Genomic DNA, 57,671 nt, shown 5'->3' with positions numbered 1-57,671 from the left:
TACTCCCTTGATTTGATTCAGGTTTACCCAAAATTGTGGTTCGGAGAGGAAGATAGTCTTTCCGTAGTTCGTTTCTTCACGCCACCAGTCGGCAAAGCCGGAGAAAGTGAGCAGGTTACGGCAGAAGTTTACGTACCATGTACCTGTCAACTGGAAGTTGTTGGGTGATGAGTGTTTCTGAATATACTTATACATGGCGGTCAGTGTGAAGCCTTTGGAAAAAGAAGCATTATTAAAGGTATACGTGGCTCCTGCCAGATAAGCATTTTTATAAGACATACCTTTGGATAATCCACCGTTATATTCAAGATGCGCAGAGAAAGGACCTTTCCAGAATTTCACTTCACGGGCTATTTCCCAATAAGCAGCAGCGACACCTTCGGAGGTATAATCCATATCGACAAAGAAATAAGTACTTCCCCAAGTATCAGGATGAAACTTCTCTACTGTGGAAGTTAACAGCGGACGACCTTGCAAATCTTTATCATACAAAGAACGTCCAAAATCATAATGTAACTGGATGTTTTGCGCCTGCAATCCCGGTACGGCAGAGAGCAACATACAAAGGAAAAGAGCAGAGATAATCTGTTTCATAAGTAAATGTGTTTAAATGAAGATGCAAAAATAGTTAAAGCTACACATATAAACACACTACTTTTATCTTTTTTTATTCCAGGTTATTATTTCCCGTGTCCCACCAAAGCCTTGTACCTCCATGATCGTTTCCTCCTAAAGCTTCCACAAGCGCGGAATATTGTTCCGGGTCTTCCGTCTGTAAGGTACCGGGGAAGTTTAGACGGCGCACCATAATCTCCGTGTCGATAGAACCGTTTCTGCTATGGTTGAATCGTACGGGAAATAAACGGGGATACCCTGTTCGTCTTTGTTCTGCCCAAGCTTCGCAACCTTCCGGAAACATAGCAATCCACTTCTGCGTAATGATCTTCTCCAGTTTCGTTTCCTTATCATCCAGCGGATTCCATTTGGGAGAGACTTTACAACGGGCCTCTATATTATTTTCTTCATCATACGTGTCTATAAAGTCGGAGGCGGTCTGTTCACTTTGCAGATAATCTTCTACGCCATAGATTCCCCATTGATGGAAAGAAGTAGTTACACCGTTCTGATAACAGGTTTCTTCATCTTCATCCGTCCACCCGCGCAATGCAGCTTCGGCACGCAGAAACCAAACTTCCGAAGCAGTCATCAGAGGCGCATCGGTGCTTTGCTTGACAAACAGCTTCGACAATCCGGAATAATGACTATGAGCAAAACATGTCCCCTGACGAATTCCACGATATTGTCCTTTCAGGGTTTCATCCGTACAGAGTTCGAAATAAATTCCAAGACGGGGATCATTATATCCCACCAAGATTGATTCCATATTCGCACTCATGTAAGTTTCATTCCACACACGATTAAGTTCTCCCAATGGATTGGTATATCCGGATTTGGTAGAAACAACAGCTCCGCCTGTTTCCGCTTCAAAGAAGCCGTAATCGTTTTCTTTTATTTTCTGTATTTCAGCACGTGCCTTATCGGGGGCAACAGAGGCAATACGCATAGCTAGACGCAAACGCAACGAATTGGCAAACTTTACCCAGGAAGGGTATTTACCATCCAACAAAATATCAAAACGTGCAAATCCATTGAATTCCGGTTTCTCCTCTATATAACCGGTGAGGGCAACCACGGCAGAATCGAGTTCATTGAAAAACTCATAATAAACATCTTTTTGTTTATCAGGACGGTAGTGGTTTTCTGCATTCGCAAAATTCTTATAAATGATGGGACCATAATAATCCGTCACACGATGCATGGCTTCTACCTTTAATATTTTCGTGATCCCGAACAAAGCAGGATGTGTATTCCGGGTAGCATTCTCCGATTGGTATATCTGCGGGAAAATATAAGAATACATATGCGTCCACATGGCGCTGTTCCAACCATCCTGCATATTATAGTCGGAATTATGCGAACCTCCGTTCAAGGGTTTACCGTCATGCATATATCCACCAAACATATCTGCGTTCAGATTCTGTATCAGCTGGAAAGGCCAGTTCTTCCCTTTTCCGAAATCATAATTAAAATAAATACCCTGCTGAATAATGCCCAAACGGATTCCATAACCATTGTCGTCAATAATCAGGTCATCATCCGTGATTCCGGACAAGTCGGTATTGTAATCACGGAAATTACCGGTACATGCTACAGAAAAGAGCAGTAAGCCCAGCAAGTATAAATATACATATTTTCTCTTCATTTCTCTCTCCTACCTTTAAAATTCACATTTCAGAGTAAAGCCCAAACTACGGGTCGTAGGCATTCCGAATACTTCAATCCCTTGGTTATCATTCCCGGTGGAAAGTACCAAATCCGGATCAAAAGGAGCTTTCTTATATAAGAAACATAGATTGCGGGCCACAAACGAAAGCTGCACATCTTTCAGAACCTTCGTTTTTTGTATCCACTTCTTTGAGAAATTGTAGCTCAACGATACTTCGCGTAACCGTAAATTAGTGGCATCATACATATAATACTCTGTCACTCCGGCACGCCCGCCCACTACATTTTTATAGAATCCTTTCACATTATCGATCTGCTGACCTTCAAGCATCACATATCCTCTGTCGCGTGCATCAGCCGTAATTTCCGATACGCCATAGAGATCCATTTCCGCTTGTGTCTGCGAAAGGACTTTTCCTCCGTAACGCCAGTCAAGCAGGAAATAAAGGCTGAATCCTTTGTAAGAGAATGTGTGATCCCATCCCATCATAAAGACAGGGTTGGCATTTCCTACTTTCACCGTATTTCCGTCACCTTCCACCAATGGAAGTCCTTTGTAATCTCCTTCTGTTTCATAAACAATGTTTCCTGCGGCATCACGCACAAAGGCTTTACCATAGATATCACCGATAGAACCACCTTTCACCAGTTTCATTGCATAACTGGAAGAAAAGCTCGTAGGTCCGTAGACCAATTCTTTCAACTCGTCGTGCAGCTTCACGATCTTATTCTTGTTGGTAGAGAAGTTGATGGAAGTTTTCCAGGTGAAATCAGAAGTCAGTATCGGAGTTCCGTTCAGTGTCACTTCCCATCCTTGGTTTTGGATATTCCCAGCATTTACATATCGGAAAGCATACTTGTCACCTGCAAGAGCAGGAAGTTTGAAGAACTGATTATAAGTGTTGGTACGATAATAGGTCAGATTGATTCCTAACCGATGTTGGAAGAATCTCCATTCCGTTCCGAATTCCATGGCATGAGTCATTTCCGGCTCCATATCTTTGAAAGGAGCGGCATCATTTGCCTGTATCTCGCCACCGGCACTGATATGCGAAGCGGAATTAGTGACAAATACAGGAATATCGTTCCCCACTTTACTATAGGCACCACGCAGTTTCGCAAAAGAAATCCATTCGGGCAGCTTCACCCATTTATCAAGCAATATGGAAAGACCAACGGAAGGATAAGCAAATCCCGCTTTCTCATGTTCAGTATAAGCCAAGGTTGATGCCCAGTCATTACGAGCTGTCAAATCAAGAAATAATTTTTCCTTGTAGCCAATCTGTGCTGTACCGAAAATAGATTGAAGCTGACGATGCTCATCTATTTTCTGGTCAATACTGGCAGAACTGTTCATGATGATATTGGCAATATTAAATACATTAGCAAACTTCAGAGAAGCATTCTTGGAATCATAACGGGTCGAGTTTCTGATTCGATCATTTATACTACCGCCAATAGCCGCATCCAGTGTAAAATCTCCCCAGGTTTTCTTAAACATCGCCATGACATCACCATACATCTGCGTTTCCTGATAATCCATTTCAATATATCGACCGTTCGCTCCACACAGGGCAGTAGCGGTAGACGCATAGAATTTCTGACGCAACTTGTCAGCCCAGTAGTCCATGTTGCCACGAGCTTGAATAGTCAACCAATCATTTATCTTAAAGTTTGCCGAAAGGGAAAGGATAATGCGCGTACGCGTTTCTTTACTTTGTATACGGTTCACTATCCAATATGGATTCTGTTCGAAGCCTTCGGTAAATGTATGCCAGTTTTGCACATTCAAATTCCGTTCTTCGTCATAGGTTTCAAAATGGTCTTTATAATAAGACAGATTCTCACCACGAGGAAAACGATAAAGCCCTACCAACGGATTCATATAAAAACCTCCCGATACCGGCTTATTCTCAACAGTCTGTTTCATTACATTCACATTACCATCCAGTTTCAAACGTTTGTTGAACATGGTAGCTGTTTCGCGTAGGTTTATATTATGTTTCTTCAGCTTGTTTTTATCCATAATCCCCTTTCCAGTGGTGTTGGCATAGGAGAAATAAGTTTGTAGAGTTTCATTTCCATAGCTGACGGACACAGAAGTCATTGAGGTCAATCCGGTACGGAAAAAATCATTCAGGTTATCATGAGCCGTCAGATTATCTTTCTCACCCCAGCTGTCTACCACATCACTGACACCGTAACGATTTTGCATTTTAGGCAGGCTGAATGCTTTCTCGAAAGTTAGTCCTGTAGAGAAATTAATATTCCTTTGCCCGACAGAATTCTCTTTTTTAGTAGTGATAAGAATGACCCCGTTAGCAGCCATGCTACCATATAAAGCTGCTGCTGGAGCACCTTTCAAGATACTGATGCTTTCCACATCTTCCGGGTTCAGGTTAGAAATCCCATCTCCTCCATCACGGTTGCCGGCATTCGCCGTACCTCCAATAGCCGAATAAGCCTGCTCGGAAGAGGTATTCGACATCGGCACTCCGTCTATCACATACAGCGGTTGATTATCACCGGACACCGAACGGATTCCCCGGAGACTGACTTTGGCAGACCCTCCCATTCCGGAAGAGTTTTTATTGATTTGTACACCGGCTGCTTTTCCCGCCAGGGCAGTAATCATATTTATTTCTTTTATACGATTCAGTTCCTCACCTTTGATTTTCTGCGCAGAATAAGCCAGTGTAGCTTCATCCTTTTCAATTCCCAAGGCTGTTACGATGACATGATCAAGCATCACCGCGTCTTCCTGAAGGCGTATTTCAAGCATAGTCCGACCTGTCACATTGACTTCTAAAGTCTTGTAACCTACAAAAGAAACCTGCAAGACAGCACTATCCGGAACAGATAAAAAGAATCGTCCATCAATATCGGTCACAGTACCATTGGCTCCCCCTTTCTCTCGTATTGTAGCACCGATTAGTGGTTCACCATAGACATCAATAACACGCCCTCTCACGGTATAATTGTCAGAAGGAGTTTCTATCGTCCCTCTTAACAGTTGTTGCTCCGAAGCATAACAATTCCCACCCTCCAGGAAAAATAAGCTCATTAAGAAACAACTTACTAAAATTTCTTTTTTCAATGATATAATAAGATACTGTTTGTTCATCACACCGCAAAAATAACTAAATATTTTAAATCTAGCATTTTTTCTCATTGATTTTGAGGGAAATAAACATTATCACTATTTTTGTACGAAATTAAAATGAACGATAACATGGAAATCGAAACACATCCGCTAGAACCATTTCTCCCAGCGAAATCAAAATTGCTTATGCTGGGCAGTTTCCCGCCACAGAAAAAAAGATGGTCGATGGATTTTTATTATCCAAACCTAAACAATGACATGTGGCGTATATATGGAACCTTATTCTTTAATGATAAGAATCATTTTCTGAATTCGACACTAAAATCGTTTTGTCGTGAGCAAATCATAGACTTTTTGAACGAAAAGGGAATTGCCCTGTTTGATACCGCTTCATCCATCCGCCGGTTGCAGGATAACGCATCGGATAAGTTTCTCGAAGTAGTGGAGGCTACCGATGTAGCAGCATTGCTGCGACAACTTCCCGAATGTAAAGCCATCGTCACTACGGGGCAAAAAGCAACGGACACTCTCCGGCAGCAATTCGAAATAGAAGAGCCGAAAGTAGGCGATTACTCCGAGTTCGTTTTTGAAGGACGCGCCATGCGGCTTTACCGGATGCCTTCATCATCAAGAGCATATCCACTGGCGTTGGACAAGAAAGCAGCCGCTTACCGGATTATGTTTCAGGATTTGCAGATATTGAGGTGAGGTTTAAGTAGTAAGTATTAGGTATCAAGTATTAAGTATTAAGTGTTAAGTATTAAGTGTTAAGTATTACATAGTAAGAATTAAATTATAAATGAATATGGCAACATTATTTTTGCAGTACCCGGCATGCAGCACATGCCAGAAAGCCAAGAAATGGTTAACAGAAAATAACATTGAGTTTACAAACCGATTAATTGTAGAAGAAAATCCTACAGTTGAAGAATTAAAAGCATGGATTCCACGTAGCGGTTTACCGGTGAAGAAATTCTTCAACACGAGTGGATTAGTATATAAAGAGCTGAAACTAAGCGAGAAGCTGCCTGCTATGAGTGAGGAAGAACAGATAGCACTCTTGGCAACGAACGGTAAATTGGTGAAACGTCCATTGGTAGTGACAGACAGCTTCGTTCTGGTCGGTTTCAAGCCCGATGAGTGGGAAAAATTAAAATAATTCAAAACTTATTTACCCGAATGTTTGGAGATTCAGAAGTTTCTACTACCTTTGCAGCCGCAAACACGGGAGTAGCTCAGTTGGTAGAGCACCGGTCTCCAAAACCGGGTGTCGGGAGTTCGAGCCTCTCCTCCCGTGCAGAGTTAAATAGCTGTAAACGATAAGTTTATGGCTATTTTTCGTTTTAGGTCAGACGAATTTCGGACGAAATTAATTATAGTGACGGTATCCGGCAAAGATAGTGACGGTATACAACAGTGATAGCGTCACTATCCCGAGCATATACCGTCACTATTATTTTCTAGGATTATCTATCTGGAATTGTACGTTTATTCATATCAGTGAATATTACGCATAATAATATGATGTACATTTCCAATGACTCCTGTTTGCTTTCCTAGTTCTTATTTGTTCTTTCCAATCCTTTAGCAGCCTCAACCAAACGAATGAATTCTCTTCTATATCCTTTATCATCATTATTCAGTCCCTGTTTGGCCAGATCAATCACTTTGTCGTAACTGGCATTTCCTTTAAAGTCAGACTCCCGAAGTAACTGTCCGAACATAGCCACTGCAGAAGCAAAGCGGAAATCGGAAGAAACATTATTTCCTTTATTATCTACGAAAGGAAGTTCCATTTTCTTGCTGACATCTTTATCCGGAGCTTTATAACGCAGTTTCACAGTCAGGAGTTCATTAGAGCCTGTCGGCTTCACGGACACTTTCTCTTTCTTCTGATATTTCAAGTCGTCTATTTTACCTACATATTCATTCTTTACTCCCGTAGGAATCACTTCGTAAAAGGCAGTCACTGTATGTCCCGCACCCATATCTCCAGCATCTTTAGCGTCATTATTAAAATCCTCGTCTTTCAACAGACGACTTTCGTAACCAACCAGACGATATGCCTGCACTTGGGAAGGATTAAATTCGACTTGCAGTTTGACATCTTTTGCCACTGTATGCAGTGTGGCACCGAACTCGCCTACCAAAACACGGTTGGCTTCCTGCAAATTATCTATATAAGCATGATTGCCATTTCCCTTTTCAGCCAACACCTGAATCTTCTTATCTTTATAATTGCCCATGCCATAACCCAGTACGGTAAGGAATACTCCACTCTTGCGCTCTTTTTCAATCAATTGTTCCAATCCTTCAGCGGAAGAAACGCCCACATTAAAATCACCATCGGAACAAAGTATGATACGGTTATTGCCGTTAGAGATCAGATTCTTCTTGGCTATTTTATACGCTAACAAGATACCTGCACCACCTGCCGTAGAGCCACCCGCCGTTAATTCATCTATCGCTTCGCGAATCTTCTGTTTGTCGCTACCCGGAGTTGCTTCCAGTTTCACACCGGCACTACCTGAATAAGTCACAATCGCTACTTTATCTTTATCACGTAAGTTATTTACCAATAATTTGAGAGATGACTTCACCAAATCCAACCGGTTGGCTCCCCACATAGAACCGGAGACATCAATCAGGAATACCAGATTGGATGCAGGCAGATTATCCGTCGGGATTTCTTTTGCTTTCAGCCCGATACGTACAAGACGGTGATTTGTATTCCAGGGACAAGCTCCGGATTCCATGGTAATTTTCACAGGATCACTTCCTGTCGGCTTCGGATAATCATAAGAAAAGTAGTTCACTAATTCTTCTGTACGGATAGCATCAACCGGAGGCAGTTCACCTTTATTGATAAAACGACGCATATTACTATAAGAAGCGGCGTCTACATCAATAGAGAAAGTAGAAAGCGGAGCATCCGACACACTCTTGAAACCATTCTCCTGAAACTCTCCGTATTCTTCCGCATTTGCAGCATCATACATGATTCCCGGAGTCGGACATACTGCCATATAAGCAGTAGACATCACTTTTGCAGCTCTTGTCTCATGGCCGTATCCTACCACCACACATTCTTCCAATACCAGTTCGTCAGCTTTCATCTTCACATCCAGCGTGGCCGATTTTACCACCCTTCTCTCTTGCTTATACCCGATATACTGGAACAACAATGTTTCCCCTTTCTTAGCATGAATCGTGTACTGACCTTTCATATTCGTTACTGTACCTTTCGTAGTACCCTTTATCTGTACCGAACAGCCGACAAGCGGAGTTCCATCCTTTGCATCCGTCACAGTACCCGACACGATAATAGCTTGCGCGTTCACCATCCCTAAAGAAACAACTGCCATCAGCAGTACGAGCATCATCGCTCTGAATTGATTTGTTTTCATAACTTCATTATTTAAAATGTTACTAATAGTTCGCTTTTACTATAGAGATGCAGATTTCACACTGATTCCATAAATAACTTGAACTTTTTTTTATCCGGCAGAAAAAAAGAGTCCTTTCAAAATTCTCCCTCATTCCTTTGCCACTCATCAGATGATGTGTATATTTGCGAATCATAAACATATCACAAATATGAAAAACGAAGTCGATGGAAGGCGGGAAATAGCCTCGCGAAACACGGGCTGGGCTAATAACATTGCCCGCAAACTAACTCGTTGGGGGGTCACTCCCAATCAAATTTCCATGATGAGTGTATTCTTCGCTATGGTAGGTTGCCTCCTGCTGATTGGCACAGTTATTTATCCCGACTTCAATAAATATGTAGCCTATATCCTGTTCATCGTTTGTATGCAGTCGCGGTTGCTTTGCAACCTGTTCGATGGGATGGTTGCCATTGAAGGAGGAAAGAAAAGTGCCAACGGAGATCTTTATAACGATATGCCCGACCGTTTTGCTGATGCATTGTTCATCATTCCCGTCGGGTATGTAGCAGGTGGATTCGGAGTCGAATTGGGATGGCTGGGCGCCCTTCTTGCTGTTATGACAGCTTATTTCCGCTGGATAGGAGCCTATAAAACACATCAGCATTTCTTTAATGGTCCGATGGCCAAACAACACCGCATGGCATTGCTGACGCTGACCTTTGTAGTCGCCACCTGCACCATCCATTCAGGATACGACCGGATGGTATGCTTCATCGCTCTAATCATTATCAACATCGGTCTTATCGCGACACTGATACATCGCCTGTACCTCATGTCACACACAACAAACACTGAAATAAAATGAAAAATCTACTGGATAAAATATTCCCTACACTAAGCGATGAGTTGATTATTGTCATCTCGCTTATCATCGGACTGCTTGTTACGGCAAGCCTTATTCTTTTCCTTGTAAAAAAGATATCTCCGAAAACAAATATCAGCGAACTCGCCGCACGCACGCGCTCATGGTGGATCATGGCGGGTATGTTTATCGGTGCTGTATTTATCAGCTATAACATTTCTTATTTCTTCCTTGCCTTTCTCTCTTTCATTGCTTTCAGAGAACTTTATTCAGTATTGGGATTCAGAGAGGCAGATCGCGGAGCACTGTTTTGGGGCATACTGGCTATCCCCATTCAATATTATCTGGCTTACCTTGCCTGGTATGGAGCATTCATCATCTTCATTCCGGTAGTCATGTTCCTCGTATTGCCTTTACGGCTGGTTTTAAAGGGAGACACACACGGAATCACCAAGTCGATGGCACTCTTGCAATGGATTCTGATGCTTTCCGTATTCGGTATCAGCCACCTCGCTTATCTCCTGTCGCTTCCTGAACTACCGGGATTCAGTTCCGGAGGACGGGGTCTGCTGTTGTTCCTTGTATTCCTTACGGAAATCAATGACATCATGCAATTTATCTGGGGCAAACTTCTCGGACGGCATAAGATTCTTCCGAAAGTAAGTCCGAACAAGACATGGGAAGGTTTCCTGGGCGGTGTCATCAGTACCACTGTCATTGGTTACTTCCTCGGTTTCCTGACTCCCCTCTCCGCTCCCAACGTTATTCTGGTTAGCGCCCTCCTTGCGATTGCCGGCTTCTCGGGAGACGTGGTCATCTCCGCTATCAAGAGAGATAAAGGAATTAAAGATATGGGGAACAGTATTCCCGGTCATGGAGGAGTATTCGACCGGATAGATTCGCTGTCCTACACTGCTCCTGTATTTTTTCATTTAGTTTATTACATTGCATATTAAACGGAGAGAATGGAAAAAAGAGTCATGCAAGCTGCTGCCATGCAGATTATATATAAAGGTGTTTTCCAATGGTTCCTGAAATTAATCGTAGGGGTTCAGTTCACCGATTGCCGCTTCCTTAAAAAAGAAAAGCAATTCATTATCCTTGCCAACCATAACAGTCACCTGGACACCCTAAGCCTGTTGGCTTCCCTACCCGGCGAACTTTTGTGGAAAGTCAAACCCGTAGCAGCAGAAGACTATTTCGGGAAAACCCGCTTTCAGGCTTCTATCAGCAACTTTTTCATCAATACGCTTCTTATCAGAAGAAAAGGGGAAAAAGATTCGGAGCACGATCCGATCCGTAAGATGCTTGAAGCCATTGATGCCGGATATTCACTGATTCTTTTTCCGGAAGGAACCAGAGGGAAACCGGAGCAGATGGGAAAAATAAAATCCGGCATTGCCCGTATCCTGTCGCTACGACCTGAAGTGAAATATATTCCTGTATTCATGACCGGTATGGGACGCTCTTTACCCAAAGGAAAGATGATCCTGTTGCCATACAAAGCATCTATCTATTATGGTATGCCCACTTTGGTAAAGAGTACGGATACACATGAAATATTAGAGCAGATAACAGGTGATTTTGAAAGAATGAAAGAAAAATATCAAGTTGTTATCGACGAAGAAGAGGAATAGATGTTGTTTTTCAAAAGAAACATATCGAAACTATCGGACGAGGAATTACTGATACACTATACGAAGTCCGGCGATACGGAATATTTCGGTGAATTATATAACCGATATATCCCGTTACTGTACGGGCTTTGCTTGAAATACCTGCATGATGAAGACCGGGCACAGGAAGCAGTCATGCAGTTGTTTGAAGATTTATTGCCTAAACTGGGAAATTATGAGATAAAAGTTTTCAAGCCATGGCTCTACCGGGTGGCGAAGAATCATTGCCTGCAACTTTTACGGAAGGAAAATAAAGAAATTCCGTTAGATTATACGGTTAATATTATGGAATCTGACGAATTTCTGCATCTATTAAGTGAAGAGGAAAGTTCGGAGGAACAACTGAAGGCATTACATCACTGTCTCGAAAAGTTGCCCGAAGAACAACGGACCAGTATTACGCGTTTCTTTCTGGAAGAGATGTCGTATGCCGACATTGTGGAACAAACCGGATTTACTCTGAACAATGTGAAAAGCTATATCCAGAACGGAAAGCGAAATTTAAAAATTTGTATCAAGAAACAAGCCCTATGAAACTATTGGACTACATACGAGGACTCCGCAAAGGAAAAGAGGCACACCGACTGGAACGAGAGTCGATGCAGGATCCTTTCCTGGCCGATGCTATGGATGGTTACAGCCAAGTGGAGGGAAATCACGAACAACAGATCGAGAAACTGCGGATGCAGGTTTCAGCTCATTCGGCAAAGAAAAAGAACACCCGTGCTATCACTTGGAGCATCGCTGCCTGTCTGGCTATCGGATTCGGTATCAGCAGTTATTTCCTGTTCCTGAAAAAGAGTATGACGGACGAAGTGTTCATTGCCAAAGAGAGTGTTTCCTCCAAGTTGGCTGAACCCGCAGTTCCGCCCACTCCGGCCATTCCTGCAACTCCAACAGTTCCGGCAACTCCACAAAAGGAAATCGCATTGGCTACCGCAAAGGTAAAAACAGATTCCACTCCTGCTTCCGAAGATTCCACTCCTGTTTCCGAAATTACTGCAAGACAAGCGGATAAGAAAGATATGATTGCCAAAATCCAAGCGACTTCCCAACCACAACAAGGTGTACCTGTGGCAACTGTGCCGGTGATGGAGGAAGTGTCGGAAGAGACTGCCGCATTGCAAGAAGTAGTAGCAACGATGGATACTTTCGAATCTGAATCTGATAAGAAAATGAAGTTGGCTAAGGTAGCGACTATCCTTCCTCAAAAGAATATGATTAAAGGGAGAGTGACCGACGAAAAAGGAGAACCGCTTATCGGAGCCAGTGTGACATATAAAGGAACGAATATCGGAACCATCACAAATATGAATGGAGAATTTTCGTTAGTCAAAAAGGATGATAAGAAACGATTGACAGCGGAGTATATCGGATATAATCCGGTAGAAATCCGGATAGATACCAGCCGGACGATGCTCATTGCCATGAACGAAAACAAACAGGCACTTAACGAAGTGGTGGTAGTGGGATATGGCGCTAAGAAAAATAAGAAGTCAACAACCCTCGGAAGCGATGCGAAGGTTAAGGAACAGGCAGAGAAAGAGATCACTCCGCAACCTGTCATCGGTAAACGTAGCTATCAGAAATACCTGAAAGAGAATCTCGTTCGTCCAACGGATGATAACTGTAAAGATATTAAGGGGGAGGTAGTCCTTTCTTTCTTTGTTGATGAAGAAGGAAAGCCACAAAATATCACTGTTATTCATGGATTATGTGAATTCGCTGATAAAGAAGCCATCCGGCTTGTCAAAGAAGGGCCTAAGTGGACAAGTGGAAAACTCCCGGCAAGAGTAACAGTACGATTCTGAACTTAATAAATACCAATAAGAAGGCACATTTGTGCCAACACAGTGGCACAAATGTGCAAACAAGGTGGCATTGTTGTGCCAACCTATTGGCATAGTAATAACAACACAAAGCCTATCTTAAATCAGTTCGTAACTAGCCATCTGTATTGGCATATCCAAATTATGAAGCACTTTCTCCAATAGAATACCCTCGCGGTTATCATATTCATACCCGAAAGTGGCACGAATACCTTGCAGGATAAACTGTGTGGCACGGTCCAATGCCATCGGCAGACTGTCTCCCTGCATCAAAGAGCCGGTGATGACACTTGTAAAAGTATCGCCCGTGCCGGGATAATGTGCAGGCAGATAAGGGCAGGTCACTTTCCAGTAGCGGTTTCCCTGACGGTTATAAGCATAGACAGATGTTTTATGAGGCTCATCATGTACAGGAACACTGGTGATGATAACCACTTGCGGACCTTTATCAGACAAAAGACGAAGATATTCTTTCAGCTCTTCATCCGTGTTATCTGCTTTATAGGGTTTATCCAATAAATAAAACAGTTCCGTCAGATTGGGGGTAATCACATCTGCTTTCGTGATTAAATGGCGCATCTCTTTTATCATCTCTCCATCAAAGTTGGTATACAACCGTCCGTTATCTCCCAACACCGGATCGGCAACGATCAGGCTGTCCGGCCGACGAAAGTCCCTGATAAAATCAGAAACAATCTGAATTTGTCTCGGAGAACCCAAGTATCCGGTATAGATAGCGTCGAACTCTACCTCCAGTTTCTTCCATTGGGCAATAATCTTCGGCATTTCGTCCGTCAGGTCGAGGAAGGAGAAACCGGGATATTGCGTATGATTGGATAACACAGCCGTAGGAAGCGGACAGACTTGAAAACCCATGGATGAAAGAATAGGAATGACGACGGTCAGAGATACGCGCCCCATTCCCGAAAGGTCATGGACGGCGGCTATTTTCTTTACTTTATTGGCATACATATAATTTATAATTAAACGTTTTACTACTCTTATCCTACAAATTCATTTATCTACTATGGACAAACAGAAACAGATATCCTATTTACATCAAAGGAGATTCGACTATATTCTCCCAAAGACTCTATTACATCCGATGGAAACCGGACTTTATCCAAACAGAGCCTCTATTTACATCAAACGGAAGCTCTGTTTATATGAAACAAAGGCTCTATTTCTTATCAATAGAGCCTCTGTTTTTAAGCGTCAACGGAGTCTCCATTTCGTTTGTACTAACAAATATAAAACTCCATTGTTTTGAAACCAAATTTATTTTAGAATAATCAACACGGAAACATTAGGTTAATATCACTAACACGTCCCGTGCCCCATGCGCTCCCATCACTAAAGCCTGCTCAATATCAGCAGTCTTTGACGGACCGGAGATGAACGTTCCGAACTGATATTCCTGTCCGTCCAGTTCGCGGTAGGCGTCATACATGGTATCTACAATTTTATTCCGGTCGAGCAGAATGACCAACTTCTCCGAGATAAAATAGATCGCTTTATATTTTACCGTCTGCGGTATCCAGATGGCTCCGTTTTCGGCTACTCCGATTTCTCCTTTCACTACGGCAACATCTGTGCCGTCCAACTCTTTCGGATCATCCAAATTATCGGGATTGAACGTAGCACAGGAAATATCCGGCAATACGGAAGCAATGCGCATAGCATCCGGGTAAGTCCGTCTTATGACTGTATTCACATCTTCCCCTTCACCCAATACAACTGCCGCACCACCCACTGCACGGCTGATTGCACAGAACTGCTCTATCCTGTCAGGATATGACAATCGTTTCATATCCGCAATATCCGGTTTATCATAACGCGTCTGCGTATGCTGGCGGATGCTGGCTAATATATCTTCTCTACTGCTCATTTGGATTCCTCCTTTCCTTGTACTTTGTTTTTCTTCCACATTTCATTGAACGACTCGCTGGCAAATTCCGGCAGTTCACGCCCCTTTCCCCAATCGTCGAGATCGTTGTATTTCATGAAACGAGGCAGGCTATTTACCACCGGGGCTGCCCACAAGGCTGCGTTGAACAATGCCGGACGCTCCATCAGGAACTTCATACCACCGGACATGATCTTCTTTCCCGTATTGGCTTTCCCCAGTCCGTCCAAATCCTGACGCCATTTGTAAATCTGTTCTGCCAAATCTACTTTCACCGGACAGACATCGGAACAGGACATACACAGAGAACAGGCTGAAAGATTATCATAATATTTCTCCGGAGCGTGAGCCATACCCAAGTTGATGCCAATAGGTCCGGGGATGAAGTACGTATAAGAGTAGCCTCCACTCCGGCGGTACACCGGGCAGGTATTCATGCACGCACCACAACGAATACAGTTCAGTGTCTTGATATGATCGGGCTTGGACAGTAAGGCACTCCGGCCGTTGTCTACGATGATAATATGATATTCACCGCCTTCGCGGGGACGACGGTAATGAGAAGTATATGTTGTCACCGGTTGTCCGGTAGCCGAACGGGCGAGTAATCGGGTGAACACACCCAATGCGTCCAGATCCGGGACGATCTTTTCCATACCGAAAGCGGCAATGTTCAGTTTCGGGTAGGAAGTACCCATATCGGCATTTCCTTCATTGGTGCAGACCACAATGTCACCGGTTGAAGCGACGGCAAAGTTGGCGCCTGTCATGGCGGCTTCGGCATTGAGGAAGAGATGGCGCAGGTTCTTACGTGCGGCATGAGTCAGGTAGGTAGGATCAAAGTTTCCCTTTTCCGTGCCCATCTCCTTTTCGAATAGTTCGCCTACCTGTTCCCGTTTGATGTGAATGGCGGGCAGTACAATGTGGCTCGGTTCGAGATGCATCAGTTGCAGGATGCGTTCGCCCAAATCGGACTCTACAACATCGATGCCCCGCTCCATCAGGAAAGGATTCAATCCACACTCTTCGGCGAGCATAGATTTGCTCTTGATGAAATGGTGGACGTTATGCTCATTCAGTATTTCGTAGACGATGGCGCAGTATTCATCGGCATCTTTTGCCCAATGTACGATGGCGCCGTTGGCGGTAGCATTCTTCTCAAACTCCAGCAGAAGTTCTTCGAGGTGGCTGTTGGAGTATAGTTTCAACTCGCAAGCCTTGTTGCGCAACTCTTCCCATTCGGGAACTTCCTTGCTCATCTTGTCCCTTTTGGCACGGACCATCCAAAGGGTTTCGTTATGCCATGCTGCCATCTTGCTGTCCTGCAAGAACTTTTCGGCAGCCTTTGAATGTTTTGTACTCATGATTGCGACGCTAGAATTTCTACAATATGGATAATCTGAATAGGCAGATGCTCCCGTTTGATGACACCTTGCATGTGCATCAGGCAGGAACTGTCCGCTCCGACAATATACTCGGCTCCGGTAGCGATATGATCTTTTACCTTATCACGCCCCATGCAGACGGAGACTGCCTGCTCTTCCACCGCAAACATTCCGCCAAAGCCGCAACACTCGTCAACATGGCTGGGCTCGAATACTTCGATACCTTCTACCAGATTAAGCAGGTCACGCAATTTATTGTAATAAGGGATGTTCAGTTCGGTGGGAGCGGAAATCAACAGTTCGCGAACCCCATGACAGCTATTGTGAATACTGACTTTATGAGGAAAGCGTGCAGGTATTTTGGAAGGTTTCAAGACATCGTGAATGAACTCACAAATATCATAAATCTTTCCCGCACTCTGACAAACATGTCCTTCTTTTTCCAGAATGCCCGGATGATTCTCTTTCACAAATGCCACACAACTGGCGGAAGGGCCGACGATGTAATCGTATTCACGGAACAGATCGTCAAAACGGAGTGCCAATTTCATCGATTCATCTTCAAAACCGGCATTTGCCATCGGTTGTCCGCAACAAGTCTGATCCAACGGATAATCGACGTCTACTCCTAAACTTTTCAATAGTCTATACGATGCCACTCCCACATTGGGGTAAATAGCATTGATATAACAAGGAATAAACAAACCTACTTTCATACTATATTTTGTAATAATTTAAGCTTCTTCCGCATCACCCGTCTATTTCGTTCAACGGATGTCGATTAATTTGTGTGTTTGCAGGCTGAGTCTCCATTTGGGATGTCGCATTACACAGTCCACTGTTGAAGCAGTGTTATTACAAGAACAAGGCTGGAGGAAAAAATGTTCGGCCGGAAGTAGTTCAAAAATACTTATATCTTGTCCTTCATAGACCACTTTCACTTCATCCATCCGGTCGATAGCAAGTTTCGCCCCTTGTTTGGGGGAGCAGGTCACCCAGTCGATAGTTGCCGGCAGGGGGCGTGTACCGTTGGTTTCGATGGTCACATATTTGCCTGCTTGGTGCAAACGGTCGATCAATTCATCGTCTATCCATAAGGAAGGTTCGCCGCCCGTGAGGACAACGGTGACGGCAGGATATTTTTTCACTTCGGCGATAATTTCATCGTCGGTCATCATTTTTCCTTCTTCGTGTTGTGTGTCGCAAAAGTCACATTTCAGGTTGCAGCCGGAAAAACGGACGAAGATGGCCGGAGTTCCGGTATGGTAGCCTTCGCCCTGCAAGCTGTAAAAGATTTCATTAATCTTTCTCATCATCAAAATTTGTTTGGTTTGCTATTCTTGTCCTTCTGCGCCGCTGGGATCTTTCTCGTAGATGACAATGTTTCCTTCCGATTCCTGCACTTCTACTTTATAGCATTGAGGAATCTGTTTGCATACCCACCGGGCGATATTCTCCGCTGTGGGATTAAATGGGAGTACTTCGTTCAGATTTTGATGGTCGAGTTTCTCCGTGACTACTTCTTTGATGCGGGTGAAATCTACCACCATTCCTTCGGAGTTGAGCCGCGCGGAACGGCAATAGACGGTGATAATCCAGTTGTGACCGTGTAAACTGGCGCATTTACTGCGATACGGGAGTACCAGCTTATGAGAAGCCGAAATCTCCATGCGTTTGATTACTGTAAACATGAGTGTATGTATTTTAATAGTTACACGCATCTAATGTCACCTCGATGCAACGGCAAAGGTAATATAAAATAGAGTTTTCATCCAGCAAAGAGTGTTATTTTTTCCCTTTTTTTGCACTATCTTTGCCGCATGAAAACTCTATATATTGTTTTAGGTAGTATTTCCCTTGCGCTCGGTATTCTCGGCATCTTTCTGCCGCTACTGCCCACTACCCCTTTTCTATTGCTCACCGCCGCCCTTTATTTCAAAGGGTCACCCCGATTATATAACTGGCTGCTCAACCATCGGCACTTCGGCCCTTATATCCGCAATTTCCGCGAAAACAAGGCGATTCCTCTCCGTGCCAAAATAATTTCTCTCGTATTAATGTGGGGAACGATGCTTTATTGCATTTTCTTCCTGATTCCTTTTATATGGGTAAAGATTCTCCTGGGATTGATAGCCGCAGGAGTCACTTATCATATTCTTTCTTTCAAGACGTTAAAGTAATGCGATAGTCCCTGCTGTGCATCGGCAAGTTTATCTTCCCAATGTTTCACGGAGTTCTGGCCAATAATATCAGTCACGTATTTCACGGAAATAAACGGTATTTCTTTTGAACGGCAAACAAATGCCTGTGCGTATGCTTCCATATCTACCACGTCTCCGCTAACATGAGTCAACTCGGTGAGGAAGCCATCTCCTGTATTGCAGATTCCATGTTCCGTCCAATGCGTGCAATAACCTTTTTCTTCGAGCAGAGCTGATGAATCGATCTCACACTCCAATCCGAACTCTTTCATTTTCTGCATATCACGGTCTATGAACTTGCGACATACAAAAATATCTCCTACCTGATGATTGACTGTTCCGGCACTTCCGATATTGAGCACCAAGTCCGGTTGTACCTGACGGATTGCCTCTGCCAAATGAAAGGCTGATTTAACTTTACCAATACCTGTACGAACGTAGTAAGGTTCTATATCCGGCCATTTAAGTTCTACAAATTCGCCTTGTACGGCGTAGGTTACTAATATTTTCAACATGGGTTCCTTTATTTCGTAAAAATCAGTTATTTCTGCAAAAATAACTATTTAACTGGAGTTATCTATAAAATGCAATCAAAAGAGATTACTTTTTACTATCCGGCAACGGATTAATAGCCCCCCTTTGTGTACAAGTATATGCCGATACATCTACCGCTTTGCGGTGTGATTCAGCAACCGACACCCCTCTAAGTATGTTCACAACAAAGGTAGCAGTAAACGAGTCGCCTGCACCTACAGTATCGGCCACCTCGACTTTAGGTGTGTTTATGGATGACACTTCCCCACTTACATCATATATGCCACTACGTACTGCCCCCTGTGTGAATATAACATATTTGAGCGAGAAACGAGCAATGAGTTCTGCGATAGCTTCCACAAAATCAGTCGAAAGGGAAAGAAGAGAAATCAATAACGGCAATTCGTCTTCATTCAATTTGAGCACATTTGCCTTTTGCAAGGATTCCACAATCAAGTCTGTCGAATAAAAACGTTGCCTGATATTAATATCAAACACCTTCAAAGAGGTATCCGGCACGGCATCTATGAGTCTCAAGATTGCAGCACGTGACTTTTCACTTCGTTGTGCCAAAGAGCCCCAACAAACAGCATCTGCATCGCTGACAAGTTTCATGGTCGCAGGACTACACTCGATAGCATCCCAAGCAACATTCTCAACAATCTCATATTGCGGTACACCGGCCTCATTCAACGACACAAGCACTTTACCTGTCGGCAAAATATTACGGGAAATATATCCTAAATCAAGTCCGGTCTCTTTAAGCACCGTAAATGTTTCATCACCGAGTTCGTCGCCACCTATTGCCGTAACGGGATATGATTCTGCTCCCAATTCCTTCGCAAAAAAACAGAAATTGATAGGCGCTCCGCCAAGTCTCTTACCTTCCGGGAAGCAATCCCAAACAACTTCTCCTATACCTATTATTTTCATGGTTTTATAGTTTAATAATTATTTTCATGGATGTTGCACTATTCTCGTCTATAAATTTATATGCCTTGTCATACTGTTCGAACGGAAAATGATTCGAAATAAGCGGTTCGAGACGGATGGCTCCCGAACATACCTGATCGATAGCCGTAAGATAATCTTCATGGCGATACATCATCGTTCCGTTCACCTTCAGTTCGTGCTCTCCCAAATAGAACATATCAAGCGACGGATCCTTGCCAAATACCGCCACTACAACGATGGTACTCCCTTTTTCGATACACTCCATAAGCGAACGAATACTCGACTCAACTCCGGCAACCTCAAACGCAGCTTGAAAATCTTCATCCCCGAAAAGCCTCTTCGCTCCTTCTTTGAGCGGCGTCTTAGCTACATTGAGCGTATCTACTATACCACATTTACGAGCGATTTCAAGTCTGAAATCACTCACATCGGTAATAAGAACCCGTTTGGCTCCTCTTGCCTTAGCGAACTGCGCCACGAGGTTACCGATTGTTCCGGCACCCGATACAACCACATTCTTACCTTTCAAGTCCCCGCCACGCATGGTTGCATGCGCAGCTACTGCCACCGGTTCTATCATAGCCCCATAATCAAGTGACATACCTTCAGGCAACACCGCAACCCTGTCATCATCAACCACAAAAAAGTCTTGCGCAGCTCCATTTGCCTGAAAAGCCTGCACTCTTAGCTCTTCACAAATATTATACTCTCCCCGCTGACAAGGCTTGCACTTCCCACACGCGAGTTGCGGACGTGCGGTGACAACGTCACCCGCCTTGCAGATCGTAACCGCCGCCCCCGTAGCGACTACCACTGCCGAATATTCATGCCCCTGAACTACCGGATAGAAAGTTGCCGGATGACATCCGTGATAAGAATGTATCTCACTTCCACAAATACCAATTCTCTTAATATTCAGAAGTACCTGATGTTCTTTCAGGTCCGACGCCTTAGGCGCCTCAACTTCACGAAATTCAATATGTTTTGGTTCTACTAATACCGCTTGTCTCATTTTATACCATATTTACTTAAAATTTCTATTACCGGAGTCTCTATTGACTTCGCCCAAAGTGCATATCCATAACTACTTGGATGAGTTCCGTCGACCGATGTCTCATGCGCATCGGAAGCATCAGGCGTAATCAGATAAACGTCTTTATATTTCGGGTTCGTGAGGATTTTCGCAAACAACTCCTCTACGGTTGCCGCCTTAGCCCGTTCTTTCGCATCAAGAACTGTATCGAATGAACGTCGTTCACGATAGATAGTACGCTGAAATATCAACGGAGTAGCCGGATGTGCCGCTATAAGCCGATCGATAAACGGCATCAGGCGCTCTCTTATCAGTTCTGCGTCAGGATTTGAAAAAGTATCGAATATAAAGGCATCAGCCTTGACTTCCGCAAGAACATCGAGCATGTAAGGCTGCATCAGGCAACGTCCGCTTGTTGCGAGCGACACGACTTGAAGACCAGTATTACGCATAAATTGCATGGGATAACTCATACCGGATCGATCCGTGCTCACTCCCTGCGTAAACGAAGAGCCATATACCGCTATCCTGTGACGAAAATCGGACTTCAACGGTTCGATAACAGCATCGTCATCTATCCCTATCTTACAAGAAATGACCTCCGAATACATCGGCATATACATCATACATTCGTGCATCGTACCATCCATATTCTCAATGAGCGTGAATGTCTCGGTTTTCTCGCCCTTATACGCTTTCAATGAACCGCTTGCTGCATATTGCCATTGACCGTCTGCATTTTTGATATAAAGATCATATCCTTTATAAGAGATCGGCATGGTTGAATGGCTCGAATATACATATCCCCACTTTGTCGTAATCTGTATATTACGCGTGTTCGTTTTAAACAACACAGCCATACCGGCAGAGCAACGGAGTTGTCGATTCTCCGTCCTGTTAAAACCTTTATAAACCAATGTATCGACTCTATGATACGGATTGGGAGTCGATTCAAACGGCTTACCTATCAGGTTAAGCGTTGACGCCTCCGTCTGTTTTTGTGCCGAAACCGACAATACGCACGAAAGCGACAGAACAACCGTTATGAAAAACTTCTTCATTGCCTTGGATTTTTTAGTTGTTTACTGTAATAAGACTTTCAATCCTTCCGCTACCTGCATAGCATAAAACTGCTCATACTTTTCCATAAACACAGGGTATTTGTCCAGTCCCAATGACACAAAAGGTGATATCTTCAAGAACTCGGCCGGCGATCCTCCCGAAATCAACTTCCTGTCCGCCGGGGTGATGTGAGGTTCGGAGATAGCTATATTTTCACCGGACTCGGTGCGCGCACCTATCAGGTATTTGCAATAAACAGCTATCAGGAAAGCCTCTATCGAAATATCCTTCCCATCCTGCAACATCTGTTTGAGTATGGGTACCACATAAACCGCAAACTTAGCAATGCCATCGCCGCAAAGCCGTGATACCTGATCGCTGATCGCCTTGTTTGAAAATCGTTCGATAAGCTGGTCTTTATACGCTTCAAGGTCAACGCCCTCGGGAACCGGAACATAAGGAGTAACATCCCTGTTCATAAACAGCTTTATCATTGCACGATACCTCTCGTCTGCCATTACAGCATCGACCTTCCTGAATCCTTCCATATAGGCAGGATAAGAAAGAAGAGTATGTGACGCATTGAGAAGACTTAATTTCATGATTTCATACGGGGTCACATCATGGGTGAATGTAACTCCCACCTTCTCCCATGCAGGACGGCCTGCAATGAAATTATCTTCAATCACCCATTGTATAAAGTCTTCACAACACACATCTGTAACCTTACCCGGTTTTGTTACGGGAGTGATTCGATCCACCATCGAATTCGGGAACGTCACTTTCTTTTTCGCCCACGCTGCCACCTCGGGATATTTCGCTTCGAAGTATGACATAAACGCACATTTGGCGGCATTGCCATTCATCTGCATGTTGTCACACGAAAGAATCGTAATCGGCAAATCTTTCTCCATCCGGCGTTTAAGTCCTTCGGCTACATACCAAAACACACTGCGCGATTGGTTAAAATCAACCTTATATCCCCCTTCGGTAATGGTGAGAGAGATGATTTTTATCTCCTCCGATGCTATTTTAGCGATGATAGGCTCACTGTCTATTTCCCCCCATGCCAGTTCTACAAGCGAACCAATCAGCATACTATCCTGTTCGCCGGAAGGGCTACATGTCGTCAACTGATATATGCCGTCGTCTTTCTTGAGGGCGTTGAACAAGACCCCGTCCGTAGGCATAATCATGGCTCCGAATACCCCCCAGCATCTTTGTGAAGGATCTTCAAGTAATAGATTTGTGTAAGCTTCGAGATGTGCACGATGGAAGTTTCCAACGCCGAAATGTACTATTCCGGCCTTTATTTCAGCACGATTATAATTAAAAGTCTTCATACGATAATTTCAATGTTTCGGCAAGTGATTTTTCCACCTTGTCGCAATGTTCTATATAGAATTTATAAACCTCATTCCATTTGTAATAAGATGCTTCAACCGCTTCCAACGGCAACCGGAGGTCTTTTTCATTCAGCATAAACTTAACTAAAACGTCCGGATTGCCTTCTGATTGGTAAAAGATCATCTGAAGGTTCGCACCCATCGGAATATCCCAATACTTCCAACTCCGTAACGCTTCTTTGGAATTACTAGCCTCCCGCGCCCACGTCCCGGCTTGCAAATTGGTCAAGATGGCCATCAGAACGCCATCGTGTCCGAAGTTGAGATTGATACCATGACGCTTGCGCACCAGATCTTCGGCAGATTCGTCTAACAAATGGCGTAACGTGCGGGATGCAAGTCCCCAACTACGCCCGTGAGATACCGGTTCAGGACCTTTCTGCGCAAAATACTTATAGTTCTCGATTTCCGCCCAAGCCAATATTTCCTCTTCTGTAAAGATATCCCATATAGGCACTTGGCGGTCGAGGCATTGCATCAGTGATGCCATTAACCAGAAGCGATGGATCAGGTCGTACTTGTCATATTCACTTTCTACTTGTGTAACATCTATAAACAGTCTTCTAAAAAAAGCATCCACATCCAACTTTTCATCTATATATGAACGATATTTTTTATACCAACTGTTTTCCTTACCAAGTATATATTTATCAAGCGGACTCCTGCCGGGACATACGTTACCGTATGGATTCAGTGTGGTAAGGAACGAACGGGAGTTGTCTATCTCCGCCCATTCAAGCCCGGGGCGTAGCGACAAAATGCCCGAATTTACAGATTGCATGGTGGCCGCCACCCGAAGCACATTCGTTGCGTTAGTCTTCAAATAGGGATGGCCTTCAAATACTTCCGGATAGTTTTGTACCATCCTCCGGCCTATCTCCCTTGTCTGACGATAACCGATTTGTGTCAGATCGCCTTCTTTGTAAAACACATTCTTCTTGAACGGTTCAAGACGTTCGTACAAGGCTTTCCCAAAATCGGTAAGGTTGTTTGTGGCATGAGCTTTCTCCAATACGCCGTATATGGCAGAATAAGTCACCTCATCGTCTATCTGACGCGCTCCATGACGGAAATAGCCGTTTATATAGAAAGGCGTATATCCTTTGGGCGCCGGCGTAACCGGATGTGAAAGATCGGTCACATAATACACGCCGCCCGCACGTTCCGGATCCCTGCGTATCTCGTCGAGAGGATTTTCGGCCACCGGCTTTTCTTTCGGAAGAGAGAGTTTGAATATGCAAGGAAGATCAGACGTCTTTTTCGCATTCGTATTGGTATTGACATACATAACTCCGTCTTTGACCACAATATCTTCCGGTTCGTAAATAACCTGTTCCTGCACATTGTATCGGGCAGTAATTGTCCGCCTATCCGTATCGTACACCCGGATGCAGGAAGGACGGCTGTCATCCTGTTTCCCAACTCCGAAGCAGAAATAGATTTTACCATCATGCATACAGCCCGCTTGCGTAAACCATACCTCATAGGGGAACACCACCTGATCGAGAATGTCATTTTCGTCGAGGCGCACCTTTGCGCCCTCACTCAACGACGGTATGCGGAATTTGGTGGCGACATACTGGTTTTCCCACGCATGCTTTGTCACCTTCGCCACAGTACGTTTACGTGCCGAGAATATCCATATAAATCCCCGTTCCCGATCGACCAGCCAGCTTGGTGCACCAAAGATGGGGACATACCCTTTCTCCGCCCACTTCGAGCCATCGAGTTCAATTGTCTGTGCGATTTCGCTGCTAAAACGTTTTCCACGACGGGTGATGCTCTCCACAAAACACAACCATTCCAACTCGCTTCCTACCTTCCCGTTTGTGATATACAAGAGAGGAAACGATGCTCCGCGTTTTGTCTCGACGCCAAAGCATACATTATTTACATGGTTGTCCGGATGGGAGGATGCCAACTCAAAGCCTGCCACAGGTTTCGGATCGGCACTTTTGAAATCATAGATATTCACGTGCCCTCCATCCTCGCACGAGAATATATAATCATCCCATATTTCAAGTCCTTGCTGTGCCCGCCCCCGTCCTTCCTTTGCCAGGAAGACAGAGCACTCCACCTCTTTCTCCGGCTCTACATACAACTGGGCGATAAGGGGAATAGAGATCAGTAAGCACACGACAGACAAATAGATCTTTTTCATAAGTATGCTCTATAAATTTAAAGTATGATTATGTTCTACGTTAATCGAACAGCTCTACGCCTAACGACTCAAGCCGTTTCTGCAACTCTCCCACATCGAGAGCCCGCGGAGTACAATGCTGCGACGCACTCATGGCAGCGGCAATACCAACTGCCTCTCCCATCGCCATGCAAATACTCATGACACGATAGGAAGCGTGAGCTCTGTGAGTACCCGATATGCACCGTCCCGCCACCAGAAGCCCTTCCAAGCCCAACGGGAGAAAACAACGATACGGCAAATCGTATGGTTTGCAATATTGGATGGTCGGTTCCGCCTGTCCGGCTCCGTCAGGATTATGTATATCGACAATGAACAATGCTTTATGTACCACCACATCGGCAAAACGGCAGCCTTCCGCCATCTCATCGGCATCAATCACATAGTCGCCCATCACCCTGCGGCTTTCGCGCACTCCGGTTGTTGTACCACTTCCGATCACTCTACAGTTTTCGTAACCCGGCAAATTTTCTTTCAAGAATTGAGTCAGGAGGCGTATCTGTTGCCTAAGTTCAAGATCGGCGGCGAAAATAGAGCTTACCGAAGTAATATCCACTCTATTGACTTGTGTCGTATTTACCTGACGGCAACCCGGTCTGACCGACGGATGCAAACGCACGGCAGCAAGCATCCGGGGAAGTTTGCCCTCATCGGCTTTCTTTTTACACCAATCAAGAAAACACTCGCCATTCAATTGAACATTGTCTACATCTCCAATGCAGATAATTCCTTTCGATTCATCTACGCCATCAATGGTGTATTCAAGGGTTACAGGCTGCATGAGTCCGTCAGCACGTCCTTTTTCTATTTTTGCACCGGCAAGAAAAGATACTATGGCATCACCGGTACAGTCAATCGTAACCGCGGCTTCAAAACAGAGCGTCCCCTCGTTACTTGCACACTTAATACCTTTTACCACCTTTCCGTCACGAATAACATCCGACACGCAACATTGCAAAAAGACATCGATGTTCTTTTCCCTGGCGACAAACTCTGCCAATGTAAGTTTTGCCTCTTCGAAATCGTGAGCATTTCCATGCTCACCAATCCAGTCATTGTCTTTGACGCCAAGAATAGCACAAACCTCATCGCGCATCGTGTTCTTGCTTACACTACCGAGAATAGGGCCGACATACCCGGCGGTCAGGTTACCTCCGATGACTCCATATCTTTCGATAAGAGCAACACGTGCTCCTTGCCGGGCGGCGGCTACAGCCGCACATATCCCGGCAGGACCTGCACCTGCTACTATTACATCATAATATTTTGTATTCATTATCTGCTTGTATATGGACCGGAAATAGTCTTAACAGTCATTGCCCCGTCAGAATCTGTGATTGTCACAACTCTATATTTGTTTCCCCCGTCGGTCACACGAACTACAATATGTCCATCATATCCCTTTACTCTCGCAGCCTCTTCCGCCGTAACCCGGTCGTCTACTCCGCTGGGGCGATCGCCCTGCCAGAAGTTAGTGATAAACATGTCACACGCAGGGAGCGTTGTCTCCATCGAATTCAGTATATCGGTACGGGGATGACAATCTACCCACGAATTGACAACAATCGTTTGTGGATTGAGTGCTTTCAGAGCATCCACCTGATTGGTGTTGGTTACACCGTGATGGTTAGCTTTCAATAGTTCCACCTGACCCACTGCTTTTGCACAGGGCAGTTCGGCATCTTTCCATGCATGACTCGAACGTCCGTTATACTGAAGGTCACCACCGGCAAAGAAATCAAAGTTGCCATACGAAACTTTCATCACACAACTGGTTATATTCTCCGGCGGACAATTGTCACTGGAGGTAATGTTCTTGCTGTTTTCGTATGAAATCTCCGAGAGTTCAGGGAATGTCTTCTTTGTGGTAGTACCCGAACCTGTCCAGATCTCTCCATTCACTGCCACGTTTTGCACCTTTGCAGTAGGGTACTTTGCAGGATTATACTTCTGAACGATCTGATCATTCGCCCCTGCTTTGAATATCGCAGCATCGAACTTTTGATTGGCGACATGCCATTTCACTGCATTGATATAATTGCTGCAACTTGGAGCATTGTCTGCCATTGTCGCCATATTGAACGGATAGTTATAATCGGGATAGCCACGATCGAGAAGCGTACCAATCTTGAAATTATCGAAAATCTCGGCAAAACCTATCAACGAATAAGTGTCGGAGTTGGAAGATTTCGGCAAGGAAGAAGTATAACCGCCGAAGTGGTCATTATGGAAGTGGGTAAGTACGGCATAATCAATCGTACTGTTACCTGTCCATACCATACACTTACGAATGTAATCAGTTATAATCTGTGAACCACGGGTAGAAGTCAGAGTCGGATCCCAACGGCTACGGATACCGGTATTGGTCGTATTACTATTAGAGTTGGTCGTAACACTCGAACTTGCGGCATCAATAAGCATTTGCGTACCATCCGGGAATATTACAAACATGCTTTCACCGGTAGTCGTATTGATGAAATGAATATCCATCACACCCTCCTGCCAGGCAGGAATCGTTTTACCTACCTCTATTTCAGTGGCAGCATCTTCCCCACCTCCATCCGGACGAATCAAAAATGAGTGAGACTCATTGGAACTGCATCCTACAATCGCAAGGATGAACAGACTAAATATAAATATTAACCTTTGCATGCTATATGAAGATTTAAAAACATCTCTCCGCCTTCAATGCTGACGGCAAGACGAATATAATTACCAAAATTTGAATTTACCTTTATAATATGTTGGCCAAGTCCTTTGAAGATTACAGGCTCACTACCGTCGTCAGCCCAATGTATACCGTCTTGCGATAGTTGCACACGACCTTCAAATACGGGATCTCCTTCTATTTTCTCAACCATAACAAAGAATATAGCCTCATCTGCCCAACCAGCCTCGTAAGGATGAGTGAAGAAAGTACCTTTAAAGAACTTCTTTACCTCAAGATGGGAATCATTAAACATTTTCATATATTACATTCCTCCTTTTATTCTTGTGAAACAACAACAGAATCTATATAAAAGAATACACGACGATTGGTATCAGTACCCACCCAGAAAAGAGGATTGATAAGATTGTCGATGCGTCCATATCCGTCAACGGTATCAGCTGCAATGCCACGCATATCCCAAATTTTGTCCTGACATTGGAACTCTACATATTCACGAAGTTCTGTGTCAAGTTTCAGACGCATGTATTGCCAATTGAGTTTACAGTCGGTCTCATTGTAAATGAGTTTCTGATGACCATCTTTCAAATCTTTGAATCCATCGTGGTCGCCATTAGGATAACGGCGGCCGAACCACCAGGGATCGACTCCCCTCTTACACCAGTCTCCGTCAAGTCCATAAGCCCAATCGCGGTCGGTTATGTCTTCATTGGAATGTTCATACTGCCACTTCTGCATTAATTTGCCATCTACTGCATTGAGATAGCGAATTCCTACATGGTAACGTTTTCCACCCTCCTGTACATCGAATCCCATACCAAAATCGCGGATGGAACTCTCATGCAAACCCGGTTGCGGACGGTCACCGCCATCCACCACATCCTGCTCCGCCGTGTATGTAAACCAACATTCTATCTGCAAATATTTGCAACCCGGACGAGAGAACGAAAGCCGCTTAATGGCATGTCCCAGACAACCTTCCGCCGGAATCTCCGTATAAGGAGCGGCAACAGGTCTTGTCGAAAGTTTAAGAGAGTAAGTGCCGGACATTGCCCCGTGAGTGCCCGGATACCTGAAAGTAGCGGAACTAAGCATGACCGGTGGCCACTGGTCTTTATTGACCAATGTCTTGGGAACATCAAAATCGGGATATTCCGTAAAGTTAGGCATTAATGTCATCCAGCCGTTAAAGCCGGTGTTGAATACATCATAGCTCAACACCCTTTTCAATGGTTGATAGCGACTGCGCAATAAAATTTCTCCAATGCTCATAATATCATTTATTTAATAAAGTTAGTACCCTGGATTTTGAACAAGTTTTCCATTCATTATCAATACATCATCACTTGGTAATGGCCATAAATAAATCTTCTCATCATACTTACGTTCACCATGCTGGACGATATAGGTTCCGTCGGCCATCGCTTCAAAAGAAGGAAATCCGTCTTTGTCAAATGTCGGAGTCTCCGGCCAAAACCAGTTGCCTGCCGCAAAGTATTCCTTTGCCCTGTTGGCTGTACGGGTAAATCCGTACATATTGTGTCCGAAAGCATTCTCAAACTGATGCCAACGAAGCAAGTCGAAATAGCGCAGATTTTCCCATGCAAACTCCACACGACGCTCACGGCGGAGCACTTTGCGCAATGCCGTCTGATCGGTTGTCGTGATGGACGGATAGTCGTTGGTTTGTGTACGGGTGGTGCCATAAGCACGGGCACGGACATCGTTGATGCAAGCAAGGACAGTAGCGTCAATCTCCCCCAGTTCAATCTTAGCTTCGGCATACATCAACAAAACATCGGCATAACGCATAAGAATGACGGGGTTGTCGTTATACAAAGTAGTACGCCATGACTCTTGCGCGCCTTTGCGCAGGCAACAACCATTGTAAGCACAGTTGGAAGCATCCGAACCGCCTTTGGAATCTTTGTTTGTAATCATACGATTTTGTGTATAGTCCATTACTTCGAGTGCGTTCGGCGCAGGATTCCACTCAATACCATAGATACGGCTGCCGGGAGCTGCAAATGTTTCCAAGCAACGGGGATCGCGGTTGGCAAATGGATCGTGAGGATCAAAGCCACTGCCCGGTTCATCAATCGTCTTGCCATTCGTCATTTCGTAGACAGCAAGAAGTTCCCACGAAGGTTGCGCATTATGTGTACCGCCTGCCGAACGGGCAATAAAGGAACCGATAGCCTGTGTAGTAGGTTTACCGTTTTCATCCAACTCAAGGTCGCTTGAGTGAGCAACAGAGAAGATAACTTCTTTGCTTCCTCTTGTCTTGTCGCGGAAAAGTTCTCCATAATCAGGGGCCAAGTCATATACTTCCAGATCTATACAGTCTTGCGCAGCCTTTGCGGCAGTCCCGTAGTCGTGTTGATAGAGAGCGGTACGAGCCTTGTAAGCATAAGCCGTTCCTTTGTCCACACGGGTGGCGCCGCTATTATTATTTGCGGCCGGCAAATTTTCTGCGGCATAGTCATAATCTTCATAAATTTGTTTCAGAACGACAGCTTTGTCGGTACGCCCCATCTCAAATGCTTCCTCCGGAGTAATCGAAGTCACGTAGAAAGGAACATCTCCCCAAAGAGTAATCAAACGTGAATAAGCAAACGCCCTGAAAAAACGGGCTTCGGCACGAAGCGTATTCAGTTCAGTGGTGGAATATTTGCCTTCAAGTTTGTCGAGTGCCTCCAAAATCCGGTTGGCACGACTAATGTTCTTATACGTGTAACTCCAAACAGTCTTGATGTTAGGATTACTTGTAGAAGACGCATTTAGTGAACCTGCCGCAATGGTATAAATGTTGGTTCGTTGTGCCCAGTCATCCGTATTACGGTCCAGCGTCCAACCTTCTTCTATAACAAAGAAAGTACTGCGATAAAAATCGTTCAACGAGATTCGAACTTCCTCCGGTGACGAGAACCAGTTTTCACTGGATGCAGCTGAAGGAGGATTCAGATCGAGGTTCACACAAGAAGTTACAGATAGAAGAGCTATCATGCAAATCAGTACATGTATTTTTTTCATATTATGTAATTTTTTCATACTCCATTAGAATTTGATATCCACTCCAAATGTATAAGTGCGTGTGATATAGGTAGAAGCGCCTGCTTCAGGGTCCCATCCCGAAAGATAACTATCAAAGCAGTATGGATCATCGATATTGACGTACACCCGAAGTCCCTTGATTCCGACTTTAGAGACGATTTTTTTAGGAACTGTATAGCCAACGTTGATATTCTTTATACGCATATAGGCACTACTCTTGAGCCAGTAGTCCGACATTTTGTAGTTGTTGTATTCACCGCCCTGATGACTCAAACGGGGATAGCTGGCTGCCGCGTTCTGTTCTGCAGTGTTGTACACACTCCAATAATTACGGCTGCCATTGTCGTTCAGAAGGACCGACGGAGCCGGAAGCCATTGTCCCTGCATGGGGCGAATCATACTTTCGGTGAGGCGTGAAAGTTGTTTCCCGACACCATTGAAGAGTAGGGAGAAAGAGAGACCTTTCCAGCCCAAACTAATAGAACCTCCATATAGATAGTGTGGCAATGAGCTGCCAAGCACTACACGGTCGTATGTCTCATTGATAATTCCGTCAGGAGTGCCGTCCGGACCGCTGACATCTACATATTTCACATCACCCGGTTTGGTAGAAGCCGAAAGCAGAGCGCTTTCACTGACTTCCTCTGCGGTCTGGAATAAACCAGCAGTCTTATATCCATACCAGGAGTTATATTCTGCGCCTTCGGTAATAATGGTACCATCGCTGTTAAACTGCTGCTTGCCATTAAGATTATCTATTATAGACTTGTAATCAGAGATATTAAAACTTACTGCATAAGTTACATCTCCGATACGGTCAGACCAGCCGAGTTTCACCTCCCAACCACGGGTGTGCATTTTACCTACGTTCCTGTCAGGTGCCGAATAACCTGTAAACGACGGGATTGCCACCGACAAGAGCATATCTGTTGTCTTCTTATAATAATAGTCTGCGCTAAAGTCAAGACGATTGTTAAAGAAAGCGGCATCCACACCTATATCCCAGCTCTGTGTTTTCTCCCAATGGATATTCTCATACGCATAATCCTGTTGAGCGGCAGACATCAATGATTGGGGCGTAGAACCTGCACTGTCATACATAATGGCATTATTGAACGATATGTATGTCTGGTAAGGATAATTTCCAATCCGCTCGTTACCGAGCGTACCGATAGAGGCACGGAACTTCAGATAGTTTATCGGGGTTATGTTTTGCATGAATTTCTCATTAGAGATGACCCAACCCACCGATGCGGACGGGAAGAATCCCCAACGGTGATCCTTGTGAAAACGTGAAGATCCGTCTTCACGAGCATTGAGCTGGAGGTAGTAACGGCTGTCGTAATTATACATGACACGGCCAAAAAATGAACGGTATGCATTCTGATAAGAATTGCCGGCTACGGCAAGAGCATTCTTGTTCGCCAAATCAAGATAAGGGAAAGAAGACAAAGACATATCGTTGGTCGATCCCGACATCGTTTCATACGTATAACTATAATCTTCATAACCGACCATGGCATTGAAGTTATGTACCTTGCTGAAGGTCTTGTCGTATGTAGCGATGAATTGTTTCTCCAATGATTTGATGTTACGGCGTTCTTCACTTAGCGAATTGGAAGTATATCCTGAAACATATCCCAGCATAACATCGGTTTCGTATGCATCGTAAACAGGTATAGCTTTCTTCATCTCCTTGATCGAAACAGTTCCGACGGTAGGAGTCAGATTGGCAGTAAGGGTCAAATCTTTTATGGGCTTATAGCTCAAAGAGAATTTACCGGTCATTGTGTTGGATACGGTCTTCTTCTCTCCGCCTTCCAATAAAGCAGCAAGTGTATTGCTAAGACTGCCGTCTTTACCGGGACCTACCCGACCGTCCGGATAAAGTCCTAAATAAATGGAAGGATACATATAAGCTGCACGAATCGGACTACCGGAAGTCGGGTCATTTTTCGTGGCATAACGTACCGAGAAATCGATAGAACCGGAGAGTTTATCGCTAATCTTCAGATTATTACGCGAACGGATAGAGATTCTTTCGTGGTTTGAACCTTTATAGATAGCGTCGGCATTTTCGTAGGTAGCGGAAGTGTGGCTCTTGATTACCTTGTTGCCATACGTCATGGTTAAGTTGTGCTTATGGCGCATAGCGGTATTCGAAAGAATAGCGTCTTTCCAATCATAGATAGGATATTGAATGGGATCATACCTGTTGTTGGTAGCATAGTTGTCGATGTAGTCCTGTGAATAGTTGGCAAATTCGCCTCCCGCAGGATTACCGGCATCGTTCCACGACCATTCATTGTACATTGTCATGTAGTGATAAGGGTCTGTCAGAAATTTCGGAAATTCGGTAGGAGAAGACAACGAAATCTCTCCGTTGTAACCGATCGAAAGCTGTCCCTCGGTTGCCTCCTTAGTCGTTATCAAGATAACACCGGCAGCAGCACGGGCACCATAGATGGATGCAGAAGCTGCATCTTTAAGTACAGTAATCTGCTGTACGTCTTCGCTTGCTATATTGTCAAGGCTACTGACCATCATACCATCGACAAGGATAAGCGGACTCGAATCAGACATTGTTGTCACACCACGCACCTGAACCGTAGCACTCGCTCCCGGCATACTACTCGAACGGGTAACCGTCAGTCCCGGAATCAGTCCTTGCAAAGATTGTGAAAGTTGAGACGTACTCTGTTTCTCGATAAGCGAACTGTTGATTACACCAACCGCACCTGTAAGATCTTTCTTCTTTACAGATCCATAGCCGATAACAACCGTCTCTTCAAGTTGTACAGCATCCTCTTTAAGTTTTATATTTACTACACTTTTACCATCCCATACCACAGTCTCGGTCACATAACCAAGATAACGGAATTCTATTGTATGGCCTGATTCAGCGCCATTGAGCGCATACTTTCCCGACATATCGGAGGTAGTACCTTTTGCATTGTCTTTATCGTGGATCACCACTCCGACAAGAGGACCATTGGCATCGCTAACGACACCCTTCATTACATTCTGTGCAAAAGCCAGATTGATTTGCAGGAAACATGCCAATAACAGGCTTAATATACTTTTTTTCATACTATTTATTCTACGATTTCAAGCAATACATGTTCGTTATATTCTCTGATTGCCTCACCTGTTTCAGGGTTACTCGGATGTTGCGCTGAAAAACGTGTCTGGCCGCTTGCGTGTGTACAGTCTATATACTTTCCAGCGAATTTGGCGCCATTAAGACATAGACGGCCTGCCTGTCCAAATCTTAACACAATCTCATCCATATCCTTAGTCGTGGTAAATATTCCTTCGGCAGGGATATATGCGCCATTGTTTTTTTCATCGAGCAACATTCCCGCAAAGTTGTAGGTAATAGTTGCCGAATAATTGATAGGTGCACCCGACAGTGTCTCTGTCGCACTTTCCTGAAGAGTCGAAGTCGGAAGAGCCGGTTTCCATTCTTCTCCATCCTTGAACTCGATCATCCAGTAGTTGGAACACATCGTTCCTAATTTGGTCACAAAATAGAAGTGTATCTTGGTACCGGCAGGAATGGTCGTACCTTTCATATCCCCATAGACATACCAATAATCACCCGGAATAGCTCCTGATACATACGGGTCACCATTACCACCTACGGCACGGCTGCATACGGCAGTCTGCGCTACATAACCTGTCCGGTCACATGCCCAATACTCAATCTTACCACTTCCGGCACTCGGAGCAAGATACTTGCCATTGGTTCCCGGGAATACAGACTGTGCCTCATCATCAGCAAATGTTCCACTTGTGTTGGCAGTTAAACTCTTCAAGTCCCAATCAGCCAAAATGCCCGAGAAAGCATCTTGTACAAGAGTATAGGTATAGTCTGTATCATCCTGGATGGTTACCGTTACTTTAATTGTCCTTTTGGCAAATGTCTTGTTCTCCGGGAAAGTAAGTTTAATATCACATTCGCCTACCCCATTTGCAGGAGAAACGGTCACATCCGCATCTGTACACACAGCCTTCCACTCTTTATCTCCAAAGATTTTGAACGAGGATTCTGTTGTAGTTGCGTCAATCGATTCGGTGATAGGACTGATACCTTTCGGAACAATCATTTTTTGGGTAATAACCAGCTTTAGAGGAGTTACATCATCGCCAATGAAACGAATGGCACCGACACGTGAACTAGTCGATGAATTTTCAGAGACTTTGATTGTAAACTTAGTAATCTCACCTTGTGTCTCATGCGAATCAACAACTGCCCAATGGCTATCGCTTCCATCGGTCTGGCAATCGTTATTGACTCTGTAATAGACATTAGATGAAAGGTCAACAGTGAAAAGCCCACCTTCTGCTTCTACATCAAGTGTCTTTGTCGCGAGTGTCATATACGGTTCATCCGAGTTATGACAAGATGCAAAAAGCACAAGCGACACACTTGCAAACAATAACATCTTTAGATTCATTTGATTAGTATTTAGGGTTATTAATAATTGACTAGCTAGACATTTTCAGACGTCTTGCATATATAATTCTGTATATCACATAAGCAAGTATCATGGCAATCATCAGTACGATACTTCCTATCACAATTCCTTTGACCGCAAGAGTCTTCGGATCGCCAGCAATAAGCAGACCTATCAGTAAGAGCGCAACGACACCAATGGTAATACAGAAGCAGTTAACAGCCAAATGCGAATAGATTAATACCGCTTTTTTCTCCTTTAATGTCGGTTCGCGATCGGCTTCAGGATCAGTATATTCACAAATGGCTTGATAACCATTATCTTCATACTTTTTACGTGCCGACCAAACTTCCATGATTGCAAGGATAAGTACAGGAAGTACACAACCGGCAACTGACTCTATAAGGCTTGGACTAATAACGGAGGCGGGAATTATGACGCGAGCCATAATACCAACGAGCCAGGTAAGAATCATTGCAGAAATAAGTTGGTTGCCTGTCAGCCGCTTCGAGAACAGTCCCCATATCGACGGAATATATAAAGGACACATCACCATAGTAAGAAGGGTTACTACCACCTTTTCGGCACCTCCGGCAAAAGGAATGAGCATTGACAGGGCAATTATCACAAGTCCAAAGACAAATGTGAAGAGACGTCCTACCTTGATACGCTTTTTCTCATCTGCCTGACGGTTTTTCTCTTTGTGTCCCCAAATATCATAGGTATATACATTGGCATATACATTCAAAATGCCCGAAACATTACTCAATGTAGCCGATAGCATCGCTGCCAACATCATGCCGACCATTCCTTTCATAAGCACGAGTTTGCTCATATTCACATAAGCGTGTTCGCCGTTGAAAGTCATTGTGGTTGCATCCAAATCAAGCGCAAGTCCGGGTTCCATCACACGATAAATCATGGTAGGAAGATACCAGATGAGAGGAGTGACGATATAAAGAAGTCCGATTAAATAAGTACTCTTTTTTGCGTCTCTTGCAGTAGGCACGCTTATGTATCGCTGTACAAACGGCCAGTCGCCGCCAATCATGGACACATTGAGAAATATCCACAGTAAAAGCCACCCCCACGTATAGGTCGGAGATGTGCCCGAGAAGAATCCCGGTATCTCACTGGCCTTATCAATAAATGCACTTACGCCTCCAACTGCGTTAAATGAAAGAGGTATCATAAATACAACCACGGCCAGAAGTACTCCGAACTGAATTACATCAGTCATTAGTACCGCAAGAAATCCTCCGGCAATGGTGTATCCAAGAGCGATGGCACCAAGGATAAGAAGCGCCCACCAAATACTTAGGTAACCCATCGGTGAATCGCCCATCATACCTGTACTTGCAAAAATACTGCCACCATCGACTTTGATTAATGCACACATCACAACCGCTACCGCATACAGAGACACTGCCGTATGCACCGCACGGGCTATAATTCCTGAAATCGTATAAAAACTTACCGTGCGGTGTCCGAACCGGATGGTAAGGAACTCCCCCGGAGATTTAATACGTAGCTCCCTCCATTTGCCCGAGATCCATTTACCGACAATAAACGATGCTACGCCAAGACAAAGTGCAACAACTACCGCAACAAGTCCCGATTTATAAGCAACGCCTCCCCAAACGACAAAGGTACTTGCCGAGAAGATAGTCATGTAGGAAGAGACTCCCGACAGCCACCACGAAGAATTTCGCCCGGCAATAAACATATCTTCGGAGTTTTTGATTTTCCGGGACATCACAACACTCACGGCAATCAGTCCGAGAAAGTAGAGTAAAATAATAATATAATCTAACTGTTCCATATTCTGGTTCTTCTTTATATAATTGCTCCAAGTTTCTTCAATTCCTCTATGAGATTGTGAATATCAGCCTTTTGTACGGTCACACCTGCCTTTATACATTGTGCGGCTGCTACTCCTGCGGCTTGTCCTACCCCCATACAACTTGCCTGAACGCGAAGTGACGCAAAGGAAGTCTTATCAGCACTAATACAGCGCCCTGCTACGAGCAGATTCGGGAAATCTTCAGCTATAAGAGCGCGATAAGGTACATACGCCGCTTTTTTAAGGAAAGTTACGCTCTGTTCCGCACCTGCAGCGACATGGATATCTATAGGATGTGCGCCGCGTGATATGCTATCAGGATATTTATAAGCATTCACATATTCTTCTGCTGTAATGGTATGTACACCTTTGATACGACGTGTCTCACGAATACCGGCATGTACGGCGACGGTCGTCACATAACTGTTTTTAAACTCTTCAAAGTTCTCTTTAAAGATTCGTGCTATTTTAAATACGTCTTCCCGTAAGCGACATTCCGCTGCGGTAAAATTTCTATTATCAATGGCATTTCCTGCAGTACGGGTCATATTAACCGTTACTTCGCCCGGACGAAGAGTGGTGCAAAACCAAGGACCTCCGAATTCGGGGATACCAAGCTTCTCTTTCATTGCCAAAAGTTTCTCACGAACTGCAATGCAATGACAATTCTGCCCTTGTTTATTATGGTGCATGGCATCAATTATCATGGGCGAATCTGTATCCACACCGCCTAATATAAAATAAGTGGAAAGAGGTTGCAGCGGTTTACATTCATCTGTTTGCATCGGAACACCCGCCATAGCGGCAAGGTCACCATCCCCAGTGCAGTCGATATACATATCGGCACTAATGGCCTCTGTCCCATTCTTATTCTCAAAGAGGATACAGGATATTTTGCCGTCTTTTGCCTGACAACCGCTTAAGTAAGAGTGCATATACATATCCACGCCGGCTTCCAGCATCATTTGCTGGCATAAAAGCTTGTAAAGCTCCGGATCAAAAGCTACATTGCCAAGAGGTTTCTCAATGATACAGCCTCCCATCTTCTCCAGCCGTTCGATAAATTCCCATGGAATACCGCCTATCACCTTTTCACTATTATAGGTGAAAACACTCAAAGGAGTAACAAGCCCCATTGTAGCCATTCCACCTAAAAAACCATATTGTTCCACAACAGCAGTTTTCGCACCACTACGAGCAGCCGCAATGGCCGCAATGAAACCAGCTGGTCCGCCACCACAGACAACTACATCATAGTTGCCCACAATTGGAACCCGTTTCGAAATTTCTATACTTCGTACTTTCTTGTCCATGACCGTTTTTTATCCTTTAATTATTACCAATTCAAATAGATGGTAAACTTTGATGTGCTTTCGACCGCACTTATAAGAAAAGAGGTGTGTTTTCATAGTTCTTTTTCTTTAGTTCGACATCATGTTGATGTAACAAAGATAAAGAACAAGAGCTTGAAAAAAAGTTTTTTCCTAACTCTTTTGCCTGCAAACGATTGCGGGAACGTTCCCAAAATCTGCAAACGTTACAAAAGCATTACACAAAAGCAAATGGGATTCGTATTTTACTCCAATATTAGGATTTATTGTTTGAAATCAATATCTTTGCTTTGATTTAAACCATCATTCAGCATGAAGTATATAACCATAAAAGACATCGCTCGACATTTGTCAATATCCGTCTCCACAGTATCTCGTGCATTAGGAGATGACAAGAATATCCGTAAAGAAACGAAAGAAAAGGTGATAGAAGCGGCTAAAAGATTGGGATATAGACCAAACCCTGTAGCAATCAACCTTAAATACGGACATACTAATACCGTGGGAGTGATCGTTCCTGAAATGGTTACACCGTTTGCTTCACGAGTAATAAACGGAATACAAGAAGTGCTTCACACCAAAAATATAAAGGTGATTATTGCAGAGTCCGGAGGAGATCCGGAAAAAGAAAAAGAGAACCTGCAACTGATGGAAGGATTCATGGTGGATGGCATCATCATCTGCCTTTGCAGTTATAAAAGGAATAAGGAGGAATATGCTCGTTTACAGCAAGCGGGAATGCCTATGGTGTTCTATGATCGTATTCCCTATGGACTTGAAGTTCCGCAGGTAATAGTGGACGATTATATGAAGTCATTCTTTCTCGTAGAAAGTCTGATCCGAAGCGGACGCAAACAGATTGTTCATATACAGGGACCGGACGATATTTACAACTCCATAGAACGTGTCAGAGGATACAAAGACGCTTTGGCTAAATTCGGGATTCCTTTTGATAAGAATAATATGCTGATAAAAACCGGTATGACTTTTGAGGAAGGGAAAAAAGCAGCGGATATATTAGTGGAAAGAAATATTCCTTTCAATGCTATTTTCGCTTTTACGGAAACATTGGCTATTGGAGCCATGAACAGATTGAGGGAACTTGGAAAAAAAATACCCGAAGAAATCGCCGTAGCCAGTTTTTCAGGAACTGAACTTTCCAACATAGTCTATCCCAAATTGACTACAGTAGAACCGCCTTTGTACCAGATGGGGAAAAAAGCTGCCGAACTTATTTTAGAGAAAATCAAAGATCCGGCATCTCCCAATCATTCAATCGTGTTGGATGCGGAAATCAAAATGCGTGCATCGACGCCACGTTTGGAGGTATATTAATGACTTATCTACCAGATATTATATCTTAATACTTTCCTGAAAAACATACCGAAGTTACAAAAGTTTGCTGAATAGTAATCTTTTACGATACCAACAAAAAAGAAGAGTTCAGATTTATACAGTTTTGAATCATTCAATGCTCTTTCTCTATAATACGTCCAATTCTTCCACCTCCTTCACTTTTCTTCTGTATGGCCGATAAACAAGCAGTTTGTAGGTGAATAGCCGCCCCTTCACCTGCTCTTCATCGTGAATCAAATCAAATTGCAGCCTCCAGATTCCACCATTGAGTAAAATTAGTAAAGCTATTTCGTAATTAGTTTCAACCTTGTTTGAAACTAAAAGTTTCAAGGCGGGAAACACTTTGTTTCAAGTAGCGAAACGAAGTGTTTCTCGGTGTGAAACAGATTGTTTCAAGCCTTGAAACTATTTTTGAAACTACTCGCTACAAATGAAGAGATGGTGAAATTGTTACTCTTCACCCGCAAACTCCTTATTCATCGAAGAGACAGAGAAAAGGTGAAGGGGGGCGTATAATACTCAAAAGAAAAACTAAAATGTAACAGAGATTTTCTTCAACCGTTTACGCGCAAACAATGCCAACACAAACACAAGACAGACTCCCAGTCCCCATATCCACAATAAGAAATCTCCTCCTTCGGTTTTTCCATAAGAATGCAGACCGCTTAAATAGTAATTCACTCCGAACCAAGTCATGATAACGGAAAGAATAGCTACGACCGAAAGCAGATTAAAACACCAGTCGGTCTTTCCTTTCAGAAGAGGAATGAAACGGATATGAAGCACCAATGCATAAACAACGATTGAAATCAATGCCCAAGTTTCTTTGGGGTCCCAGCCCCAATATCTACCCCAGGAGACGTTGGCCCAGATGGCCCCTAGAAATGTACCTGCGGTCATAAAGAACAGGCCGAGGATTATTGCCATTTCATTCAGTAATGTCAGTTCACGGATGCGGAACTGGAGTTTCAACCGATTGGTGGCGGAAAGCAAATTCATCAATACAAGGTTAAATAGTCCTGTCAGTGCGCAAAGCGCAAAGAATACATAACCGATCATGATAATAGCGACATGAGACATTAGCCAATAAGACTGGAGTACCGGAACCAAAGGAGTGATTTCCGGATTCAGGTGGTTCAGTCCTGCCACAAAAAGCATGATTCCACCTAATAGTCCCGCTAATGCGGGAAGAATACGGAATCGGCAGGCAAACAGAAGTCCGCTACCTACCAGCATCCAAGAAGTGCATACCATCGACTCGTAAGCATTCGCCCAAGGCGCGTGCCCGCAAATATACCAACGTAGCAAGACACCTGCCGTATGCGTAAGGAAGGCGATTGCCAGAAGAGCGATCAGAATACCACTTAGTTTTCTCCCCCATTTGAAGTCTGCAATAATCTCTCCGCAAGCAATGAAAAGTAGGATGCCGCCCAAAATCAGGTAAGCCAAACGACACCAGAAAAATAGATTCAGCTGATTATAGAGAAGTTCGGCTCTCACTTTCTGATTGTCAATAGTGGGAACTTTAGCCTTTGCCTGTTGGAAGACATTCATCATTTCGATGATTTTATCGGCTTCCTTCCAGTTGTTGGAACGAACTCCGTTTCCTAACTCATAGATATACCAATCCATGATTTTTGTTACAAACAAAGAGTCTTTCCCGTGAAAAGCACTTAAATCATCACCCGGTGAATACCATTTTCCCTGCGAATCATTTCCATCCGGGAAAAGAGGTAACAACTGGTGTTGCATGATACGATAGACGATATTTACCGATTCATCCAGTTTCAATAAATCCGAGTCCAGCCGTTTTCGTTCCGAAGCCGGTTTGGCGTAAATCGTGTTCATTTCATTTGCCAGGATATAGTTGCCGTCTGCATCAAACACATCTTGCCAGGCAATGTATTTACCATCCCTGCCGAAGCGTTGAAGGAGTTCTTTATTATCGACTTTGATAAAAGGAAAGGCTCCCCACTCATCGGGAAAAGAAAGCAGATTCAGAAAGAATTGATCCGAATCCATACCGTTTAGTTGATCGGCTCCATACAATTTGCGTAAGATGGCAGATGTATAACTGTTGACGGGTTCGAGACGTCCGTTTGGATTAAGCACTACCAGACTACCGAATTTTTCGGCATGTAAAGAAGAAACACAAGGAAGTTGCGAAGCAACAAGAGGGTGTTGCACTGCTATGGGTGATTGCTGCAAAGAAACAGATTTTTGTTGTGCACTCAATACCTGCATACTTGATATTCCGGATAAAATCAGGAAGAACAACAAACAGAAAGGGGCATTATTTTTCATTTCTCCCAACTCTTTACGTAATCGTCCGAAACGGGATTTCTTACTGAACAGCGTAAATACAAAACCAACAAACAACAGGAAATATCCGGTATACGTAAGTTGCATACCAGGACGATCGTAGCTCACAGACAACACAGTACCCTGTTCATCGGGATCGAACGAAGACTGAAACAGACGATAACCATCCACATCAATCACTTTATTCATTCGAATGGTTGCCTGCAAAGGAGATTCATTCTCTCTCTTAATCACCAAGTCACTTTCATAAGACATCGGACTATGAGAACCCGGATAACGCTCCAACCTAAAATCATTCAGCGTGACAGAGAAAGGCAGGGAAGTCTTTTCCATCCCTGCTCCCTCATCTTTCATCATGCTGTTTGCCGTTTCCCCCTCACGGATATGCATGATACCCGTCACTCCGACATAGTGAGTGACAGCAGCCCCCAACCAAATAAAAAGAAAAGCTCCATGAAAAATCAGACTTCCTTTACTGATTCTCTTGAAATAACTTCCCTGAAGGAACATAGCCGATAGATTAACTGCCTGCAATAACTGTAACAGTATAAACCAGGGAGCATAATAAAAATACTCGCGGGCAATGGCGGGGCCATAAGAGTTTTCCACAAAAGTGGTTACTGCCAATATCAAGGCATAAAGTCCCGCTAAGATGTACATCAATACCGGTGAAGCTATCAGTCGAATCAGTTTCATCTGTTTTTCTTTTATAATAAACAATGCTTTTACAAATAAGCAATCCCTTCAATTTCTATCAACAATTCCTCTCTGCATACATCCGCATAAAGATAAGCAATAGGAAGATCCGGACAAAGTCTATCCAGGTCTGCTTTCACAGCGGGCGCATCTTCCTCATTCTTCAGATATACACGAAGGAGTCCTAACTTACCGGAATGTTCTGGCAAATTTTCTCTTCCCTCCTCCAGTCCGATCAAATGCTGGATATTTTCAAGAGTGATTTCCGTTTGCGAAAGTACATCTCCGGTCGTTACGCTTTCCTCGCCACGAATGGCAGCCGTGCCGGAAATATAAATCACTTCCTGTCGACGGTCGGACACAGACTTTCCCCTTTCGAACTTCGGAGTTCCTTTCTCCGTATCCGCCCGATGACTAATCAATACCTCATCTGAATAAACATGAGCAGCCCGTTGCCAATCATTATCCAAAGGAACGATATCCACTTCTCCGCTGACAGCATTGAAATCAATCAGTATGCCTCCATATTGTGTGCCAATCCCGGTTGCTGCCGGATAGCCTGATTCCCATGCCGAAGAAGCATAAAACAGAGTGCGCACATCATTAAAATCCTGATAACACTGATTGCCATGTGTAATATCGGTGATACGTTCCAGATAATTCCACTGACGGACAATGTCACCGAAATTCATCTGTTCCGCTTTCAATATCTCTTCAGCCTTTCTGAATGCTTGTTCCGATTGTTCGCGAACAGGAAGATTCAAATCATCCGCACAAAGTCCTCCTGCTATTATCTCCCGGTAGTGAGGAGTCACGATCCGCAGGTAACGGACAGAGGAAGAAGTAAACTGTTCTTCTATTGTGAATGGCTCATCCACAGCTTCTACCAATGAATGTACCTCCATCACTAAGTTCGCCACCAACGGTTTTTGAGCCACAAGCGAAACGACCGGACGGGGAGAAACGAAATGCCGCTCCACCCATTGTTCCAGAAAGGAACGTTGAAACTTGTATTCCTGATTATCCGTACAGTGTGTAAAGAGTACAAAACGGACCACTCTCTCTTCCCGGACGGCGGATGAAAGTAATTCTTCCGCCATCTGTTCCCAACTGTTTCCTTCCGCTTTATACAAATTACATTTTATTCGATGATACTTCATAGTGCAAATTTCAATGTTTTTTCTTATGATCTTTATTTTATTAATGATAAGAGGTAACACCTGCCGGAATATCCATACTATAAACAGAAGACATGGTTTTCAAGCCCGGAGTATTTTCCAAAGAATAAAGTATCTTCTTTTGCCGGTCGACCAACAACATGTGTACTTTCTCTTTCGGATTTACATGTCCCGTCCAGTTTGTAATCAGGAAACGTCCGTCGGAGAAATACTGAAAACCTCCCAAAAACTTCAACGGTTTGCCGGGAATATCCGCATTCGATAATTCCCAAACTGTCTTTCCTTCTGCCGTTACTTCGATTAGTCGTGGATTCTGATCTTTATCCGCTACAGCAATCAGTGTATGTCCGTTAGGCAGGCGGGTCAATGAATGTGGTCCGCCGGGAACATCCAGGTTCCACACCACTTTTCCGTTCATATCATACTCCGTCACACACTGCGGACCATAATGCGCCACCAGAAAATGGCCGTTATCCAGACGCCGTGCATTACGCATAAAAGCAAATCCTTTCTCTTTCACTCCTTCCGGCAGGATGCATACTTCTTTCACAATCTTACCTTTAGGAGAGATTTCCAACATACGGCCTGTGATACATTCGCCCACAAACGTATTTCCATTCTTCAACCGTTGGCAGGCAAAGACCGGACTTTTAGATTCATAATGAAAGATGGTATCGTTCTGACGAGTCATTTCGAGTACTCCATGTCCGGTGGTGAAAAGGATATTGCCATTAGGCAATACCCATAGATCATTGGAATCGGGGGCTTTGTGTTGCCACACGATTTGATTATTTTCCATCACGAAGACAATTCCTTGCGAATAATCCGTTCCTGCAAACGTTTTTGTCTGCGCAGACAAAAATGCCGGAAACAGAAAGGCCAGAATCGCAATATATATTCTTGTCATAAATATAAATTCAAAATTAGTTTTATATAAAAGATTTTTCAGGCACGGATGAAGTTCACTACAGAGACAATACGTACTCCTCCAACTCTTCCAGTTCTTTTTCGGAAACTGGTTTGTGAGGTCCGTGTACCTTAAGCATATCTTTCATCGAATAGCTACGACCGTCATACAAATAAGGAGCTGTACGCCAGCACTCATTCAAAGCCGGAACGTCCATCGACAAACCTTTATCGGGTCCGGTAGTCCAATCTACCTTATACTGTTTCTGGTCCGTGTAATATTGTCCGGAGTGACAACTTGCACAGTTTTCCTCAAAAATCTTCTTTCCCCTTTTCGCTTTCGCAGAAAGTTTGCCATTCTGAAGATAAGGACTGGGCAGAGGTTTCAGAGACTTCAGATATTCGTCGATAGATTCATAGATTTCATCTTCTCCTTCCATAAACAGAATATACTTCACTCCCGAACGTACCGCAACTTCGGCATTCTTACGAATACCGGTCGCCATACAAGGCGGAGTCTGATGCGAAAGCAAGAGAGTTTTCGTATTCTTCGGATTACCCATGCCATCATTCAGCAAATCCCAGTTAAGCCCGTCCATACGTGCATCATTCGGATGGCAGGTTGCACAACTTTGCCAATTTTGGAAACAAATGGTCGCATCATGGAAATACATATCGCCTTTACCTACTTTAGTGAAAGCCAACGGAGCACCCAAAACCTGCTTCTGCACGTTCTTGCCGTTCAAATCCATAGACACCAGTTCCGATGTATAATAATTGGCTGTATAAATCTTACCTCCTGTGGCAACCACCGAACGCGGACCTTTTCCCTGTGTAGGAATGAAGTCACGGATACCATACAGGAATCCCGCGTCATTGGGTATATTACCCCATGCTTTCATAGAAGGAGTGACCATTTCTCCCTGCTTTGCCTTGGCAAGACGTTCGTGCAAAGCAATACGATCGATGCGCACCAATTCCTGACTGCCGGCAGCCGCTACAATGATTTGTTTATCATCCGAAGTAACAATGACCGACCACGGATTGGCCGCTCCTTTTTGCGGAGTATCCAGAATAACGGAAGTCAGCCACTTCTTTGCTTTCAAATCAATGATAGACAATGTATTGGTAGCCATCCATCCTCTATCCAACTGATTGGTAGGCAACTGATAACGGGAGATTAAATGAGTGACATACGCAAAAGTATGATTCTTGTCCACTGCTACCGACTTCACATCCGTAGAGCCGTTCGGAAGCATGATACGTCCCGAAACCTTTTTCGAAAGTACATCGACCATGTCAAGTTGTACAGCAATCGGATAAGCCGTAGAAGGCATTTCCGGCAGATTATTAGCAATCAACAGGCAGGAATCACTCGCAAAGGCAGCCATCGACACAGGTTCACGGCCGACAGCGATTTTAGTTTTCACCTTACGGGTTGCCGGATCAATCTCCCAAAGTTCGTTGTTGAACCGTTGCGTCACCCAAAGAGACTTTGACAACGGATTATACAAAATGTCTGAAGGAGTAGCTCCGCTTTTTGTTTTGGATTGTACCGAAAGTTTCTTCCCGTCCAATTCGTACATCGTACCGTAGTTTCCGTCGCATACCACCCAAAGTTTACCATTCGCATCCTGCGTCATGGCATTGACAGGAGACGAGAAAGAGACTTTCTTTTCCATTTTCTGTCCGTCGGACGACATCTTGATGAGTTCACAGCCTGCCCTGTTTGTTACAAACAAGGATTTCCCGTTGTCTGCCAAAAACAAACGGTCCGGTGAAACCGTCGTTTCCGCTTCTTGCCAAGACGCACAAAGAAACAGAGCAGCCATACCAACAGGTATCAATATCTTCTTTTTCATTTTTTCTCTTGTTTAGTTTGAAGGGATTGAATGTATTGACGAATATTCTCCTGATCTTCCGCACGGGCTGCTTCCCGCTTCTTATCATAATAGTTGTAGAAGTCGAGATCCTTTTGCGACCAGTTGTTCGCTTCGCGGTAGTCTCCGATAAAAGGTACAAGCAAGTCAATCCAAAGAGCCACTTTTCGTATTTCCTGCGGAGTCAACTTAGTACCTCCATGTCCGCTTTCCAGACGTTTAATCAGATTACTCGTGTTAGAACCTGCAAAATAAGGGGGCAGCAATGTAGGTTCAGACAAAGCACTGATCCAGTTTACTTCCGGATGGTGTGCATTACCTCGCCATGCTCCTCCGTCTTTATTCTGGGTAGCATGGGTCAAACTCAAATACGAATCCGTATATTTTCTTTTGCTTGGTTTATCCATTACTTTCAATTCACCTTTCAAGCTCATTGGCTGCTTCACTCCATCGTGACAAGAGATACAATGTCTGTCCCAGATAGGCTGGATTTCTTTCAGGTAACTGAAATTGCGTTCACCCATCTCATCTTCCGGAGCCAATGCCTTGATACCTTTGTTCATGGCCATAGATACCGGATGCCCTGCTACGGGAACCGTATTCTTATGCTCGTGGCATCCTACGCAACTCTGCACCTCGTTCGGTTGCAAAGTAGACCAGCTACGCATCGTCTGCACGACACGTCCGTTTTCATCCAATGCCTGAAAATATAGAGGTTTGCGTGCAGGCACTTTAAAGAAAGCAGAACCATCGGGCTGTACTTCCGTCACACCCAACACTCTCTTCACGTCCCAAGCTGCATTACCTACTCCTACAGGAGAGCTCATGATAGCTCCTCCCCCTTTATCATTACCATTCACTTCGCCTACACCCGCTGCACGGAACTGGATTTCTACCACACGCAACTGTTTGATTGTACCCGGCTTCACTCCTTTCAATCCGTTACCTTCGTAGATATTCTGCATGTAATATACACCCTCATTCTTTGTATAATCTACCGAAGACGAACGGCGGAACGGACGTTTGCGAGGAGCAACCAATACAGGTTGATTGCAGGATATACGCGTATCAGAAACCAACAACTCACGTTCTCCGTCCGCATTCATCCAGTAAACGCCAAATTCCATCGGATGTCCGACGTAATAGCCCAACGGAGTATAGGAAATTAAAAATTCCGTCTCACTCAACGGGAAAGGGTGCTGAAACTGATCGGTAAACTTCCCGTAGCCGTCAATACGTTCCGGTTCCGGCTTGTGAACCGGAGCTACGAACATGACACCTTCATTCTCATCACGTCCGGCTTCGGGATCTATAATACCCAATTTGCCATGTTGAGGAGTATGGTGTCCCATAAAAACTCCCATCAACTTACGAGTGCCGGGGATTTGGCGGATCTGTGCCACCGTTGTCGGGAACCAGCTGTTCATTCCGTAATATTCCGCCTGCCCTGTTCCATCGGGATTCATCTGGAAAAGAGGTTGCGCCCATACCTGTCCGCGGTCATTGTAGTCCCAACGAGTATAAACCACACGACCGTCATCCAACAGAGTCGGAGTGACAGTGTGCACCTGATCGAAACCGACCTGACGCATATAACGTCCTTCCCTATCGCAGAGATACATATTGCTGACTTCCGTAAACCAACAATCTACCGTGCTTCCACAACGGGTAGAGTTGAAAAGGATATTATCATCCGGCAAGTAAATACCTTCAATATCGGCATGTCCTTTTCCAAAAGTCAACTGTTTGATTTCACGTGTCTTCAAATCCATTTCATACAGATGAAAGTCATCCTCCTTACGGGACTTCTTCCAGGAGAAAAGCAAGTGTTGACCGTCGAAGTGGAGGTTCGGATCACGAACCACTCCTTCTTCATCTGTCAACAGCGTCTCTACTTCCGCCCAAATTCCATTCATCTTCAATTTCGCCAACGCACCGCCCGCAATGTAGTTGCATTCAGCACGGGCATCCGACACTCCTTCGGTATAAGCAAAGAAAGAGGGACGCAACGTTCTGTACTTTGTGAAAACAATCTCCGGTTTATCTGCAGTGAAGGCTTCCAAACGCTTGATACGTCTTTGTTCACACGCTTTCAGATAAGACAGGAAAGCCGATTCGATGCTTTCCGGAGTATTAGTCACAGTAGCTTTGATGTTTAGTTTCTGTAAACGCACGGAAAGTTCCTGATTAAAACTCTTATTAAACCAGTCTACATCACCCGTTGTTCCATCCTGTAACCACCAGTCGTAATAAACCGGATAGACACGCGTCAATCTCCGGTGCACGGCTTTTATCTTGTTTTCTGTTTCTTCCTGATTATCTTTCTGTTTTATCGCCTGAATTTCCGCGTATTTCTTCTGAATCTCGACGATAAAACCTTTCGCGTCGGTAGGCTGAAGGGAAGTGTCTTTCGTCTGCCATGCTACGATGGAGAGGAACACACAGCATGCCATCCCACACTTCAACAGCTTCATTAATTTCGATCTTATCATTTTATCTTCTTATTTACCTTAAATTTACCTTCCTGAAAAAAGAACGATTACAAACCTTTCTTCAGCTCCTTATAGGATTCTACAATCTGAATACCGCTTGATGTACCAATACGGGTAGCGCCCGCCTGAATCAATGCCAACGCAGAATCCAGATCACGAATACCACCTGCTGCTTTCACTCCGATAGTAGGTCCTACCACACGACGCATCAATGCTACATCATGCACTGTTGCTCCTGCCGTACCGAATCCGGTAGAGGTTTTCACAAAATCCACTCCGGCTTCTTTAGCTATACGACATACGGTTTCTTTCTCTTCATCCGTCAGATAGCAAGTTTCAAGAATGACCTTACAGATCACACCGGCAGGTTTGCAGATAGAAACCATGTCTTCAATTTCTTTCTTTACGATTTCAGTCTGTCCTTTCTGTAAAGCACGAACATTAATGACTGTATCTATTTCAGTAGCACCTTTAGCAATGGCATCACGGGTTTCAAATGCTTTGCCCTCTACTGTGTTCTGTCCCAATGGAAAACCGATAGCGGCTCCTACACGCACTCCCGATCCTTCAAGCAACTTCACACAAGTTTCTACTTCCGCAGGATTGATGGCTACCATCGCAAACTGATACTGACGGGCTTCCACACAAAGTTTCTCAATAGGCGATGCATCACCGAAAGGTTTCAGGAATGTATGGTCGATCATACCTGCCAACTGTTCTACTGATAATTCTGCAATCACTTCGTTTATATTCTTCTTTTCCATTATTTTGAGTCGTTTAACAAGTTATTATAAATATGTTGTTTCTTAAAAAGTCAATACGCATTTCAATACTTCACCCCGTTTCACGGCAGCAAAGGCTTCTTCTATTTCTTCTATCGCAAAGCGATGCGTGATAAAGTCGGATGCAGAAAGTCTGCCCTCTTCAATCCATTGTGCCAATGTGGTCATTGCCGCCTTTTCTTCGGAACGGGTAGGCCATTGATGCATGTGCAGGTCGAAGTTATAAGGAGCTTTCGATAAGTCGAAAGTTGGATTCTTAGTCATGACGCCATAGACACAAACATCTCCACCCATCTTCACTAATGGTAATACGGAATTTACGACTACATCCAGTCCTACCGCATCAATGACAGCATCATAAGAGCGATTAGCCGCGGCTATAAATTCCGGAGTACTGATTTCGGCGGGTGTATATCCGTTGTCTGCTCCCATCCGACGGGCTACTTCCAGTTTAGCGGGAAGCATATCGACAATATCAATCTGTCCCAGACCGAACAATTTACCCAACTTCACAAAGCTCAATCCTACAGGACCGGAGCCTACTACGATCACCTTTTTCCCCGGAGTCAGATTGAAATCCTTGAAAGCTCCCAACACTTCGCGCCAGGTACAAGAGATGACTGCTTCTTCCGGTTGCACATGTGAAGGGACTGTGTTCTGAATCTCAAAACTGTCCCAGCATCCCTGTTCAGGTGTAGCTAGTCCCTCTTCTTTCAGTACTTCAAAGTCATTCACTACTACATATTCGCTGAAACCACCCCAGCCGCTATCGACACCTTGCGCACCAAAATCGGAAATAAGACCACCAATAGCACGGTCGCCTACTTTAAAGTTACGTACTTTTTCACCGACAGCCACTACTATTCCGGCATTCTCATGTCCCAAAGCCAATGGATAAGTATCCACTCCGGGGAATTTTCCGGCTATCAGTTTACTGTCAGTCGCATTACACAAAGCAACCATTTCTGTTTTCACCAATGCCTGATAAGCATTGATTACAGGAGTTTCCACCTGTCGTATTTCAATTTTGCCGGGAGCCGGCACTATTACTGTTTTCATTTGATTATTAGGTTTTATATAGAATCTAGTTCAGTTTTTGCAATTTCAGTATACATATCGCACAAAGCGTGATAAGCTTTATCAAAAACAGGCATCCAAGCCTCATACTTCTTCACGTTTTCCTGAATCGGCTGCACGGTCTGTTCGATACGGACAAAGCGGTCTATCACAGAGAAGTCTTTAAAGACTCCCGCACCGATACCTGCCAGAATAGCCGCTCCCATCGAAGTTGCCTCTTCCAGATAATTAGGTACACGGATTTCTGCCTGATAGATGTCTGCCATCATCTGGCGCCATACAGGATTCTGCGCACATCCTCCAATCACCGTCACCTGGTCGATGGGAACGTGTTTGCGGAAGATATTGACGATAAATCCCAGATTGAGGGTAATTCCCTCCATCACAGCACGTAGCATATCACCATGTGTATGCCCCAGCGTCAGACCGATAAATGCTCCTTTGGCGTCTACATTCCAACGGGGAGTACGTTCACCAAGCATATAAGGTAGAAATAGGAGTTTATTGGCACCTATTGGAGAGGAAAGAATCTGTTCGTCAATCAGTTCGAACACGCTACGTCCGAGTTGAGTAGCCAATGCCTGCTCGTGCTGGCAGAGTTGGTTAATCATCCAGTTGTAGGAAGAGCCTGCCGCCTGCATCGTTCCCGACGGATGCAGCATGCCCGGCACTACGTGCGCCCAGTTCATGGTGCGGCGTTGTTCGTCTACAATCGGTTTTTCTACTGTCAGAGCTACCCAGGAGGAAGAACCCAGATAGTTGTATGCGCTACCCGGAGCCACACAGCCGACGCCTACTCCGGCACAACTACCGTCGCCTCCACCACAGATTACGGGTGTTCCGGCAAGCAGTCCTGTTTCACGGGCAGCTTCGTTGGTCACCTCACCGATCACGTCGATAGATGAACGGACTTCCGGGAATAGGGAAAGATCAAGTCCGGCAGCTTCTATGATTTCTTCACTCCATTGCCAACGGTTCAAGTCGTAGGCGTTAGTACCCGAAGCATCCGAGGGATCAGTGGCTAGAGTACCGCAGAGACGGAAATTGATATAATCCTTGGCATTCAATATCTTGGCTGTCTGTGCAAAGATTTCCGGTTCGTGTTTCTTTACCCACATCAGTTTCTCGATGGAATAGGAAGCACTGATCCGGTGTCCCGTGATTTCATAGAAATGAAGAGGGTCTATCTTTTCAGAGAGGATCATCTCTTCTTCCTGCGAACGCTGGTCGCAATAAAGCATGTGAGGACGAAGCGGGCGACCGTTTTTATCCACACAAAGACAGCCCATCATTTGTCCGCTAAGTGCCACACCGGCAATATCAGCGGGAGATACCAGTTCGAGAAGTGCTTGTGTAGTGTCTACAATGGCTTTCCACCAATCGTGCGGATTCTGTTCCGCCCGGTTGCCGGAAGCGTAATCTGTTGGGTAAGCGGCCGTGCGAGAAGCAATCAGCAATCCCGATTCGTCGAATAAGGTTGCTTTATTACCGCTGGTACCCAAGTCATGTGCTAATATATACATATATGATTTTTCTTCTTTTCAGTTAATAGAGTTAGAGTGCCGCATTCGTGTATCCGGTAAGTCCTACGAAAATACCGCCGACAATACCACCCAGAATAATCACCAGCCAACGGGGAAATGCTTCTTTCAACAGTCCTCCGCGTGTTCCTTTCGGTGCGCAAAGTACGTCGGACAAGATAAATCCCATTGCAATCGCCCATCCCATATCTACCCAGGGAGCACTACCACGATTTCCCTGATGAATCAAACAGAATTGCATCGGCAAGCCTTCGGCGTCATTCAACAATCCGGTAGAAAAACCGAATCCGGGCAATTTGTGATTGACTACCCAAAAAGTACCGATAATAAGGGCGGCTGCCATAAATCCACCTATCGGACCAAAGTCCTTTACTAATTTAGGCCAGCTCATCAGCACTGTAAAGGTGACGGCAAAAGCTCCGAAAATAGAAGTGATGATTCCGGCATGATACATACCGAAAAACTCATTATAAGTCTGTAACCATTCGCTCATTGTTCTTTCCTCCTTAATTTATCTTCCGGGCACAATCGCACGAACGGATTTTCCATACTAGTATTCCTGCCAGGGCACCTCCTATCAGACAACAGATTAAGGTGGGTACCGCATAAAAGAAGTTGGTTATATCGCCCTGAAAGCGGACAATTCCCCAAGCGATTCCGGCAGAACCGATGCACCATCCTTGGTCCAACCATATTTTTCCCGGAGGATTGAGGATGGCTCCATGATAGTGATTCATATACCACATAATGCCGATAATCAATGTTGCCGCCAGCCAGCCTCCCATCAGGCCGTATGTCTTCCAAAGTTCCGGCCAGATGCCAAATGCAAATCCACCACAGATAGCGGAGCCGGCAAAGGTTGATAGATATTTTTTCATGTTATTTAATGAGGTGTATTCTTTAATTAATAATGTTTTTCACACACGGATTACACGGATAACACGGCTAAGAGTCACCTAACGGCATTTAAAACCATGGAATCCGCGTAATCCGTGCCTAGTTCCTATTCTTTTTCTTCCAATGACAGTTTAGCCAATGTAAAAGGCTTGTCATGCGCAGTGTTTACCTTATCCGGTCCGGTTACCAAGTCGAAACAAGATACGATTACTTGTCCGTTCCACACGATAGGTTCGCCCGGCTGATCCAAACCTCCGTCGCTACCGTCACAATCAGGACTTTGAGCAATGCGCTGAATCTTTCCATCTTTATCAATGCGTGCTACCGCATTTGCCGAGAAGTCTGCTACCCAGATATTTCCTTTATCATCTATGCACATTCCATCCGTCGTGCGTAACTGGGTGGTATCTTGTGCCCATACATCATTACTTACCACTTTACCTTCCGCATCCATCTTAATGCGATGAACGGCACCATCACCGAAGTTTCCTACAAAGAGATCGCCCGCTTCATTAAATACGATTCCATCCAATCCGTATTGCACTTCAGGATTCTTCGTGATAACAGTGGTAATGAGATTTTTATCTTCGAATGTATTCGTAACTGCCACATCACGGTCATTCATATCAAAACAATATACCCCACTGACAAGCAATCCCGAAGGATCTTTGATTTGTGATAATGAACTTTGAGTGACATACAATTTCCCATTACGGATACGAAGACCGTTTGGGTGTTCCATACCGGATGCTACAGTGATTGTTTCTTTCAATTGACCGTTATCAAACTTCAGGCAAAGAACGCGTCCTTTATTCTTCGCTTTCTCTGCTCCGCTCCAACCTTGATTATCGCAAATAAACAAGTCGCCTTCTTCATTAAAAGCAATCCCCATCGGAGAAGCCCAACCGGTTTCTTCCAATACAGGAACATCGAGCCACTTCGTTATCTTGCCATCTTTAGTGATACGCATCAGACAAGCAGGTTGTGTAATATCTGCAAAGTTCGGACAAGCCAAAATTAAATCTCCATTGGGAGCGACAGCCATTCCGTCCGGTGTCGGACAACAATCCGGCAGGGTTGCAAACAATTCACTTTTCTGCGGAAGAGTATTCTCTCCACTTTTTTGTTTTGGAGAAGTACATTGAATACAGGTTGTTCCTATCAAAGAAGCGGTCACAAGAGATAGTAAATAATACTTTTTCATGGTTAGATAATACAAATGTTTATGTTTATAATTTGAGTCCGTTAGTTCGGTACGCAAACATACTGGTATTTATCAGCAAAGAAGGAAAATGACAATTCAATAAAGGACAAAATTTGTTCAATATGACGCAGAAACAGCTAATTTGAGCGATGAATAGAGAGATAAATACTAGAATATGGAAGAATGGGAAGCGGGATATGGAGAAAGTGAAAATAGAATACGGAGAGAATAGAAAAACAATCCTTTGTAAAATAACATATACGAGATGCCTTTATAAGTATGTCATCATAATCAGTTTATATGATATATACCTTATATTATTATAAGCAGTCTGTATTCGCTTCCTATGCAATGCTCCACTTTTCCCTCCGTTCATAGCTAATTTAGGCTAAAAAGAACATTTTCTCCCGAAAAGTTTTTGTAATATCAGAGTTAATCGTATTTTTGTGTACAATTTTGGTGTAGTGATGACAGAAGAAGAAAAAAAGTTATTGAATTCCTTTGAAACGCAACTACGGCATTTGATTTATTTGCACGATGAACTTAAGCGTGAAAATGCCGAGTTGAAGAAGCTTCTCGAAAATGAAAAGCTGAAAAACGAGAAGGTACAAGCTCAATACGATGAATTGGAAGTCAGCTATACAAACCTAAAAACAGCTACGGCAATCAGCCTTAACGGCAGCGACGTAAAAGAGACGAAGCTGCGATTGTCAAAATTAGTGCGTGAAGTCGATAAATGCATCGCTTTGTTGAATGAATAAGAAGAAGATGTATGAACGATAAAATAAAGATAAACCTGCAGATAGCAGACTCAAACTACCCGTTAACCATCAACCGTGAGGAAGAACAAATGGTACGGGAAGCCGCCAAGCAGGTAAATATCAGGCTTAATAAGTATCGGGAAGTCTATAAAAATCTGGAACCCGAAAAAATTATTGCCATGGTAGCCTATCAGTTCTCGTTAGAGAGACTGCAATTGATGCAACGTAATGATACCAGCCCCTATGTGGAGAAGGTAAAAGAACTGACAGAATTGCTGGAGGATTATTTTAAGGAAGAATAAATCCCGACCGGCTATTCGCTGATAAGAGATAAAACAACCACGCACTGCACAATATCCAAGCAAAAATAATTGCTTTGATATTTGGCGGTGCGTTTTTATTTATATACTTAAATTAAATGTAGAATGATAGCAATAATAGCAACAGCAATTGCTTGCTTCATCGTAGGAGGAGTCCTTTCATATATACTATTCCGGTATGTACTGAAATCCAAATACGATAATGTCCTGAAAGAAGCGGAGACGGAAGCGGAAGTAATTAAGAAAAACAAGCTGCTGGAAGTGAAGGAGAAATTCCTGAATAAGAAAGCAGACCTTGAAAAGGAGGTAGCATTGCGGAATCAGAAGATTCAGCAAGCGGAAAACAAGTTGAAGCAACGTGAAATGGTACTTAGCCAGCGTCAGGAAGAAATCCAACGTAAAAAGATGGAAGCCGAAGCGGTAAAAGAGAACCTGGAAGCGCAACTTGTGATTGTTGATAAGAAAAAAGAAGAACTCGATAAACTGCAACAGCAGGAAATCGATAAACTGGAAGCAATCTCCGGATTGTCTGCCGAAGAGGCCAAAGAACGCCTGGTAGAATCACTGAAAGAAGAAGCTAAAACGCAGGCACAATCATTCATCAACGACATTATGGATGATGCCAAATTAACTGCCAGCAAAGAAGCTAAACGTATCGTTATTCAGTCTATCCAACGGGTGGCTACGGAAACTGCCATTGAAAACTCTGTTACAGTATTCCATATCGAATCGGATGAAATCAAGGGACGTATTATCGGACGTGAAGGACGTAATATCCGTGCTCTGGAAGCTGCTACCGGTGTTGAAATCGTTGTAGACGATACCCCGGAAGCAATCGTTCTTTCTGCCTTCGACCCAGTTCGCCGTGAAATTGCCCGTTTGGCCCTGCATCAGCTTGTGACTGACGGACGTATCCATCCGGCCCGTATCGAGGAAGTGGTAGCTAAAGTACGCAAACAGGTGGAAGAAGAAATTATCGAAACGGGTAAACGTACTACCATCGACCTGGGTATCCACGGTCTACATCCTGAATTGATCCGTATCATCGGTAAGATGAAATATCGTTCTTCATACGGT

49 protein-coding genes and 1 tRNA gene (2 of these 50 cut by a window edge) are annotated in these 57,671 nt (G+C 44.2%); 13 read left to right on the top strand and 37 right to left on the bottom strand.

Features of this window, described 5'->3' with window-relative positions; genetic code table 11:
- From KFO40_RS05395 to KFO40_RS05385, 3 genes are all read right to left on the bottom strand, one after another.
- Nucleotides 1-594: the 5' portion of a DUF5020 family protein gene (locus tag KFO40_RS05395; protein WP_008021077.1), read on the bottom strand. It extends 114 nt beyond the left edge of the window; the window shows 594 of its 708 coding nt (coding positions 1-594); it begins with the start codon at nucleotides 592-594; the stop codon falls past the left edge of the window.
- A 73-nt stretch (nucleotides 595-667) separates the two neighbouring features.
- Nucleotides 668-2,263, bottom strand: coding sequence for a SusD/RagB family nutrient-binding outer membrane lipoprotein (locus KFO40_RS05390; RefSeq protein ID WP_049703250.1), 1,596 nt, complete (start codon nucleotides 2,261-2,263; stop codon nucleotides 668-670).
- A gap of 15 nt (nucleotides 2,264-2,278) precedes the next feature.
- The gene (locus KFO40_RS05385) at nucleotides 2,279-5,410 is read right to left on the bottom strand and encodes a SusC/RagA family TonB-linked outer membrane protein (RefSeq protein WP_211146164.1); all 3,132 of its coding nucleotides are present in this window, start codon (nucleotides 5,408-5,410) and stop codon (nucleotides 2,279-2,281) included.
- A 108-nt stretch (nucleotides 5,411-5,518) separates the two neighbouring features.
- Here KFO40_RS05385 and KFO40_RS05380 point away from each other — a divergent pair, with 108 nt between their 5' ends.
- From KFO40_RS05380 to KFO40_RS05370, 3 genes are all read left to right on the top strand, one after another.
- Nucleotides 5,519-6,097, top strand: coding sequence for a uracil-DNA glycosylase family protein (locus KFO40_RS05380; protein WP_055235875.1), 579 nt, complete (start codon nucleotides 5,519-5,521; stop codon nucleotides 6,095-6,097).
- A gap of 97 nt (nucleotides 6,098-6,194) precedes the next feature.
- On the top strand, nucleotides 6,195-6,548 hold the full coding sequence (locus KFO40_RS05375) for an arsenate reductase family protein (RefSeq protein ID WP_004308288.1): 354 nt from the start codon (nucleotides 6,195-6,197) through the stop codon (nucleotides 6,546-6,548).
- Nucleotides 6,549-6,613: 65 nt separating this feature from the next.
- Nucleotides 6,614-6,686 (top strand) — tRNA-Trp (locus KFO40_RS05370).
- A gap of 259 nt (nucleotides 6,687-6,945) precedes the next feature.
- Here KFO40_RS05370 and KFO40_RS05365 read toward each other — a convergent pair.
- Nucleotides 6,946-8,796 (bottom strand): vWA domain-containing protein, encoded by a 1,851-nt coding sequence (locus tag KFO40_RS05365; RefSeq protein WP_211146161.1) that lies wholly within the window; start codon nucleotides 8,794-8,796, stop codon nucleotides 6,946-6,948.
- A gap of 190 nt (nucleotides 8,797-8,986) precedes the next feature.
- Here KFO40_RS05365 and KFO40_RS05360 point away from each other — a divergent pair, with 190 nt between their 5' ends.
- From KFO40_RS05360 to KFO40_RS05340, 5 genes are read left to right on the top strand one after another with little or no spacing between them, the layout of a single operon-like run.
- On the top strand, nucleotides 8,987-9,643 hold the full coding sequence (locus KFO40_RS05360; protein WP_211146160.1) for a CDP-alcohol phosphatidyltransferase family protein: 657 nt from the start codon (nucleotides 8,987-8,989) through the stop codon (nucleotides 9,641-9,643).
- Nucleotides 9,640-10,596 carry a phosphatidate cytidylyltransferase gene (locus KFO40_RS05355; RefSeq protein WP_004325080.1) on the top strand — a complete coding sequence of 319 codons (957 nt, stop codon included), beginning with the start codon at nucleotides 9,640-9,642 and terminating at the stop codon, nucleotides 10,594-10,596. The genes KFO40_RS05360 and KFO40_RS05355 overlap by 4 nt, the downstream gene beginning before the upstream one ends.
- 24 nt (nucleotides 10,597-10,620) lie before the next feature.
- Nucleotides 10,621-11,277: a lysophospholipid acyltransferase family protein gene (locus tag KFO40_RS05350; RefSeq protein WP_211146163.1), complete on the top strand. Its 657-nt coding sequence runs from the start codon at nucleotides 10,621-10,623 to the stop codon at nucleotides 11,275-11,277.
- Entirely contained in the window at nucleotides 11,278-11,850 is a 573-nt protein-coding gene (locus tag KFO40_RS05345) for an RNA polymerase sigma factor (RefSeq protein WP_004325078.1), read from the top strand. It begins immediately after the preceding gene.
- On the top strand, nucleotides 11,847-13,127 hold the full coding sequence (locus KFO40_RS05340) for an energy transducer TonB (RefSeq protein WP_211146159.1): 1,281 nt from the start codon (nucleotides 11,847-11,849) through the stop codon (nucleotides 13,125-13,127). Before KFO40_RS05345 ends, KFO40_RS05340 begins: the two co-directional genes overlap by 4 nt.
- A 117-nt stretch (nucleotides 13,128-13,244) precedes the next feature.
- Here the strand turns inward: KFO40_RS05340 and KFO40_RS05335 are convergent, their stop codons facing one another.
- The 6 genes from KFO40_RS05335 to KFO40_RS05310 all read right to left on the bottom strand — a co-directional run bounded on the left by KFO40_RS05335 (nucleotide 13,245) and on the right by KFO40_RS05310 (nucleotide 18,127).
- On the bottom strand, nucleotides 13,245-14,117 hold the full coding sequence (locus tag KFO40_RS05335) for a pyridoxamine kinase (protein ID WP_004304792.1): 873 nt from the start codon (nucleotides 14,115-14,117) through the stop codon (nucleotides 13,245-13,247).
- A gap of 334 nt (nucleotides 14,118-14,451) precedes the next feature.
- Nucleotides 14,452-15,033, bottom strand: a complete 582-nt coding sequence (locus KFO40_RS05330) for a lactate utilization protein C (protein ID WP_004316182.1) — start codon at nucleotides 15,031-15,033, stop codon at nucleotides 14,452-14,454.
- Complete coding sequence (locus KFO40_RS05325) at nucleotides 15,030-16,415, bottom strand: lactate utilization protein B (protein ID WP_004316181.1); 1,386 nt, start codon at nucleotides 16,413-16,415, stop codon at nucleotides 15,030-15,032. Before KFO40_RS05325 ends, KFO40_RS05330 begins: the two co-directional genes overlap by 4 nt.
- Complete coding sequence (locus KFO40_RS05320; RefSeq protein ID WP_211146158.1) at nucleotides 16,412-17,152, bottom strand: (Fe-S)-binding protein; 741 nt, start codon at nucleotides 17,150-17,152, stop codon at nucleotides 16,412-16,414. Before KFO40_RS05320 ends, KFO40_RS05325 begins: the two co-directional genes overlap by 4 nt.
- Nucleotides 17,153-17,203: 51 nt before the next feature.
- A complete protein-coding gene (locus tag KFO40_RS05315; RefSeq protein WP_044134310.1) occupies nucleotides 17,204-17,749 on the bottom strand; it encodes a 7-carboxy-7-deazaguanine synthase QueE in 546 nt (181 codons plus the stop codon).
- Between the two features lie 21 nt (nucleotides 17,750-17,770).
- The gene (locus tag KFO40_RS05310) at nucleotides 17,771-18,127 is read right to left on the bottom strand and encodes a 6-pyruvoyl trahydropterin synthase family protein (protein ID WP_004308297.1); all 357 of its coding nucleotides are present in this window, start codon (nucleotides 18,125-18,127) and stop codon (nucleotides 17,771-17,773) included.
- A 129-nt stretch (nucleotides 18,128-18,256) separates the two neighbouring features.
- Between KFO40_RS05310 and KFO40_RS05305 the strand changes: the two genes are divergently transcribed.
- Nucleotides 18,257-18,616 (top strand): YbaN family protein, encoded by a 360-nt coding sequence (locus tag KFO40_RS05305; protein ID WP_004304786.1) that lies wholly within the window; start codon nucleotides 18,257-18,259, stop codon nucleotides 18,614-18,616.
- Here KFO40_RS05305 and KFO40_RS05300 read toward each other — a convergent pair.
- The 15 genes from KFO40_RS05300 to KFO40_RS05230 all read right to left on the bottom strand — a co-directional run bounded on the left by KFO40_RS05300 (nucleotide 18,586) and on the right by KFO40_RS05230 (nucleotide 39,164).
- Nucleotides 18,586-19,152: a nucleosidase gene (locus KFO40_RS05300; RefSeq protein ID WP_211146157.1), complete on the bottom strand. Its 567-nt coding sequence runs from the start codon at nucleotides 19,150-19,152 to the stop codon at nucleotides 18,586-18,588. The genes KFO40_RS05305 and KFO40_RS05300 overlap by 31 nt on opposite strands.
- Nucleotides 19,153-19,237: 85 nt before the next feature.
- Nucleotides 19,238-20,104, bottom strand: coding sequence for a carbohydrate kinase family protein (locus KFO40_RS05295; protein ID WP_120145157.1), 867 nt, complete (start codon nucleotides 20,102-20,104; stop codon nucleotides 19,238-19,240).
- Nucleotides 20,105-20,108: 4 nt separating this feature from the next.
- Complete coding sequence (locus KFO40_RS05290; protein WP_151928185.1) at nucleotides 20,109-21,137, bottom strand: zinc-dependent alcohol dehydrogenase; 1,029 nt, start codon at nucleotides 21,135-21,137, stop codon at nucleotides 20,109-20,111.
- Nucleotides 21,134-22,219 carry an SGNH/GDSL hydrolase family protein gene (locus KFO40_RS05285; protein WP_120067509.1) on the bottom strand — a complete coding sequence of 362 codons (1,086 nt, stop codon included), beginning with the start codon at nucleotides 22,217-22,219 and terminating at the stop codon, nucleotides 21,134-21,136. Before KFO40_RS05285 ends, KFO40_RS05290 begins: the two co-directional genes overlap by 4 nt.
- Nucleotides 22,220-22,240: 21 nt before the next feature.
- Complete coding sequence (locus KFO40_RS05280) at nucleotides 22,241-23,563, bottom strand: mannitol dehydrogenase family protein (protein WP_004308303.1); 1,323 nt, start codon at nucleotides 23,561-23,563, stop codon at nucleotides 22,241-22,243.
- On the bottom strand, nucleotides 23,550-25,787 hold the full coding sequence (locus tag KFO40_RS05275; protein ID WP_008021047.1) for a histidine phosphatase family protein: 2,238 nt from the start codon (nucleotides 25,785-25,787) through the stop codon (nucleotides 23,550-23,552). Before KFO40_RS05275 ends, KFO40_RS05280 begins: the two co-directional genes overlap by 14 nt.
- A gap of 40 nt (nucleotides 25,788-25,827) precedes the next feature.
- Nucleotides 25,828-27,102 carry an FAD-dependent oxidoreductase gene (locus tag KFO40_RS05270; RefSeq protein ID WP_211146156.1) on the bottom strand — a complete coding sequence of 425 codons (1,275 nt, stop codon included), beginning with the start codon at nucleotides 27,100-27,102 and terminating at the stop codon, nucleotides 25,828-25,830.
- Nucleotides 27,102-28,478 carry a ComEC/Rec2 family competence protein gene (locus tag KFO40_RS05265; protein ID WP_008644257.1) on the bottom strand — a complete coding sequence of 459 codons (1,377 nt, stop codon included), beginning with the start codon at nucleotides 28,476-28,478 and terminating at the stop codon, nucleotides 27,102-27,104. Before KFO40_RS05265 ends, KFO40_RS05270 begins: the two co-directional genes overlap by 1 nt.
- Nucleotides 28,466-28,795 (bottom strand): hypothetical protein, encoded by a 330-nt coding sequence (locus KFO40_RS05260; RefSeq protein ID WP_004304776.1) that lies wholly within the window; start codon nucleotides 28,793-28,795, stop codon nucleotides 28,466-28,468. The genes KFO40_RS05265 and KFO40_RS05260 overlap by 13 nt, the downstream gene beginning before the upstream one ends.
- Nucleotides 28,796-28,812: 17 nt before the next feature.
- Nucleotides 28,813-29,766: a DUF6772 family protein gene (locus tag KFO40_RS05255; protein WP_004304775.1), complete on the bottom strand. Its 954-nt coding sequence runs from the start codon at nucleotides 29,764-29,766 to the stop codon at nucleotides 28,813-28,815.
- Between the two features lie 21 nt (nucleotides 29,767-29,787).
- Nucleotides 29,788-31,527: a RagB/SusD family nutrient uptake outer membrane protein gene (locus tag KFO40_RS05250; RefSeq protein WP_211146155.1), complete on the bottom strand. Its 1,740-nt coding sequence runs from the start codon at nucleotides 31,525-31,527 to the stop codon at nucleotides 29,788-29,790.
- 24 nt (nucleotides 31,528-31,551) lie between these two features.
- Entirely contained in the window at nucleotides 31,552-34,638 is a 3,087-nt protein-coding gene (locus tag KFO40_RS05245; RefSeq protein WP_151934179.1) for a SusC/RagA family TonB-linked outer membrane protein, read from the bottom strand.
- A 5-nt stretch (nucleotides 34,639-34,643) separates the two neighbouring features.
- Complete coding sequence (locus KFO40_RS05240; RefSeq protein ID WP_074909466.1) at nucleotides 34,644-36,008, bottom strand: BACON domain-containing protein; 1,365 nt, start codon at nucleotides 36,006-36,008, stop codon at nucleotides 34,644-34,646.
- 31 nt (nucleotides 36,009-36,039) lie between these two features.
- Nucleotides 36,040-37,830, bottom strand: a complete 1,791-nt coding sequence (locus KFO40_RS05235) for a sodium:solute symporter family protein (RefSeq protein WP_061447726.1) — start codon at nucleotides 37,828-37,830, stop codon at nucleotides 36,040-36,042.
- A gap of 14 nt (nucleotides 37,831-37,844) precedes the next feature.
- Nucleotides 37,845-39,164, bottom strand: coding sequence for an FAD-dependent oxidoreductase (locus KFO40_RS05230; protein WP_055235859.1), 1,320 nt, complete (start codon nucleotides 39,162-39,164; stop codon nucleotides 37,845-37,847).
- A 330-nt stretch (nucleotides 39,165-39,494) separates the two neighbouring features.
- On the opposite strand from KFO40_RS05230, the gene KFO40_RS05225 reads away from it, so the two are divergent.
- The gene (locus KFO40_RS05225) at nucleotides 39,495-40,517 is read left to right on the top strand and encodes a LacI family DNA-binding transcriptional regulator (RefSeq protein ID WP_004313409.1); all 1,023 of its coding nucleotides are present in this window, start codon (nucleotides 39,495-39,497) and stop codon (nucleotides 40,515-40,517) included.
- A 147-nt stretch (nucleotides 40,518-40,664) separates the two neighbouring features.
- Here KFO40_RS05225 and KFO40_RS05220 read toward each other — a convergent pair whose 3' ends face one another.
- From KFO40_RS05220 to KFO40_RS05165, 12 genes are all read right to left on the bottom strand, one after another.
- Nucleotides 40,665-40,868 (bottom strand): hypothetical protein, encoded by a 204-nt coding sequence (locus KFO40_RS05220; protein ID WP_004313410.1) that lies wholly within the window; start codon nucleotides 40,866-40,868, stop codon nucleotides 40,665-40,667.
- 201 nt (nucleotides 40,869-41,069) lie between these two features.
- Nucleotides 41,070-43,556 (bottom strand): cytochrome c biogenesis protein CcsA, encoded by a 2,487-nt coding sequence (ccsA, locus tag KFO40_RS05215; RefSeq protein WP_117514982.1) that lies wholly within the window; start codon nucleotides 43,554-43,556, stop codon nucleotides 41,070-41,072.
- Nucleotides 43,557-43,585: 29 nt separating this feature from the next.
- Complete coding sequence (locus KFO40_RS05210) at nucleotides 43,586-44,716, bottom strand: PTS cellobiose transporter subunit IIC (protein ID WP_117514980.1); 1,131 nt, start codon at nucleotides 44,714-44,716, stop codon at nucleotides 43,586-43,588.
- A 40-nt stretch (nucleotides 44,717-44,756) separates the two neighbouring features.
- Nucleotides 44,757-45,641 carry an aryl-sulfate sulfotransferase gene (locus KFO40_RS05205; RefSeq protein WP_117514978.1) on the bottom strand — a complete coding sequence of 295 codons (885 nt, stop codon included), beginning with the start codon at nucleotides 45,639-45,641 and terminating at the stop codon, nucleotides 44,757-44,759.
- 58 nt (nucleotides 45,642-45,699) lie between these two features.
- Entirely contained in the window at nucleotides 45,700-47,502 is a 1,803-nt protein-coding gene (locus KFO40_RS05200; RefSeq protein ID WP_211146154.1) for a c-type cytochrome, read from the bottom strand.
- Entirely contained in the window at nucleotides 47,499-50,012 is a 2,514-nt protein-coding gene (locus KFO40_RS05195; protein WP_117514974.1) for a hypothetical protein, read from the bottom strand. Before KFO40_RS05195 ends, KFO40_RS05200 begins: the two co-directional genes overlap by 4 nt.
- Nucleotides 50,013-50,059: 47 nt before the next feature.
- Entirely contained in the window at nucleotides 50,060-50,776 is a 717-nt protein-coding gene (gene deoC / locus KFO40_RS05190) for a deoxyribose-phosphate aldolase (RefSeq protein WP_117514973.1), read from the bottom strand.
- A 42-nt stretch (nucleotides 50,777-50,818) separates the two neighbouring features.
- Nucleotides 50,819-51,853 carry a zinc-dependent alcohol dehydrogenase gene (locus tag KFO40_RS05185; protein WP_009000614.1) on the bottom strand — a complete coding sequence of 345 codons (1,035 nt, stop codon included), beginning with the start codon at nucleotides 51,851-51,853 and terminating at the stop codon, nucleotides 50,819-50,821.
- Nucleotides 51,854-51,867: 14 nt separating this feature from the next.
- Nucleotides 51,868-53,394, bottom strand: a complete 1,527-nt coding sequence (gene xylB / locus KFO40_RS05180) for a xylulokinase (protein ID WP_211146153.1) — start codon at nucleotides 53,392-53,394, stop codon at nucleotides 51,868-51,870.
- Between the two features lie 31 nt (nucleotides 53,395-53,425).
- On the bottom strand, nucleotides 53,426-53,905 hold the full coding sequence (locus KFO40_RS05175) for a Lin0368 family putative glycerol transporter subunit (protein WP_004304749.1): 480 nt from the start codon (nucleotides 53,903-53,905) through the stop codon (nucleotides 53,426-53,428).
- 13 nt (nucleotides 53,906-53,918) lie between these two features.
- On the bottom strand, nucleotides 53,919-54,290 hold the full coding sequence (locus KFO40_RS05170; protein ID WP_004304747.1) for a Lin0368 family putative glycerol transporter subunit: 372 nt from the start codon (nucleotides 54,288-54,290) through the stop codon (nucleotides 53,919-53,921).
- Between the two features lie 125 nt (nucleotides 54,291-54,415).
- The gene (locus KFO40_RS05165; protein ID WP_117514971.1) at nucleotides 54,416-55,513 is read right to left on the bottom strand and encodes an SMP-30/gluconolactonase/LRE family protein; all 1,098 of its coding nucleotides are present in this window, start codon (nucleotides 55,511-55,513) and stop codon (nucleotides 54,416-54,418) included.
- Nucleotides 55,514-55,959: 446 nt separating this feature from the next.
- On the opposite strand from KFO40_RS05165, the gene KFO40_RS05160 reads away from it, so the two are divergent.
- From KFO40_RS05160 to rny, 3 genes are all read left to right on the top strand, one after another.
- Nucleotides 55,960-56,274 (top strand): hypothetical protein, encoded by a 315-nt coding sequence (locus KFO40_RS05160; protein WP_004304743.1) that lies wholly within the window; start codon nucleotides 55,960-55,962, stop codon nucleotides 56,272-56,274.
- An 11-nt stretch (nucleotides 56,275-56,285) separates the two neighbouring features.
- The gene (locus KFO40_RS05155) at nucleotides 56,286-56,576 is read left to right on the top strand and encodes a cell division protein ZapA (RefSeq protein ID WP_004304741.1); all 291 of its coding nucleotides are present in this window, start codon (nucleotides 56,286-56,288) and stop codon (nucleotides 56,574-56,576) included.
- Nucleotides 56,577-56,699: 123 nt separating this feature from the next.
- A protein-coding gene (gene rny / locus KFO40_RS05150) for a ribonuclease Y (protein WP_004313412.1) crosses the window boundary here: on the top strand, nucleotides 56,700-57,671 show its 5' portion. The gene runs 564 nt beyond the window's last position; 972 of the gene's 1,536 nt are visible here — the first part of the coding sequence; the start codon lies at nucleotides 56,700-56,702; its stop codon lies beyond the right edge, outside the window.

Source organism: Bacteroides sp. 1001302B_160321_D4 (assembly GCF_015667765.1).
GTDB lineage: Bacteria > Bacteroidota > Bacteroidia > Bacteroidales > Bacteroidaceae > Bacteroides > Bacteroides xylanisolvens.
This window is presented reverse-complemented; position numbering and strand designations above follow the sequence as displayed.

What these genes read in the sequence shown, in the direction of transcription:
- KFO40_RS05390 (WP_049703250.1), bottom strand. Translation starts at nt 2,263, where the DNA reads ATGAAGAGAAAATATGTATATTTATACTTGCTGGGCTTACTGCTCTTT.
- KFO40_RS05385 (WP_211146164.1), bottom strand. Translation starts at nt 5,410, where the DNA reads ATGAACAAACAGTATCTTATTATATCATTGAAAAAAGAAATTTTAGTA.
- KFO40_RS05380 (WP_055235875.1), top strand. Translation starts at nt 5,519, where the DNA reads ATGGAAATCGAAACACATCCGCTAGAACCATTTCTCCCAGCGAAATCA.
- KFO40_RS05375 (WP_004308288.1), top strand. Translation starts at nt 6,195, where the DNA reads ATGGCAACATTATTTTTGCAGTACCCGGCATGCAGCACATGCCAGAAA.
- KFO40_RS05365 (WP_211146161.1), bottom strand. Translation starts at nt 8,796, where the DNA reads ATGAAAACAAATCAATTCAGAGCGATGATGCTCGTACTGCTGATGGCA.
- KFO40_RS05360 (WP_211146160.1), top strand. Translation starts at nt 8,987, where the DNA reads ATGAAAAACGAAGTCGATGGAAGGCGGGAAATAGCCTCGCGAAACACG.
- KFO40_RS05355 (WP_004325080.1), top strand. Translation starts at nt 9,640, where the DNA reads ATGAAAAATCTACTGGATAAAATATTCCCTACACTAAGCGATGAGTTG.
- KFO40_RS05350 (WP_211146163.1), top strand. Translation starts at nt 10,621, where the DNA reads ATGCAAGCTGCTGCCATGCAGATTATATATAAAGGTGTTTTCCAATGG.
- KFO40_RS05345 (WP_004325078.1), top strand. Translation starts at nt 11,278, where the DNA reads ATGTTGTTTTTCAAAAGAAACATATCGAAACTATCGGACGAGGAATTA.
- KFO40_RS05340 (WP_211146159.1), top strand. Translation starts at nt 11,847, where the DNA reads ATGAAACTATTGGACTACATACGAGGACTCCGCAAAGGAAAAGAGGCA.
- KFO40_RS05335 (WP_004304792.1), bottom strand. Translation starts at nt 14,117, where the DNA reads ATGTATGCCAATAAAGTAAAGAAAATAGCCGCCGTCCATGACCTTTCG.
- KFO40_RS05330 (WP_004316182.1), bottom strand. Translation starts at nt 15,033, where the DNA reads ATGAGCAGTAGAGAAGATATATTAGCCAGCATCCGCCAGCATACGCAG.
- KFO40_RS05325 (WP_004316181.1), bottom strand. Translation starts at nt 16,415, where the DNA reads ATGAGTACAAAACATTCAAAGGCTGCCGAAAAGTTCTTGCAGGACAGC.
- KFO40_RS05320 (WP_211146158.1), bottom strand. Translation starts at nt 17,152, where the DNA reads ATGAAAGTAGGTTTGTTTATTCCTTGTTATATCAATGCTATTTACCCC.
- KFO40_RS05315 (WP_044134310.1), bottom strand. Translation starts at nt 17,749, where the DNA reads ATGAGAAAGATTAATGAAATCTTTTACAGCTTGCAGGGCGAAGGCTAC.
- KFO40_RS05310 (WP_004308297.1), bottom strand. Translation starts at nt 18,127, where the DNA reads ATGTTTACAGTAATCAAACGCATGGAGATTTCGGCTTCTCATAAGCTG.
- KFO40_RS05305 (WP_004304786.1), top strand. Translation starts at nt 18,257, where the DNA reads ATGAAAACTCTATATATTGTTTTAGGTAGTATTTCCCTTGCGCTCGGT.
- KFO40_RS05300 (WP_211146157.1), bottom strand. Translation starts at nt 19,152, where the DNA reads ATGTTGAAAATATTAGTAACCTACGCCGTACAAGGCGAATTTGTAGAA.
- KFO40_RS05295 (WP_120145157.1), bottom strand. Translation starts at nt 20,104, where the DNA reads ATGAAAATAATAGGTATAGGAGAAGTTGTTTGGGATTGCTTCCCGGAA.
- KFO40_RS05290 (WP_151928185.1), bottom strand. Translation starts at nt 21,137, where the DNA reads ATGAGACAAGCGGTATTAGTAGAACCAAAACATATTGAATTTCGTGAA.
- KFO40_RS05285 (WP_120067509.1), bottom strand. Translation starts at nt 22,219, where the DNA reads ATGAAGAAGTTTTTCATAACGGTTGTTCTGTCGCTTTCGTGCGTATTG.
- KFO40_RS05280 (WP_004308303.1), bottom strand. Translation starts at nt 23,563, where the DNA reads ATGAAGACTTTTAATTATAATCGTGCTGAAATAAAGGCCGGAATAGTA.
- KFO40_RS05275 (WP_008021047.1), bottom strand. Translation starts at nt 25,787, where the DNA reads ATGAAAAAGATCTATTTGTCTGTCGTGTGCTTACTGATCTCTATTCCC.
- KFO40_RS05270 (WP_211146156.1), bottom strand. Translation starts at nt 27,102, where the DNA reads ATGAATACAAAATATTATGATGTAATAGTAGCAGGTGCAGGTCCTGCC.
- KFO40_RS05265 (WP_008644257.1), bottom strand. Translation starts at nt 28,478, where the DNA reads ATGCAAAGGTTAATATTTATATTTAGTCTGTTCATCCTTGCGATTGTA.
- KFO40_RS05260 (WP_004304776.1), bottom strand. Translation starts at nt 28,795, where the DNA reads ATGAAAATGTTTAATGATTCCCATCTTGAGGTAAAGAAGTTCTTTAAA.
- KFO40_RS05255 (WP_004304775.1), bottom strand. Translation starts at nt 29,766, where the DNA reads ATGAGCATTGGAGAAATTTTATTGCGCAGTCGCTATCAACCATTGAAA.
- KFO40_RS05250 (WP_211146155.1), bottom strand. Translation starts at nt 31,527, where the DNA reads ATGAAAAAAATACATGTACTGATTTGCATGATAGCTCTTCTATCTGTA.
- KFO40_RS05245 (WP_151934179.1), bottom strand. Translation starts at nt 34,638, where the DNA reads ATGAAAAAAAGTATATTAAGCCTGTTATTGGCATGTTTCCTGCAAATC.
- KFO40_RS05240 (WP_074909466.1), bottom strand. Translation starts at nt 36,008, where the DNA reads ATGAATCTAAAGATGTTATTGTTTGCAAGTGTGTCGCTTGTGCTTTTT.
- KFO40_RS05235 (WP_061447726.1), bottom strand. Translation starts at nt 37,830, where the DNA reads ATGGAACAGTTAGATTATATTATTATTTTACTCTACTTTCTCGGACTG.
- KFO40_RS05230 (WP_055235859.1), bottom strand. Translation starts at nt 39,164, where the DNA reads ATGGACAAGAAAGTACGAAGTATAGAAATTTCGAAACGGGTTCCAATT.
- KFO40_RS05225 (WP_004313409.1), top strand. Translation starts at nt 39,495, where the DNA reads ATGAAGTATATAACCATAAAAGACATCGCTCGACATTTGTCAATATCC.
- ccsA (WP_117514982.1), bottom strand. Translation starts at nt 43,556, where the DNA reads ATGAAACTGATTCGACTGATAGCTTCACCGGTATTGATGTACATCTTA.
- KFO40_RS05210 (WP_117514980.1), bottom strand. Translation starts at nt 44,716, where the DNA reads ATGAAGTATCATCGAATAAAATGTAATTTGTATAAAGCGGAAGGAAAC.
- KFO40_RS05205 (WP_117514978.1), bottom strand. Translation starts at nt 45,641, where the DNA reads ATGACAAGAATATATATTGCGATTCTGGCCTTTCTGTTTCCGGCATTT.
- KFO40_RS05200 (WP_211146154.1), bottom strand. Translation starts at nt 47,502, where the DNA reads ATGAAAAAGAAGATATTGATACCTGTTGGTATGGCTGCTCTGTTTCTT.
- KFO40_RS05195 (WP_117514974.1), bottom strand. Translation starts at nt 50,012, where the DNA reads ATGATAAGATCGAAATTAATGAAGCTGTTGAAGTGTGGGATGGCATGC.
- deoC (WP_117514973.1), bottom strand. Translation starts at nt 50,776, where the DNA reads ATGGAAAAGAAGAATATAAACGAAGTGATTGCAGAATTATCAGTAGAA.
- KFO40_RS05185 (WP_009000614.1), bottom strand. Translation starts at nt 51,853, where the DNA reads ATGAAAACAGTAATAGTGCCGGCTCCCGGCAAAATTGAAATACGACAG.
- xylB (WP_211146153.1), bottom strand. Translation starts at nt 53,394, where the DNA reads ATGTATATATTAGCACATGACTTGGGTACCAGCGGTAATAAAGCAACC.
- KFO40_RS05175 (WP_004304749.1), bottom strand. Translation starts at nt 53,905, where the DNA reads ATGAGCGAATGGTTACAGACTTATAATGAGTTTTTCGGTATGTATCAT.
- KFO40_RS05170 (WP_004304747.1), bottom strand. Translation starts at nt 54,290, where the DNA reads ATGAAAAAATATCTATCAACCTTTGCCGGCTCCGCTATCTGTGGTGGA.
- KFO40_RS05165 (WP_117514971.1), bottom strand. Translation starts at nt 55,513, where the DNA reads ATGAAAAAGTATTATTTACTATCTCTTGTGACCGCTTCTTTGATAGGA.
- KFO40_RS05155 (WP_004304741.1), top strand. Translation starts at nt 56,286, where the DNA reads ATGAACGATAAAATAAAGATAAACCTGCAGATAGCAGACTCAAACTAC.